The sequence below is a fragment of the Actinomadura bangladeshensis genome, assembly GCF_004348335.1.
Lineage (GTDB): Bacteria > Actinomycetota > Actinomycetes > Streptosporangiales > Streptosporangiaceae > Spirillospora > Spirillospora bangladeshensis.
On the sequence record NZ_SMJW01000021.1, the window covers coordinates 1 to 50,443 of the forward strand.

The following is a 50,443-nucleotide window of genomic DNA, read 5'->3' on the forward strand; positions in this document are numbered from 1 at the left end:
CGGTCGGCCAGATCCTGCAGCTTGCGGGGGCGGAGGCCGCCGGTGGGGCGCGGGCCGAGCAGTTCGGTGAGCAGCGCGTCGTGCTCCCGCGCCGACCAGGGCAGCCCGTCGTGCCCCATCTCGGCGGCGACCAGCGCGCCCGCCGACTCGGCCGCGGCGAGCAGCGCGAAGCCGTTCAGCCCGGCGACGGCCCGCTGCTGGGCGGCGTGCACCGCGACGACCTGCGCGATGTCGTCGGCGGGCTCGGCGCGTCCGGTGCCGTCGTCGAACAGCGGCGCCTGGGCGGGCTCGTCCTCGGGCGGCGGGCGGTCGGGCGGCACCGGTTCGCCGCGCAGCCGCGCCCAGGCCGCGCGCACCGAGCGGGGCTCCCCGTACCGTCCGGCGTGGCCGAGCAGCAGGCTCTCCACGAGTTCGAGGTCGTGGCAGCGGGCCACCCGGACGCCCGCGCCGAGCAGCCGCGGGTAGAGCCGCGCGGTGGACGGCCACACCCAGCGCGGCGCGGCGGCGCGCTCCTGCTCGGCGATCGCGGCGACCAGGTCGCGGACGGGGCGCGCGGGGGCGGCGGGCGCGCCGTCCTCGGCGAGCGTCCGCAGCACTCCCCCGCCGCCGGGCCCGGCGGCCACCGCGATCCTCACCCGTCCATTCTGGCGGTGCCCGCCGACAGAACCCCCGGCACGCCGGAACCCCTCCGCGGCGGGTGATCCGCGAAGGGGTTCCGGCGTGATCTCTCAGCGGGGGCCAGGGCCGTAGCCCCGATGCGATCGGTGGATCAGGCGACCAGCGAGACCTGCTGGCCGGCCGGGGTGTCGCCGTAGCGGTCGACGACCTTGTTCAGCTGGATCTGGTAGTACAGCACGCCGAAGCCGAAGATGCCGAGCAAGAAGCCGATGCCGCCGCTGCAGCTCGGCTGGAGGCCGGCGGCGCGCTGGGCCTGGGCGATGCGGCCGCCGAGCTTGACGTACATGACCAGGGGCCAGATGCCGAGCGTGATGGCGCCGAACAGCATGGACAGCAGCGCGTTCGTGGCGGCGTTGTCGATGCGGCGGTCGTACTGGTGCAGCTCGTCGTGGACCTTGAAGAACCAGACGAGCCCGTAGATGCCGAAGGTGATGAGGGGGAGGCCGAGCCAGGCTCCGACCGGGTTGCGTCGCTTCATGTTGTGGCCCGCGCCGACGGCGGCGGGGGCGCCCTGCTGTGCAGGGGCGGGGACGTTGCCGCCCTGGTAAGGCTGCTGGGCTTGGCCCTGACCCTGCTGGGGGTAACTCATCGAGTCTCGCTCTTCCTGTGGGACGCGGTCGTTTTCCGGCCGACCGTCCGTAACCGTTCACCCGTGGGTTTGAGGCATGACTGTAACGGCATGCGGCCACGTCGAGCGCACAAAACGCCGATTGTGGACACTTTTCCGACATGTTCGCCGGGCCGACGGGTTACCGCAGCGGGATCGTCACCTCGTCCTCGCACGGCGGCGCCGCCTCGTGGTCGCCGCAGCCGGTCGCGGCGTAGCAGCGGATCCGGAGCCGCTCCTCCGTCACGTCCAGGCGCAGGAAGCTCTTGAAGAACGGCGGCCTGTCCCAGTCGGCCAGCTCCGAGCGGAAGCGCTGCGGGAGCCGGCGCACCGGCAGCCGCAGGAACCGGGGGCGGCGGCGGCCGTCGCGCGGGACGCCGAGGACGGAGGCGACGAAGCGCGCGCGGCGGGACGGCCGGTCGTGCCCGGCCGCCCTGTAGCCGCGCCCCGGCCGGATGCCCAGCCGGTACCGGACGGCCGCGGTGGCCTCCTCCGGAGTCAGCTCGAACAGCCTCGGCAGCCGCAGCCAGCGCCCGTACAGCTTGCTGTAGCGGGACAGGGAGTCGCCGCGCAGCGGGTAGCAGCGGAACTCGTTCTCCTCCACCACGTGCGTCCGGGGGATCGTGTGCGTCGCGTGCATGAACGCGCCGCCGCCGCCCGAGACGACGTACTGGATCGTCCGGCCGTCGTCCGTCCGCACCGGGTAGCGCTGGTAGTTGTGGATGTCGCCGCCGATCGCGGCCACGTAGTGGTGGGCCGGGTCGCGGACGATCTCGTCGACCGTCCCGCCGCCCTCGATCGGCCCCGGCCGGTGGTCGTCGTCCACGTACAGGGGCTTTCCGGTCACCAGCAGCTTGGGTTTGGGGCCACCGGACACCGCGCGCAGCCACCGGCCCTGGTCGCGGTCGAGGCCCCCGGTGATCCCGGTGTCGATGCCGATGATCCGCAGCGACGGCGTGTCGATCGCCCAGTACGGCCCCGGCTGGACGGCCTGCTGCCCGGGCGCGCCGCGGAACGTGCGGCGGGCCTCGGCGAGGACCTCCGGGTCGATCGTGCCGGAGTGGCGCCACAGCAGCCGCGGCAGGAACGCGAGCGGGCCCCGCCAGGGCGGCGGCGAGCAGTCGGCGTCCAGGGCGCAGAACACGTGCAGGAAGCCGCGCAGCCCGTCGTACCAGTCGTGGTTGCCGGGGACGGCGTAGATGGGCGCCGGGTAGTCCTTGTAGGGGCGGAAGAACTTCTCCGGGTACTGGCTCCCGTCCCCCGTCGGGTAGATCACGTCGCTGGCGACGATCATGAAGTCGGTGCCGGCGGCGGCGTGCAGCAGCGGCGGCACCACCGCGTACTGCGACCGGTCGCCCTCGCCGGTATCGCCGAGCAGCGCGAACGAGAACTCCGGCGACGAGCGGTGCACGGTGAACGCGGCCGGGGTGCCGCGCTCGCGCAGCGCGGCGACGCAGCGCCGCCGGATCGCGTCGGACGGGTCGCCGAACAGCCGCGCGATCACGTCGTTGCGGGACCGCCACAGCACCGACGGGCGCCGCCACGAGAAGTCGGGGACGCGGGCCGGCAGCAGCTCGTTGAACGTGCCGGGGCTCCCGCAGCTCCAGCCCGCGCCCTCCTCGGACGTGCGCGAGTTGTCGGGCGCGGGTGAAACCTCGGACACGGAAAGCCTCCGGCTGGGGTGAGGGAATCCTCACAGACTGTCCGGAGGCGATCTCCGCGTCAAGCCGGGCACGGGACCCGGTCACGGGCCCGTGGAGAGGTGCGCGTGGTGGACGCCGGCGCCACCCCCAAGGACGCCGGCGCCACCACGTCCGGGGCGGCCGCGGGCATCATGAGTCCCCCCAGAACGGCGAGCGTGCAGTCGCCTCTCATGATGCCTCCGCAGACGGCCCCAAGGTCCCGAAAGCGGGACGTAATTGACGCTATATGGAGGGCCGTAATGGTGGCGTAAACCGCCCCAAACGGCGGGCCAAAACCTCAGGGGGCGAGCACCCGCAGCGCGCCCGGCATGATCTTCGCCGTGACCGGCAGGACGCCGGGCAGCTCGCCGTCGGCCCCGTACGGGAGCGTCCGGCCGGGCGGCCCGGCCAGCTCGATCCGCACCTCCCGGCCGCGCACGACCTCCACCTCGGGGCGCCGGACGTGCGACCCGTCCGCCAGCTCGCGCATCACGGCGAAGAACAGCGTCCGCGGCGCCTTGCGGATGACGATGACGTCGAGCAGGCCGTCGTCCACGCGCGCGTCCGGGGCGATGTGCTTGCCGAACCCGTAGTAGCCGGAGTTCGCCGCGACGACGGTGTAGCCCTCCCATCGATGCCGCTCGCCGTCCACGGTGATCACGTAGTCGGCGTGCCGCCAGGAGACGACCGCCCGCAACGCGCCCACATAGTAGGCGGCGGAGCCGCGCAGCAGCCGCGTCCTGTTGGCGTTGTCGTTGGCGATCGCGTCGATGCCGGCGTAGACGCTGCCGAGCACGGGCGTCCCGTTGGCCTCGATGGCGTCCACCGCGCGCGGCTCCCCTTCGAGCAGCAGCGGGGCGAGCTCCGCCGGGTCGGAGGGGACGCCGAGCTGCCGCGCGAAGTCGTTGCCGCGCCCGGCCGGGACGATGCCGAAGACGGCGCCGGTCCCCGCGAGGACGCCGCCCACGCAGCCGACCATGCCGTCGCCGCCGACGCCGAGCACGACGCGCCCCGCCTCCGCCGCGGCGCGGGCCACCCCGGCGGCGTGCTCCATGCTGCGGCTGTACTCGACGTCGAGCTCGGCGCCCGCCTCGCGCAGCAGCCGCCCGAGCGGCATCAGGCCGGCGGCGGACGCGGAACCGCCCGCCGCCGGGTTGACGATCGCGGTGAACGCGCGCATGGCGGCTACTCCTCCGGGGCCGGCGGGACGAGGACGCCCGGGTTGAGGATCCCGGCCGGATCCACCCGGTCCTTGATCGCGCGAAGCACGGCGGCGCCCAGCGGCCCGATCTCCCTTGCATACCAGTCGCGGTGGTCGGTGCCGACGCCGTGGTGGTGGCTGATGGTCCCGCCGGTCCCGGTGATCGCGTCGTTGGCCGCGCGCTTCGCGTGCGCCCAGTGCTCGACCGGGTCCTCGCCCTGCGCCGACACGACGGTGAAGTACAGGGACGCGCCGGTCTCGTAGACGTGCGAGATGTGGCACATGACCAGCGGCGGCGTCCCCGCCCCGGAGAGCGTCCCGATCAGCGCGTGCCGCACGGCCTCGTACAGCTTCGGGACGTCCGACCAGAACCCGGCGGTCTCCAGCGTCTCGACGAACGCGCCGGCGTCCAGCAGGGAGTCGCGCAGGTAGGGGGCGCTGAAGCGGCCGTGCTCCCACTTCTCGCCCGGCGCGGTGCCGAGCGGCTCGCCGCCGGCGGCGCCGAGCACGTCCGCCGCCCCGGCCCGGCGGGCGGCCACGTCGTCCGGCGCGCCCTCGAACCCGACCACGGCCAGGCATCCGGCCGACGTCCCCTGGCCGATGGCCGACGGGTCGGCCAGGCCGACCATGGTCTCGGTCTCGTCCGACAGCCGCAGCACCGTGGGGAGCGGGCCGTCCTGGGCGAGCCGGCGGAGCGCGGCGGCGCCCGCGTCGAACGAGGCGAACCGCCAGCCCTCGTACTCCCGCGCCTCCGGAACGGGCCGGATCCGCACGGTGACCGACGTGATCACGCCGAACGCGCCCTCCGAGCCGAGGACGAGCTGCCGCAGATCGGGCCCCGCGGCGGACTTCGGCGCGCGGCCGACCTCCAGCGCCCCCGTCGGGGTCGCCACGGTGAGGCCGACGACCATGTCGTCGAACCGCCCGTACCCGGCGGAGGCCTGCCCGCTGGACCGCGCGGCGGCGAACCCGCCGATCGACGCCCACTCGAACGACTGCGGGAAGTGCCCGAGGGTGAAGCCGCGCTCGGCGAGCAGCGCCTCCGCCGCCGGCGCGCGCAGGCCCGGCTGCAGGACGGCGGTCCGGGAGACCTCGTCGACCGAGACGAGGCGGTCCATGCGCCGCAGGTCGAGGGCGACGAAGGCGTCCACGCCCTCCGGGGCGAGGCCGCCGACCACCGACGTGCCGCCGCCGAACGGCACCACCGCGATCCGCTTGGCGGCGCACACCTCCAGCACCGCGAGGACCTCGTGGTGCGAGCCGGGGAGCACCACCGCGTCCGGCGCGTCGGAGGTCTCGCCCGCGCGGGCGCGCAGCAGGTCGGGCGTCGACTTGCCGCGCATGTGCCGGATCCGCGACTCCGCGTCGGCGCGGACGTTCCCGTCCCCGACGATCGCGGCGAGCGCGGTCAGATCCTCGCCCGGGAGCCGGGGCGCGGCGACCTTCACCGCCGCCAGTTCCACCGGCGGCGCCGCGGCGGGCCGCACCCCGAGCAGGTCGCGCAGCAGCCCGGCCGTCGGCCCGGGCAGCGGCTCGGCCCGGGCCGGGTCCCCCCAGCCGCTCCACAGCATGTCCCGCGTCTCCACGCCGCCTCCCTCTCCGCCCGTCCCATCGCTTGGGCTTACACTGTGACACATGACGTCGAATCGTCACAACAGGGCGGCGGCGCGGACCGCCGACGACACCGTGCTCGACGCGGCGCGCGACTGCGTGCTGGCCGTCGGGGTGCGCCGGACGACGCTGACCGACATCGCCCGCCGCGCGGGCGTCTCCCGGATGACGCTGTACCGCCGCTGGCCGGACGTCCGCACGATCGTCGCGGACCTGATGACCCGCGAGTGGACCGGCATCGGCGCCGCGCTGCAGCCGCCCGACGACGGCCGCCCCGTCCGGCCCCGGATGGTGGACGGCCTGGTCGCCGGCGTCCGCACGTTCCGCGACCACCCCCTGCTGCGCAAGATCATCGAAGTGGACCCGGAGCTGCTGCTCCCCTACGTCCTGGACCGCTGCGGCGCCAGCCAGCTGGCGTTCCTGGCGTGGTTCGAGGAGGGCGTCGCGGCCGGGCACGCCGACGGGACGATCCGCCCCGGCCATCCCGCCCGGCAGGCGCGGGCGCTGCTGCTGGTCGTCCAGTCCTACGCGCTGTCGGCGCCGACGATGATCGACGACGCCGACGCCGAGCTCGATTCCGACGCCTTCGACGCCGAGCTGCGCCACGTCCTCGACCGGATGCTCGCGCCCTGAGCCCGCCCGACCCATCGCCTCCGCCGGACGGCGGCGGCGCGTACGGAGGAACCCTGATGACCGGACCGGACCCGCGGACGTCGCTGAACGCGGCACGCCGCGAACGCGAGCTCGCCGCCCTGCCGGGCGAGGTGGTGGACGTGCTGGTCGTCGGCCTCGGCGCCACCGGGGCGGGCGCCGCGCTGGAGGCCGCGTCGCGGGGGCTGTCGGTCGCCGCGGTCGACGCGCACGACCTGGCGTTCGGCACCTCCCGGTGGAGCTCCAAACTGATCCACGGCGGGCTGCGCTACCTCGCGTCCGGGCAGGTGGACGTCGCGCACGAGAGCGCGGTCGAGCGGGGCGTGCTGATGCGCCGCACGGCGCCGCACCTGGTGCGCGCGCTCCCGTTCGTCCTGCCGCTGACCCCGCTGGTGTCGCGGGCGCAGGCGGCCGTCTCACGCGGCGGGATGCGCGCCGGTGACCTGCTCCGGCTCGCCGCGCGCACCCCGCGCTCGGTGCTGCCCGGCCCGCGCCGCCTGTCGGCGGTCGAGACGCTGCGGCTCGCGCCCGCGCTGCGCCCGCTCGGGCTGCGCGGCGGGCTGCTGTCCTGGGACGGGCAGCTCTGCGACGACGCGCGCCTGGTCACCGCGCTCGCCCGGACCGCCGCCGGGCACGGCGCCCGGATCCTCACCCGGTGCCGGGCGGTGGAGCTGACCGGCGACGGCGCCCTCGTCCGGGACGAGCTGACCGGCCGGGAGTTCACCGTCCGGGCGCGGGCGGTGCTGAACGCGGCCGGCGTCTGGGCGGGCGGCCTGGTGGACGGGGTGCGGCTGCGCCCGTCGCGGGGCACCCACCTGGTGCTGCGGGCGGAGACGCTGCGCGGGCTGTCCGCCGGCCTGCACGTGCCGATCCCGGGCGGCGGCGCCCGGTTCATGCTGGTCCTCCCCCAGGGCGACGGCCGCGTCTACGTGGGGCTGACCGACGAGCCGGCGGACGGGCCGATCCCGGACGTGCCCGAGCCGACCGAGGGCGAGATCGGGTTCCTGCTCGACGTGCTCGGCTCCGCCGTGGACGTCCCGGTGCGCCGCGCCGACGTGATCGGCGCCTACGCCGGCCTGCGCCCCCTCCTGGACGTGGGCAACGGCCGCGACACGGCCGACATCTCCCGCCGCCACGCGGTGCTGACCTCCCGGGACGGCGTCGTCACGATCGTCGGCGGCAAGCTCACCACCTACCGGCGGATGGCGCAGGACGCCGTGGACGCGGCCGTGCGCGCCCGCGGCCTCACCGCCGGGCCGAGCCGCACCGCCCGCCTCCCGCTCGTCGGAGCGGCTCCACGCGCCCGGCTGGACGCGCTGGACGCGCCGGCCCGCCTCGTCCACCGGTACGGGACCGAGGCACCGCTGCTGACCGCGCTGGGCGGCGACGACCCGGCCCTGCTGGAGCCGGTGCTGCCGAACCTGCCGGTGACCGGGGCGGAGCTGGCCTGGGCCGTGCGGCACGAGGGCGCCCTCGACGCGGGCGACCTCCTGGACCGCCGCACCCGGATCGGCCTGGTCGCCGCCGACCGGGAGGCCGCGCTGCCGGCCGCCGAGGCGCTGCTGCCCGACGCCGCCCTGCACTGAGCCGCGGCGGCGGGGGCACCGTCACTGAGACCTTTGTCACCCCTGCCGTCTCCCCCCACCTGGTTTGACGACGAGCCGTTAGGTTACCCTTACCTAATCGATTGAAGATCGACCGGGGGGACCATTTGACGCGCGGCAACGGCTGCGGGCACTGCCCTGGCAGCCACACGGGCGAGCGGCCGTGCCTGGCGAGCGCGACCACGAAGGCGCGCGCCTGGCTGCTCGTCGAGCACCCCGGCCCCTGGCCGGAGAACGTCACCGACCTGCCCGGCTCCGATCCGGTGGGCGGCACGGTGCGCGCCGCGAAGAGGGCCGGCGTCCGGCCGCAGCTGATCCGGCGGCCCGGGCGCCGCCGCGCCACCCCGCCGATCCAGGTCTACGCCGCGTTCTCGAGCGGCGGCGAGGTCTGGATGGAGGGGCGCGAGCTGGCCGACCCGGCGGAGCTGGCGTCGCTCGACCTGGCCGCGCTCGCCGCGGGCCGCTCGCCGGGGCTCGGCGGGCCGGTGGCCGAGCCGGTGCTGCTGGCCTGCACGCACGGCCGGCACAACGCCTGCTGCGCGCGCACGGGGGCCCCGCTGGCCCGCGCGCTCGCCGGACGTTTCGACCGCCTCATCTGGGAGACCACCCATGTAGGCGGCGACCGATTTGCGGCGAATTTGGTGTGTCTTCCCCACGGGCTCTACTACGGCGACCTCGGCGAGACCGAGGCCGTGCGGGCCGTGGACGCCTATCTGCGGGGCGAGGTCGCCCTCGACCGGTTCCGCGGCCGGGCCGGGACGCCCGAGCCGGCGCAGGCGGCCGAGCATTTCGTCCGGGCGCACACCGGGTTCCTCGGGGTGGACGAGGTGACCGTCGAATCGGTCACTGGGACATCGCGGTACGAAGCGGTCGTTGTCGCGCGGCAGAGCCGTTACCGGGTGACCCTGGAGGCCGTCCAGCAGGCCGATCCGTGCGGACCGGACTGCGGGGAGAACCTGCGAACCCATGTTGTTAGGGAACTCACCCTTCTCAACGAGGCGGCCCTCGTGTAATCTCCTTGAGGCCCCATTCGAGGGCCTCCGTGTCGCACGTCCCCAGGTTTCCGGAGTAACCGGACGGGGAACAGAGCGGCAACTCCAGACGTTGGAACATTCGGCGCTTCTGACTCATGTCACCCGAAGCACGTCGAGCGTCCATGTCCCGATTTTTGTTCGAAACCAATCAAGGTGGGTGTTCCATGGCTCAGGTACGTCGGCAGGCAAACCTCCCTCGTCCCAGCTGGGGCTGGCAGGACGCCGCGGCGTGCCGGGGGGAAGACCTCGTCCTCTTCTTCGGTCCCGACGGCGAGCGCCAGCCCGAGCGCGAGATCCGCGAGCGCAAGGCCAAGCAGATCTGCATGGGCTGCCCGGTCCGCACGGAGTGCCTGGACTACGCGGTGTCCAGGCCCGAGAAGTACGGCACGTGGGGCGGTCTGAACGAGGACGAGCGCGCGTCCGAGCGCCGTCGCCGGATGCGTCGCGCCAACGCCGCCTGACCGAGCGCGAAGGCCGCCGAAACGCTCCCATCGCAATCCCCGGCACGCCACCTGAAAAACGACACGGCCCCGCACCGCGGGGCCGTTTGCGTTGCCCCGGACCGGCCTCTCCCGGCCGGTCCGGGGCAACCCAGTCACATCTGCATCACGGGACGGTCACATCGGACCGCGACAATCGCGCGGAGCCTTTTACCGCAAAGGGCTCCGCGATGTGGCGCCTTTCACGAAATCCGGCGCCCTTTTCACGCGCCGGGGGCGCGTCCGGCCCGCTCCAGCCAGGCCGTCACGTCCTCGTCGGTGAGCTGGTCGAAGTCGCGGTACCACTGGCCGACGGCGCGGAACTCCCACGGCGCCGCCGGGACGACCGCGTCGTCCACCTCGGCCTCCAGCGCGCGGACGGTCTCCGCGGCGCCCACCGGCACCGCCAGCACCAGCCGGGACGGCCCGCGCTCGCGCATCGCCCGCACCGCCGCGCGGGCGGTGCCGCCGGTCGCGAGCCCGTCGTCCACCACGATCACCGGGCGCCCGGCGACCTCGGGCAGCCCGCGGCCGCCCCGGTAGGCCGCCACGCGGCGGTCCAGCTCGGCGCGCTCGGCCGCCACCGTGGCGGCCAGGTCGTCCTCGCGGAGCCCGAGCCGGGCCAGCAGCTCGCCGTCGAACACCGGGGAGCCGCCCTCGGCGATGGCCCCGACGCCGAGCTCGGGCTGCGGCGGGTACCCGATCTTGCGGGTCACCAGGACGTCGAGCGGGGAGCCGAGCCGCCGCGCGACCTCGTAGCCGACGGGGACGCCGCCGCGCGGCAGCGCGAGGACGGCCGCCCCTTCCAGCCCGAGAGGGACGAGGTGTTCGGCGAGCACGCGGCCCGCCTCGGCGCGGTCGGTGTAGGGGAGCCGGACGGTCTCCGCCCGCTGGAGGTCCTCCCGTGCGGATCTGTTCCGGGACATGGGGTGCACCCCCTTCCAAGGGCACCCCTACCCAGTCACGAACCGGTGAGCCACCTCAGCGGGTTGTCGTGCAGGATCGCGTCCAGAGTGGCGTCGTCGGCGCCCGCGGCCCGCAGCGCGGGCAGGAACGCCTCGAAGAGGTAGCCGAAGCCGGCGCCGCCGTAGCGGCCGATCTGCGCCATCCGGGAGACGCCGGTGCTCAGCAGCACCCGGTCGGCGTGCCCGGCCTCCAGCAGGTCCATCACGCAGCGGACGCGGCGGCCGACGGCGGCGTGGTCCTCGCCGGCGAGGCCGAGCGTGCCGAACGACACGTAGCCGCCCGTCTCGGCGATCTTGCGGTGCTGGCCGGGGTCGTCCACCCGGTCCTGCTGGCCGACCGCGACCCGGTCCGGGGACAGCCCGGCGGCGGTGAGGATCTCCAGCTGCGCGAGGCCCGCGCGGCCGTAGGTCGCCACGGACAGCCCGGAGTAGCGGGCGGCCCGCGCGGCCGCGCGCAGGCACAGCTCCTCGGCCTCGGACGGGGCCTCGCCCCAGGTGCCGATCTCGCCGATGACGCCGGGCAGGCAGTTGGTGCCGTCCATGCCGAAGCCGACCTCGGCGAGCAGCCGCTCCGCGAGCCGCTCGACGCCGGTCGTGCCGTCCGGGCCGGTCCCCGCCGGGCCTGCGGCGTCCAGGGCCTCGCGGACGAACGCCGGGTGGAACGGCTCGGTGAACACGCCCGTGCCTGCGACCACGGCCACCCGGGCGCCGGCGCTGATCCGGGCGAGCGCGGCGGCGTTGCGGCCCATGCCCGCGCACGTCAGGTCGACGACCAGGCCGAGGCCGTGCTCCTTGCGCAGCGCGGACAGCTCCCGCTGGACGCCCTTCTCCTCGTCCAGCCAGCGTCCGGGGTCGGACTCGACCAGCCGGGGGCGCGCCGGCCAGCGCAGGTCCATCTGCAGGTGCTCGTGGGAGAGCACCGGCCCGGTGATGTCCGACGTGGCGATCGTGCCGGTCACGGTCCGCAGCCGGCGAGTCTCCTCACTGGGGGTCATGACACGCGAGGTTACGACATGTTTAGCCTATTCAGAGCCGGATTCGGGTTTGTTTTTACCCGTGGTCCCCTGGTCGCGGGGCACCTGGGTGGCCTGCGCCTCCCGCACGGCGCGCGCACGGGCGGTGTCGCCGCTCGGCCACAGCCGGTCGATCTCGGCGTTCAGCGCGGCTCCGATCAGCACCGCGAGCGCCGCCACGTACAGCCAGGCGAGCACCGCGATCGCGGCCGCGAGCGACCCGTACACCGACACGCCGCTCAGCGACCCGGCCAGGTAGAGCCGCAGGCCGGCGCTGCCGAGGATCCAGATCAGCAGCGCCAGGACGGCGCCGGGCACCTCGCGCCACCAGGACGTCCGCACCGGGACGCTCATGTGGTAGAGCAGCGCGAGGAAGAGGATCGACAGGATCACCACGACCGGCCAGTACAAGAGTTCCACCGCCGGCGCGCTCTCCGGCAGCGCCTGCCGCACCAGCGCCGGCCCCGCCACCAGCATCGGGATGACGATCAGCATGACCAGCAGCCCGATGAGGTACAGCACGAACGCGCGCGTCCGGGTGCGGATCACACCGCGCACGCCGGACAGGCCGTAGGAGATCGTGATCGTGTCGACGTAGACGTTCGTGGCCCGCGACCCGGCCCACAGCGAGATCAGGAAGCTGACGGACACGATGTCGGGGCTGCCGCCGCGGATCACGTCGTCGATCAGCGGGACGACGACCGTGTCGACCGCGGGCCCGGTCAGCACGGTCCGCGCCTGCTCGATCACCCAGGAGCGGATCTCGGCCACGGTGCCGGCGCCGAACAGGCCGCGCAGGTGGCCCATCGTGCCGATCAGCCCGATCACGAGCGGCGGCAGCGACAGCAGCGCGAAGAACGCGGCCTCGGCCGCGAGGCCGGTCACCCGGTACCGGAACGCGCCGACCGCGGTGCCCTTGACCAGCATCCAGCAGAACCGGCCCGCGGTGCGCGCCGCCGACCGGGTGCGCGCGGACAGCCGGCCGCGCAGGTTCGGGCGGGGGGCGCGCGGCCCCCGTTCGGAGTCGGAGTCCCCGGCCGAGGGGACGCCCTCGGCGTCGGAGACGGTCGTCACACCGCCCCACCGTAGAGCGTTACGCGCCCGGAACATGCCGCATCGACCATTTCAGTGGTCCGCTCCGCGCGTCGCGTGCATATCGCCTCCCCCGCCCGGCCGTCCCGCCGCGGGCCCGCTGCCCCGTCCATCTCCCTGCCCATACCCGGTCAGACGGCACGGAACGTCATCCGGACCATGATCAACGAGTGCATCCGCCGCGATGGGGGACAATGGGGGCATGATCTGCCCGCCCTGCCGGGAGCGCCGCCACGAGGAGTGCCGCGGCGGGTCGTGGTGCGACTGCCAGCACCGGCCGCCGCCCGCGACCCCGCAGGAGCGGCGCCGCGCCGGGCGCCCGGCGGGCGCGGACGGCGAGCCCGGGGTGAACTGGCGGCGGCAGGGATGACGCATCTCACGTGTCCGTATCCCGGACGCAACTGGACATGCCGCGAGACCTCGTGTCAGAGTTCGAGTATGACTGCCGCGGACCCGTTGCTGGCCAAGCGCCGCCACGTGGATTTCCAGCGCGTCCGCAGCGCGATCTGTCGGTGACGCCCCGACCACGCCCCCTGCTCAGCGGGCGCGTGGTGCATCGGCGACACCTTTGACCTGATCCTGCTCAGCGTTGAGCCGGCCGTCCGAGACTGCCGGTGCGCTACGCGTCCCCTCACGCCCAACAGATGAGGACGCGCGCCGTGCCACCAGCGATCAAGCAAAAGAAGGGCGAGGGCCAGTGGGCCCTCGGCTACCGGGAACCCCTCAACGCCACCGAGGAGAACAAGAAGAACGACGACGGGCTGAACGTCCGCCGCCGCATCATCGACATCTATTCCAAGCAGGGCTTCGACTCGATCGACCCGTCCGACATGCGCGGCCGGTTCCGCTGGATGGGCCTGTACACCCAGCGGCGCCCGGGCATCGACGGCGGCAAGACCGGCGCGCTCACGGACGAGGAGCTCGAGGACCGCTACTTCATGATGCGGATCCGCATCGACGGCGGCCAGCTCAGCGGTCCGCAGCTGCGGACCATCGCCGACATCTCCACCAAGTACGCGCGCGGCACCGCCGACATCACCAACCGGCACAACATCCAGCTGCACTGGGTCGGCATCGAGGACGTCCCCGCGATCTGGGAGGCGCTCGCCGCCGTCGGGCTGCACACCACCGAGGCGTGCGGCGACGTGCCGCGCACGATCATCGGCTGTCCGCTGGCCGGGATCGCCGCCGACGAGGTGATCGACGCGACGCCGCAGCTCCGCGAGATCCACGACCGCTACATCGGCTCCCCCGAGTTCTCCAACCTGCCGCGCAAGTACAAGACGGCGCTGTCGGGCTGCACGTCGCACTGCACCGTCCACGAGATCAACGACATCGCGTTCGTCGGCGTGGTGAACGAGCAGGGCGAGACCGGCTACCAGCTGTTCGTCGGCGGTGGACTGTCCACCAACCCGATGTTCTCCCAGAGCCTCGGCGTGTTCGTGAAGCCCGAGCAGGCCCACGAGGTGTGGCACGGCGTCACCTCGATCTTCCGCGACTACGGGTACCGGCGGCTGCGCGGCCGCGCCCGGATGAAGTTCCTGGTCAAGGACTGGGGCACCGACAAGTTCCGCGAGGTGCTGGAGAAGGAGTACCTCGGGTACGCGCTGCCGGACGGCCCCGAGCCGGCCGCCCCGGACGTCCACCGCGACCACCTGGGCGTCCACCCGCAGAAGGGCGGGAACTTCTACGTCGGGTTCGCGCCCCGGGTGGGCCGGCTGAACGGCGAGCTGCTCGGCGTCATCGGCGAGCTGGCCGACCGCTACGGCTCGGGCCGCGTCCGCACCACGCTCGAGCAGAAGATGATCATCCTGGACGTGCCGGAGGAGAACACCGAGGCGCTCGTCGAGGCGCTCGCCGAGCACGACCTGCACGCCCGCCCGTCCACGTTCCGGCGGCACATGATGGCGTGCACCGGCATCGAGTACTGCAAGCTCGCGATCGTCGACACCAAGCAGCGCGCCATGGACCTGATGGACGAGCTGGAGAAGCGGCTCCCGGACTTCGAGCAGCCGCTGACCATCAACATCAACGGCTGCCCGAACTCCTGCGCCCGCGTCCAGGTCGCCGACATCGGACTCAAGGGCCAGCTGGTCGTGGACGAGAACGGCGACCAGGTGGAGGGCTTCCAGGTCCACCTGGGCGGGCGGCTCGGCCGGTCGTTCGGCAAGAAGGTCCGCGGGCTGAAGACCACCTCGTCCGGGCTGACCGACTACGTCGAGCGGGTCGTGCGCAGGTTCGACGAGCAGCGCGCCGAGGGCGAGACCTTCGCCGACTGGGCGAACCGCGCCGACGACGCCGACCTCAAGTGAGCAGGGCGGTCCTCGCATGAGCGAGCGCATGGCGCCGTTCTACTGCCCGTACTGCGGTGAGGAGAACCTGGAGCCACGTGAAGAGCACGGCTCCTGGTTCTGCCCCGACTGCCTCAGATCCTTCACGTTGAAGTTCCTCGGTGTCGGGACCCCCCGCACCGCGAGCAAGGAGATCCCTCGGTGACTCTTCTGGAGACCGACCGGCCGACCCTTGATCTGGAAGACATCGTCGATTCGGCCGCCGCCGCGCTGGAGGGCGCGCCCACGCTGGAGGTCATCCGGTGGGCCGTCGCCACGTTCGGCGACCGCATCTGCCTCACCTCGTCCATGTCGGACGCGGCGCTGATCCACCTGGTGTCGAAGGTGAAGCCCGGCATCGACGTCCTGTTCGTCGACACCGGCTACCACTTCGCCGAGACGATCGGCACCCGGGACGCGGTCGAGGCCGTGTACCCGGTGAACGTCGTCAACGTCACCCCGTCCCGGACGGTCGAGGAGCAGGAGGCCGCGCTCGGCCCCCGGCTGTTCGGCCGCAACCCCGACCTGTGCTGCCACCTCCGCAAGGTGGAGCCGCTCGGCCGCGCGCTGGAGGGCTACATGGCCTGGTTCAGTGGCATCCGCCGGGACGAGACCGCGAGCCGCCGCGACCGGAAGGTCGTCGAGTGGGACCGCAAGCGCGGCATGGTCAAGGTCAACCCGATCCTGGACTGGTCCCAGGAGGACATGGACAACTACATCGAGGACAACGGGGTGCTGGTCAACCCGCTGCACTACGACGGCTACCCGTCGATCGGCTGCGCGCCGTGCACCCGTCCGGTCGCGCCCGGCGAGGACCCGCGCAGCGGCCGGTGGGCCGGGATGGGCAAGACCGAGTGCGGTATCCACCTGTGAGCGCTCCCCCGATGGCCGCGGTCGCGCACGGGAGCAGGGACCCCCGCGCCGCCGCGACCGTCACCGCGCTGCTCGACGCCGTCCGGGCGCTCCGCCCGGACGTGCCCGTGCACGCCGCCTTCCTCGACCACGCCGCCCCGACCCCGGACCGGCTCCTGGACGGCCTGGCCCGGGACGGCCACGGCGCGGCGGTCGTGCTGCCGCTGCTGCTCACCGCCGCCTACCACAGCAAGACCGACCTCCCGGGCGCCCTGAACCGGGTGCGCGCCCGGCATCCCCGGCTGCGCCTGCGGACGGCGGACACGCTGGGGCCGCACCCGCTGCTCGTCCGGGCGCTGGAGCGCCGCCTGTCGGACGCGGGCGTCGAACCCGGCGACCCGGACACGGCGGTCGTCGTGGTGTCGGCGGGCTCCAGCGACGCGTCCGCCAACGCCACGATCGCCCGGCTCGCCCGCGAGTGGCGCCCGCGCGGCTGGCGGGACGTCGTCCCGGCGTACGCGTCGGCGACCGGCCCGAAGCCGGGCGAGGCCGTGGCGGCACTGCTGGAGGCGGGCGCCCCGCGGGTCGCGGTGGCGTCCTACTTCCTCGCGCCCGGCTACTTCACCGACAAGGTCCGCGACGAGGCCCTGGCCGCCGGCGCCGCCGCGGTGTCCCCGGCCCTCGGCGCGGCCCCGGAGGTGGCGCACCTGATCGTCCACCGCTACGAGCAGGCGTGCGCAACGCCCCGCACCGCCACCGCCGTCTAGCTCCGTTCACCTGCGGCGTGTTGTTGTTATGCGGTTGCGAATAAGAACAACACGCCGCAGCTCAACGAGAGCCGCCGATTCGCGTCCCGGCGGCCGGGTATGCGGGGTGCCATGAAGCGCGAGGATCTCGGGCATGAACCCGAGGAGACGCACGACCGCGAGTTCACACCGGTGAACAGGCGCTCCGACGCCCGCGGCCGCACGGTGTCGGACGGGGAGGAGACCAGTGGGACGGGCACGCCCGGTGTGCGGTACGAGCATCCCGACACGCTGCCGCCGGACGAGGCGGGCGTCGAGGAGGCCGAGCGGGGCGACGACAGCCGCTGAGGCTACTTGCCGTTCCTCCACCACTCGGCGATGGCGCGGCGGACGGGCGCGTGGTGCTCGTCGTCAACGATCTTGATGTCGCCCATCACGGCGGTCGCGGTGACCCGGACCACGGGCACGCGGGCGCCGGGGTGGGGGTCGCGGACGTTGACCTTCCGGTCGCCGAGGAAGTTGTGACCGGTCAGCTCGACGCTCACGCCGTCCGGGACGATGATCTTGACGTCGCCCATCACGGCGGTCGCGGAGATGCGGACCTCGCCGGTCGTGACCTGCGCGCCGCGCAGGTCGAGCACGACGTCGCCCATCACCGACACCGCCTCCAGCGGCCCGTCGATGCGGCCGACGATGCGCTCCTTGCAGTCGCCCATGACGGCACTGAACCGGCGCTTCACCTGGGCGGGCGCGGGGTTCGCACCGGGGGCGCCCAGGCCGGGCAGGTCGGCGGTGATGTGCTCGAGGTCGCCGCGGCTCACGGCCGCGTAGGCGGCCTCGGTGCGCTCGGTCAGCTCCTCGAAGGTGAGCCGTCCCTCGACCGAGGCGATCCGCAGCCGCTCGACCGCCGCCTCGCGCTCGGCGTCGGAGGCCCGGACGGCGCCGGGCGCGGTCCCGGCGTCGCGGGGTCCGGGGACCGGCCGCGCGTCCTGCCGCCGGGCCGGCGGGCTGCCGGGGCAGGGCCGCTCGGGCTGCGGGCTGGACTGACTCATACCTCGAAGGTATGCCCCCGCCGCCGCGCGACAATCCGCCGGGGGAACGAGATCGCCCCACCACTTCAGGAGGATGGGCCTCCGGCCCCGGTCCAGGCATGATCATCTGCCGTCCGAACGTTGTTCTGTATCCTGCACGGCAACGGCGTGAACGTTCGCGGACGCAATTGTGGAGGGCGGCACGGTGACGCACGAGGTGGTCAATCAGGTTCCCCCGCTCACCGGGCACGACGTGGCCGACGAGGCCGTCCTGCTGGACGGGCTGGCGCGCGAGGGCGCGGGCTGGGCCGAGCCGGAGGTGCGCGAGCTGGGCCGCCTGGCGGGCACCGAGCAGGCCCAGGAGTGGGGGCGCCTCGCGAACGAGAACCCGCCCGTCCTGCGCACCCACGACCGCTACGGGCACCGGATCGACGAGGTCGAGTTCCACCCGTCCTGGCACGAGCTGATGACCGTCGCCGTGACGCACGGGCTGCACGGCTCCGCGTGGGCCGACTCCCGCGAGGGCGCCCACGTCGCCCGCGCCGCGAAGTTCTACACCTGGCGCGTCGACGCCGGCCACGGCTGCCCCGTCTCGATGACGTACGCGGCCGTCCCCGCGCTGCGGCAGTCCCCCGAACTCGCCGCCCGGTACGAGCCGCTCCTCGCCGGCCGCGAGTACGACTTCGGGCTGCGCGCGCCGCTCACCAAGAACGCGCTGCTCGCCGGCATGTCGATGACGGAGAAGCAGGGCGGCTCGGACGTCCGCGCCAACACCACGCAGGCCGCGCCGCAGCCGGACGGCAGCTACCTCCTCGTCGGCCACAAGTGGTTCACCAGCGCCCCGATGTGCGACGTGTTCCTCACTCTGGCCCAGGCGCCCGAGGGCCTGACCTGCTTCCTCGTCCCCCGCGTCCTGCCGGACGGCACCCTCAACGCCCTCCGCCTGATGCGCCTGAAGGACAAGCTCGGCAACAAGTCGAACGCCTCCTCGGAGGTGGAGTACGAGAACGCGGTCGCCTGGCGGGTCGGGGACGAGGGCCGCGGGGTCCGCACCATCATCGAAATGGTCAACATGACCCGGCTCGACTGCGTGATCGGCGCCGCGGCCGGGATGCGGCTCGGCGTCACGACCGCCGCCCACCACGCCGCGCACCGCCGGGCGTTCGGGAAGTACCTGATCGACCAGCCGCTGATGCGCAACGTCCTCGCCGACCTGGCGGTCGAGTCCGAGGCCGCCAGGATCACGATGCTGCGCCTCGCCCGCGCCACCGACCGCTCGGTCCGCGGCGACGCGTCCGAGACGGCCTTCAAGCGCCTCGCCCTCGCCGTCAGCAAGTACTGGGTCTGCAAGCGCTGGCCGGCGCACGCCGCCGAGTCCCTCGAATGCCTGGGCGGCAACGGCTACGTCGAAGACTCCGGCATGCCCCGCCTGTTCCGCGAGTCCCCCCTCAACTCCATCTGGGAGGGCTCCGGCAACGTCGCGGCACTCGATCTCCTACGCGCAACGCTACGCGAACCGCAAACCCTAGAGGCGTTCTTCGACGAAGTTGCCCTCTCCCAAGGAGCCGACAAGCGCCTCGACGCGGCCATCAAGGAGACCAAGGAAAGCTTCGCCGACACCACGACCATCGAGTACCGAGCCCGCCGAGTAGCCGAGCACTTGGCCCTCGTCTTGCAGGCATCGCTGCTGGTCAGACACGGCCACCCGGCCGTCGCCGACGCCTTCTGCGCCACCCGCCTGGCCGGCGACTGGGGCGGTGCCTTCGGCACCCTCCCACCGGGCCTGGACGTCGCCCCGATCATCGACCGCGCCACCCCGAAGGTCGGCTGAGCCCACACTCAAGCTCAGGCCCCGGACCCCGCCTGGCTGCCATGCCGACCCGGCCATAGCCCGCTCCGAGCAAGATCATCCGCTAACGTACCCGTTAGTAGATCATCGCGAAGCCGGGCTTGACTGCCTGGCGCTGAGATGAGGTGCCGGTTCCCGGGACGCCGAGTTTCCTCGTCGGCATCCCGGGATGCGTGGCCCCTCAAGCGGTTTCCTATCGGCCTACGTCACGCCGAGCAGCTTGCGGAGTTCCGCGGTCGGCACCCGGTAGGTGGTTCCGACTCGGATGATGCGGCAAGGAAAGTCGCCTCGTTTGGCCAGTTCGTGGGCGTATGTGCGGGACAGTCCCAGGGCGCGTGCAGCGGTCATGATGCTGACGACCGTGGGAAGTGTGTCGAGGTCTTGGTATCGCATGATCTGCATTCAGATGCCTCCGTGTCCGGGTGCCGGGCGTTGGGTGAGGTCTTCGTCGTGGCGGACTGTTACCGGCGCTGTCGGCTTGGCCGGGGTGGCACCGAGGGGCTTGGGGACGCGGGTCTGCTGTGGGCCGCGGGTAGTGGAGCCCACGGGTTGGGGAAGGCGGCCATGGCCAGGCGTGCTTGCGAGGGCATGGCCGCCTCTGCGGTCGGTTGTGGCGTGTTGACGGGATCGGTGAGTTTCGCTTCGCGGACCTGCGCGGCGGCCTTTCGGGCGGCGTCGGCTTGGGCTTGGCGACTCTGGAGCCGGCGCAGTTCGGCGATGGTTTCGAGCAGGGCGATGAGGCTGGCGACGAGTATCAAGGCCGACACCGTCGCCCGGTTCTGCGCTGAGCCGGTGAGCGCAAGGAGCCGGGCTGTGGTGCGCAGGGCGTGGCCGGCAGGGGTGGGCCGTGGAATACGACCGTAAGGTGCGCGGGCCGCGCGGTCGTAGGTGTCGGCGGCGCGGCGGAGATGCTGGTTGCCGGTTGCTTGGGCGGCGGCGTGGAGGGCATCGGAGGCGGCCCAGCAGGCGTCTTGGACCGCGTACGGGTTGATGGCCAGGTGAGGACGGATCTGTGCGGTGGCGTAAGCGGCGGCGCGGGCCGCGTCGTCGTAGAGCGCCTGTCGTTCCTCAGTGGTCAGGTCGTTGTGGCCGGTGGCTGGCACGCGGCCCGTGGTGGGCGATGCCCAGCGTTGCTGGAGGCGTGTAAGCGAGAGGTCGCCGGAAAGCTGGCTTCCTGAATACCAAGCCGGTTCTTCGTCGGCGGGCTCGGTGGGAAGTGCGGCGGCATAGCCGGTGATCTGACCGGAGAACTGCTGGCTGTAGCGGACCTTGAGCAGGAAGCCGCAGTCCTGGAGTTGGTCGAGGAACTCGGTTGTCGTCCGGGCTTCGTCCGCGACCCGGCGGACGGTCGTCCGCAGCACGGCCCGCTTCGTCCGCGCGGACAGGTGCCGTCCATCCAGCGGACGGACGGCGGACGAGCCACGGATCGACCCGTCCGCACCTGCCCAGCGATGCCGAAGTTTGGGCAGCGTGAGATCGGCGGCGAGCTTGCCTCCCCCGTACCAGACCGGCTGCCCGTCCGCGTTCACGTCGCCGGGCGCAGCCACGGCGTACCCGGTCAGTTCGCCGACCGTCCACTGGCTGAACCGCTGCCGCACCAGGACACCGTCGGCCTGGAGGCGTTCGAAGAACTCGCTCTCGCTGCAGGCGCCGGCGGCTGCCACCTGGACTTTGCGGCGCAGGAGGGTTCGGGATGGCACCGGCTGGCCACGGCGGACGGCCTTCTCGGTCTCGGCGCGTTTGGGGCGGCGGGCGACTGTCCGGTCCGCCGGCGCCGTGGAACGTAGACCGAACCGTTCCTCCACCGCCCGGCAGGCGTCGCGGACCCGGTACCCGTCGTTCCATACCTCCGGGCGGCCGCCGTCCGGACGCGCCAGCGTGGCCACGATGTGGACGTGGTCGTCGGCGTGGCGGACGGCGATCCAGCGAACGGCGTCCACGTCCCCCGCTGGAGCCAGTTTGGTCCGCTTCATGATCTCGCTCGCTATCTGTGCCCACTGCCCATCGGTAAGGACCGGGTCTTCAGGAGCGGCCCGGACCGCGCAGTGCCACACGGGCTTGCGGTAGTTCCGTTCACCGAGCAACGCCAGCGGCTGTGTCAGCAGACCCTCCAAATGACGAAAGTCGCGGCGACCATCAGGCCCCACCCCCGGCTCCAGACCGGCCGTGTCCTCGAAGCCCGCCACGATGTGCGGGTTGTGATGCTCGCCGTTGGCGCCTGGGCCGTAGAGGTAGCGCAGCAACCCCTGGACCCGGACGCCCCGCAAGACCTTCCCGATCACGACGCAATGCTCGGAGGCATCGGCTTCACGATCACGGCAGCCGCCTTCTCAACCCCTCGGCCAGGTCGTCCAGCTTGCGGACCGTCTGCTCGGCGGCGCGGGCGTACCACTGGATCGTCGACGGCACCTCCCCCGAATTCAGTGCGGCGACCGCCTGGTTGAGATTGACGCCGATTCGCTGCGCTTGACCACGCGCCTGCATGACGGCCTGCAGTACCTCGCGCGTCTCGTTGTGCTCTGCTCGCGGCGTCCCGCTCGCAGCGGCCAGCAACGTCAGCGCCGCCCAAGCCGCAGTCGCCAAGTGCTCCCGCTCGGCCGCCCTCACCAGCGCCCCGTGTTCGTCGTCCGAGAGCAAGATGTACAACACCCGCCTCCGCTTCGACCCGCTTTGGGGCCGGCGGTTGCGCCGCTTCGCCATACTCGACGCGGACTCGGAACTGCCGTCTTCGACCATCAGCCTCCTGACCCGGGATCGCGCCCGATCCCGTCCGCCTGCTGGGGACCGCGCCCGGTCCCAGCCGATAACGCTTGCGTTTTCCATTTCTTGCCCCGCGTCAGCGGAACCGGCGAGACCTTCAGGTTCGACTCGCTACCGGGCTGTATTAAGAGAGGCTGTCGCCCCGGCTTACCCGAGACCAAGCACCCGCTGGGCCACGCAGGTTTCCTCTCCGTCCAGGCTTGCCGAGTGCGTCACCAACCGGTTCAACCGTCTGCGTCCAGCCTCTCCCATCCCATGCCCGCCCGCCACTTTAAGCATCGGTGTGGCGTGCTGTACCTCAAAAGCATCAGCGATGGTGGCCATAGGCCCGACGTAGGTTGCAGAAGCACTTCGGAGCCTTCCGGTTCACGCAGTCCGGTCGGCGCGACCCCACCGAGAGTGCCCACACCCCCGCGGGATCTCGGCTCGCAGATGGTCACAGAACCGCTGCGTCTTCCCGTCGAGGCTTACCGATGTGACTCGACTCAGATGCGTCACAGCCCTCGGCGGGGCAAGGTCAGGTAGGCGGAGGCAGAGCGGGGACGCCCCCTCCGTGATCTTTCATGTGCGGTCGATGACCGCGAAGACGACCTTCCCGGCGCTGTCGGCCAGGGCCCGGATGCCCCAGCAGCGCGCGAACTGGTCGACGACGAACAAGCCACGGCCCGTCTCCCTGGACGTATCCGTCGCCAGCAGGTGCGGGAGGGAGCAACCGGCGTCCTGGACCTCCATCCATAGGGCATCGTCCTCGGTGCGACTCAGCCGCAAGATCACCTCCTCGTCCGTCGTCGACGCCGCATGTTGCAGGGCATTGGTGACCAACTCACTCGCCACCAGGCACGGGACGAAGTCGTCCATGCCCCACTGACCGGCGACCAGCCGCACGAACCGCCGCACCTCCGCGACCGCCTTGAGGTCCTGCTTCACCACCATCTCGTTCTCCGCTGCGCAGCCCATCGATCTCCCTCACAGTGTGTGGCGTACAGCACACATTGAGCCACTATCTGGGCTACCGTTCGTCTTGCCGTCCTCAAGTGGCGTTGAACGGTAAGAAGCCGCATCAGGCAGTAAGTTGCCGAGAGGGGAAAGCGATCATGGCGGCGGTACGACGGCAACGTCCCAGGGAGTCAGCTGCGCTTATTGCCTTCGGCCGGCAGATGCGTCGACTGCGAGAGGCCAAGGAGTATTTCCCCAGAGGCACCACCATCACCAACGACCCGGACTACCTGCAGGCGGTCGCCGACGAACTCAACAACCGGCCCCGCGCTATCTTCGGATTCAAGAAGCCCAAAGAAGTGTTCGCCGAGCTACTGACCAGCGGAATTGCTTCCACCGGTTGAGGGCAGGCGTCCCTGGGTCCGATCGGCAGATACGGCAGCCGGTCAACGGTCTGGACCAATGGAGCCTAGGAAGGCTGTCTGCTTTCGGTGGTTTCGGTCCCTGCCCGGTACGAGGGCGCCGGCCTCGGGATGTCGATTATCAACGCCGTGACTTCGATATCGCCGGACTGCGAGGCGGCCTGCGCCGCACTCGTCAGGGATCGCATGGTCTGGTCCCGGTCACGAGCTGCCGCCGTCCTGCGCCGCGGGTCGGCTAGGTCGTTCCAGTGTTCGGTGGCGAACCACGCGCAAACGTAGATGCCGCGGGTCGCGCCCGTGGCGGGCAGGTAGTCACTGACGAGCTGTTCCTGCAGGTCGGTGAACAGATGAGTGTTCCAGCAGCCCTTCACTTCGATCGGGCAGCTGGGCAGTCGACGGCCGGCGGCGGCTTCGGTAGCGGTGGGCAGCACATCCACCGACAGGCCGTGGCCCTTGCTGGTGGTCTGTTTGACAAGCACCTCGCGGTTCACGACCAGGTGTTCGCCGAACTCCTGCGCGAGGTGGTCTCCCAATGCGGCGGACACGTCGGGTTCATATTTGGGGTTCCACACTTTGGTGGCGTCTGCCGCGGTCGGCGGGGGGCGGGTCTCGTTCCAAAGTGTCTGTCCGATGTCGTGCATGCGCGTGGCGAATCGGTTGAGGGAGGTAAGCACGGCTCGGTACAGCGCATCGTCGTCGTTGACCAAGGTGCCTTGCGCATTGGCCAGCAGCGCAGTCAGTTCCGCAACGTTGACGCCGCGCCAGCTTTCCTCGTGGTCGCGTGCTTCGGCGTGCGCCAATGCCGCTTGGAGGCGGTAGTCGCCGGGGCGGCTGGCGACAAGCCCGGCCAACGCCGCTAGCGCATCGGGTGTGGCTCTTGTCTGCAACTCTGCAACTATGCCGTTGCGCCAGTCCCGGACGTGCTGATCGTCAGAGGCGAAGCCGCCGGTGAGAGTGTCGGTTTGGCTGCTCCAACGCGCGTCGACCCACCGCCACAGTTCGGTCAGTTGCAGGTCTGTCAGTTGCGGTAGGACGACCTCGTCGCCGCGCTGACGGGCGAGGGCGACAACGAGGGCAACTCCAAAGTCCTCGTCGCTCTGCATGCTGGCGATAGCGTCGTCCCAATCGAGCAGGCCTGTGGCGAGCAGTGCTTCAGTGGCCAGCACCCGCACCTCAATGGAGGTGGAGCCATCGGCCAAGTCACGCACCCACACCCGTGTCTGCTCGCGGCGCGGCAGGAGGAAGCGCGCGAGGTGGGCAGCGATGTCGCAGGCGGTGGACAGCCTGCTCCGCAGATCGTTCTCCGGCGGGCGCGGCTGGTGTGGGTCATGGACGAGGTCGGTGGGTCTGTTCAGATCGGCGATGGTACGAGTCACGGTGTCGACAACGTTGTGCAGCAGCGTGTCGAGCCGGTCACCCATGGTGTCGTCGTAGCCAGGCGCGATGTCGTCCAGGGAGCCCAAAAGCCGCCCGGCCTGCGCCATCGCCTCAACGTAGCGCAGTGCATACTGTCGGTAGGCGACGGGTGCGTACTGCTGTGCTTTGCCTTTCAGGATGGCGTGAATCGTAGGGTCGCCGAAGCCGTCGAGCCACAGAATGGTCGGTGTCCATCGCTGCCACACCTGCTGCGGCAGTGCCTCCAAGCGGGCGTTGCCGTCTTCTCGACGGGCGAGGTAGGCCAGGGCAACGTATCCGACGAAGGCCCTGAACGGCAGGGTTTCGGGCTCGTCCAGCCAGGCATCGCCGACGGCGTCCTCGCTGTACAGGTATCGCTCGGCGGAGGCCAGCAGCACGGCTTCGTCGACGGGAATCAGCGGATAGCTGGGCCAGGAGAGCAGGTCGTCGTCGACGGTGAGGCCACCGGTTTTGGAATCGACTCGGAGCTGAGCGCAGAGCGTGAGGAATCCCTCGGGCTCGCCCTGCGCGCAGCCAGCCCAAGCCACATCAAGCGCCGACTTGTGCGCGGCTGCGCCCTTCCAGGTGCCGTCCCGTTGCAAAGACCACTCATGCTCCTGGCGCATCCTGTCGGCCGCTGGGCTGTCGATCTCAACCGCATCGAACCAGGGCCCGACGGAGTCGTCGAAGATCGACTTTCCTCGGTAAGCCCAGACGAGTTCCTGCTGAACAACGTCGGTGCGGTCGAAGACGAACTGGATAAGCCGCACTGCATGCATGGCCCACTCTGTGCCGCCGAGGGACAGTAGCCACACGAGGTCCACATCTGTCACCAGTCCACGCGTCCGGCTGCCGCGCAGTCCGATCACGACGAGTCCGGCCTGTTCCGGAGGGAGGTGCCGTAGCACCGCGAGTACCAGTGAACGCCGCAAGGAGTTCTCCACATCGGAAGCGTCCTCGAAGCGCTCGGGTGCGGCGACGTCCTGATGGTGCTGGATGGCGGTGGCGAGCAGCCATCCGACTTCGTTCACCATGATGTTCAACTGCGTGCTGTCGAGGGCGCGGGACAGCAGCGTGGTCATGACATGGGCGCCGCGTCGCGTTCCAGTGAACAGCGGGTCCAGTGCGGCTGGCGTTGCGCCGCTGGGCGGGTTCTCCTCGTCGACCCACTCGTCTGCCGGGCCGCTGCTGCAGGTGTCGACGGTCGGTGTGATCGCCCTGACGAGGTCGGTAAGGATCTGGCCGTCGACATCATCGAGAAACCGGCTTAGAAAGAGCGCGTATGAACCGATGAAGTCATCCGTCTGCGGCTGGGTGAGGGCAGCGACGAGCTCGGCGGCGGTGAGATTAGCTGGCCAATTCGCCTCCAGCGCGAGGCCGCGCAACTGGTCCTGCGGGTCATGGTCGGGATACGCGGCGACCTCATCGAGGACCGCGCGTAGGGTCCTCGATGCCGTAGTGGCGTCCAGGTCGATAAGCGCGTGCGCCACCGACGATCGCAGGTAGGAGTTGGTGGTGTTGCTGAGCAGCAACTCGACCAGGTCGGGAACCGATCCGTGCCCACCGGCTCGTCTGGCGATCTCCACGGCGACCCAGGCGCGCCGGGACACTGGATGACCCAGGTGCGGACCGGCGTCCTGGTCCAACGGCGCGCGGAGCGCCGGGCGCAGCTGTTCAGCCAGTCCAGGGTGTGCCAACCGCCAACGCCGTCGGTCGGTCCGCAGTTCCGGGTCGGGCGCGTCCAGCAGGTAGTCCACCAGAGCACGCCGGACGGCGGCGATGTTCACCAACCCGGCGTGCGTCACGATGGTGTGCGGGTCGACATCGACGAGCCAGCCGTTGCGGTCAGGAGCGAGCGCGACCAACCAGGCGGCGGTCTCGCGCAGCCGGGATGGCACCCGTGTGCTGCCGAGGCTGTTGGTGCGGGTGAGCAGGGCGCGGAGCTGGTGTTCAGGAACGACATGCGTCGTGAGGTACCGCGCGGTCAGGTAAGCCGCGATGCTGGCGTGCACGACCGCCAATCGGCCGGGCCCGCGGCTGGTAAACAGAGCGGTGGTGAGTGTGGCGTCGACGAGTTCGGGGGTGACCGTGAGTTCGCCCCCGCCGATGCGCTCGGTGCCGGCGGCGAGCTCGCCAGCCAACAGTTCGTCGGCGGCGATGGGCACCGTCCGTGCGATCGTGCTTCGGCCGCACAGCATCCCGTAAGCGGCGAGCCTCGCGGCGACCGCGAGCCGTTGCGGCCCGCTGCCCGCCGGCTTCTTGGTAGCTTCCCGGTCAGGGTCGGGGTCCTCGACGAGCCGCAACAGACCCTGCTCGTACAGCTCGACCGCGGAGTCAGGCAGGTGTCCAGCCTGCTGATAGGTGATCAGCAGCAGGTCCAGAGTTAGGGGGAGCACAGCCAGTGGTACCGCCCCGGAGTCCACCACCGCATCGAGGAAGGCGTCACCATCAACGCCGCGGGTGGCGGCCAGGGCCGCAACGTCGGTACGTCTAAGCGGGAGCAACTCGACGACTTCGAAACTGGGCAGCAACACCCGCAGCCGGGCGCCAAGGGTCTCCGGCCAATCTGCGGTCCGACACCCGAGCAAGACCCGCAGCGAGCGGTGACGCTGCAGCTCGGACTCCAGGTGGTGGATTAGGCTCTTGGTCGGGATCGGGCACTCGTCCATGCCGTCGAGGACGAGCGTGAGGCGATCCACAGTGCCGCCCTCGGCTACTGCGGAGAGCCGACACTGTAGATCCCGGACGTCAGCGACGGTATCCAGGCCAATGTGGATAACCTCGTCGTCGCCGACAGTCAGCTCCTGCAATGCCCGAGACTTGCCGATACCTGGCTCGCCGAGAACGGCCAACGAGCTGGTAGGAGCGATGGCGGCAAGCTCCTGCTGCCCCTCGGCAACAGCGTTGGACCGAAAGCCATCATCATCGATGCTGTATTCGCCGCCGAGCGGCACAACGTCGCGGCCTATCACGCTCGGGAACAGCACCGACGAGTCCTATCCCTTCTTGGTCGGGACGCCATAGCGGGCCGTGCGGGAGGAACTGCGTATCGGGCGTGGGCGAGCTATTCCCGAGTCTTGCGGAACCTGGGTGACGATCCGGAGCGAACACTACACGGAGGCTCCGACAGCTGAGTGGTGGCGACGGCGAGCTGGAAAGTTGGGTGGGCCAGCCGGCTACCTTGTCGAGCATGCGACTTGAGCCCGTCCGGATATGCTGGCGAGAGCTTGTAAGTGATCGCCAGAAGCCCAGCGATCGCCCCGGTATCCGCTGGCAGGCGCAACAAGTCCTCGACGATCAGGCCGAAGCCCTGGCCCGGGAGCCAGTGGAAGGTCTCCAGCATCGTCTCCGGAGACCGGTCTAGCCAGCATTCTTCCATGTCTATGGCCGTCAAACTGGCCAGATACGGAACGTTTCCGGCGTGCTGCGGTCGGCGTGGTCCGACATCCCCACGTGAGTCGAGTAGACATGCCAGCCGTCCCGGGCCGCGATGCACCGCCCGATCGTCGACTTCCTGTTCCTACAGACAGTGCCCCCAAGGGCGGCCCCCATGCGAACAGGACGACACCCCCGCGATCTCCTGTGGCACGCACCCTGGGCTCGGCCCCGCCGACCGGGACGGTCCTTTGAGCGACGGGGTGATTCTCGACAGAACCGGAGGGGAATACACGCAGTCTGCATCTCTCGCCCCCGTAAGCACTAGGACGACATCGAGATCATGATGCAAGCGAAGCAAGTGCGGGCCGGGCCAGCAGCGGAGGCACAAATCGGTCACCGCTCTCGCTATTGATACACTCAGTTCATCTTGTGACGTCACGCTAACGAGGGATGCGGTGCCAGGCGGATCCGAGGCGGCAGCGGAACGCTACCTACCAGTCGACCTCTCACGCCAAGATCCACCACTTTATCGCCCGGCAGTGACCGACCCTAAGATCTCACTCCTCCCGTTCAACCACCTACATTGGGAGGATTTCGAGCGCCTACTGCTCGATATCGCGCAGGTCGTCGACGAGCTCGTCGAGGCGCGCAGGTATGGTATGCCCGGCCAAGAGCAGGCAGGCATCGACGTCGTTGGCCGATCCCGCGACGGCGACTGGTATGCCTACCAGGCAAAGAAGGTCGCCCGGCTGGAGCGGGCGCAGGCACACAAAGCGCTCGACGCGTTCGCTAGGGGGCGCCAGCCGTTTGGTGCGCGCAGGCTAGTCATTGCCACCGCGTGTCAGGGCACCCGCGCAGAAGTCAGTGACCTTATTCATGAATACCAGGCCAACCACCCGAACTTGAAGTTCGATCAGGTTTGGGATGCCGAGTATCTCAGCACCATCCTTCGAAGCCATCCATACATCGTCAGTCGATATTTTGGAGACGCTGTCGCCGGGCGCTTCTGCGACGCCGCGGCGCCGTCCAGAACAAAGCCTACGTCAGTGCTGACGCACGAGGAAATGCTCCGAGGGCTGCGCAGCAGACACACGTTTTTGCTGGGCAGCGAACTGCCTTTCGTCGGCCCAGGGTCGGATCACGAGGCCGACCCTGCTCGACTACTTTCCCGCCTTCCGGCATTGGATCCCCCAGGTGTACTCCTCGTCGGGCCCGCCGGGGCAGGAAAGACCCGTACCTGCTTTGAGGTGGCGGCACGAGCTCATGCTGCCGGGTGGCGGGTGTTGCACGTACCAGCGGGCTCCGAGGTGACCGTTGAGCAGCTCAGCGCGGACGTGCTTCGACCCGACCGTGGCCGCATCTTGCTGGTATTCGATCACATTGATGGATGTTCGCAGCTTGATCTGCGAGCCATGGCGGACAGGTTCCTGGCGGACGCCAAGCGGTCGGGGATGGACGTAACATTTCTGGCCTCGACACGTCCCGGCTCAAGGGACGATCTCATGGAACAACGAGGAGCCGGGTTCCTTTTCAAATTGGTGCGTCTCCGCGATGATCGGACGTACCGCTCGCAGGTCGCTGGGCACATCATTCATTCGGTCGCACCCGGCGCCGTTCGGGAACTGGGTGAGGCGGCGATGGCGAGGATATGCGGTCAGCGTCCAATCATCACGCTGCTCACCGCGCGGGCGATCGAGAGATACCTTGCGGACGGGCGTAGGGTGCCGGATGTTGTGAGTTCGCATGTTGGCCAACTGCGCCCGTGGCTACGGGATGCGCTCCGGCATGATCAGCTCACCCGTACCAACGCATCACGCCAGGGCCCTCTTGACGTGGCGGAGCCTTCCGCGCAGGAACTGGCATGCGTGGTGGCAGCGGCCGCCTGCCCCCAACCTCGTGTAGCCGTCGAAGCTGCTGTCAACGAATTGCCGGGGGCCGACTTCGGCGCATTGGCGGTTACACAACTACTGAGGCTGGGATGGCTGGAGGAGGCCAGCGGTCAACTCGTCACCGTTCACGACATCGTCACCGACGAACTCGTCGTGCAGTCGATGCTCCCACCGCCAAGCCACAGTATCCACGAACCTTCAGCGACGGCGGTCTGTGCGGCCTTGAGCCGGAACGGACGATCGTTCGCACTGCTGGCCGAGCATCTTCGCAGAGTCATGGTGGATCTGTCAGCGCAGACAGAGCGCCACCAGGCTGCCGACCTGGAACACTTCTGTTGGCAGTGGCTCATACAGCATCGGGTGCGGCTGGGTGAACTACTGGCATGTGCGGGCGGGGACGGCGAGCATGCACTGTTGACCATGGTTCTCGAACGGCCCTGGTGCGGGGCCGGCGCCGAGCACTGGGAAGAACTCGTATCTCCGTGGCTGGCCAGGGCGGAGGCAAGGCACGAGGCCACCTCGTTCCTGGCCACCGTCCTTCGGTCCGAGAACGCCCCTGCTGCGGGAGTCACCGCAGCCCTGTCATGGTTGTCGCGGCACCGCACCCAGACCGATGCCGACCAAGTAATGCGAGCCCTTCTCGGACGAACCGATCTGACGCCTACGCAGCACCGGTTCGTCCTGGAACATGCGATGGCCTGGGTCGAAGATCGACCTCGCTGGTCCGCCACACCCGAGGTCCTCTGCCGACTGCTGACCGGAGCGGTCACTCTCACCGAGCGGATAAAGGCAGCACGCTGCGCGCTTGGGTGGCTTCGACGAGACCGGAACCCTCAGCCCCATACCTTCCGGGTGGTACGCCTTCTCCTGACACTAGAGGATCTGCCGACAGAGATCCGTGACTCGACAGTGAGCACAGCGCTGGCCTGGGTTGAGGCTCACGACCAGGATGGCGCCCCCGTCCTTCGCACTTTGCTCCGGATCAAAACGCTTACAGAACCACAACGGCATCAAGTCGGTGTAACTAGTCTGCGCTGGCTACAAGAGCATCCGGCCAGACCAAGCCGGCGCCCCCTCATACATGCGCTACTCGACGGTGACCACGCCCGAGAATGCCTGGAGATTCTGTGGTCGCAGATACACGACAACGAGACCGATCCCATAGTAATCCACAGGATGCTCGAGGACGAGCGAATCAGTACCGAGCAGGCCCGGTTCATCATAGGTCAGGCCTTCGGCTGGCTTCAAAGCACCGAACCAGCCGCCCATAGACGCCTTGTGCTCACCGCACTCATGCACCGGCATGACCTTACCGCGGAGGAATCCGCATGTTTGACTGGTCACGCCATGGCCCTTGTCGACACAGATCCCGACCCCAAGTTCCTCACGGTTGTGCTGCACCGGGCCTCGTCTCTAAACGCTGAGCAAATCCGCCGCATTGTCGCCGTCACAGTCGAACAATACCGAGCACAGCGAAGCTTGAAGCTGAAACGGCCACTCGTCAACGCGCTGCTTCAGCGGTCCGACCTTGATTCCGATGAGGTGCGGATGGTCGTCGAATTGGCCCTGGGCCATCTGGATGCCGATGCATCCCTAAAGAGGGGGGACATTTTAATATCCCTTCTGGAACGCACTGACCTGCTCTCGAACGAACGCGAACGAGCATTTTCCCAAGCTCTTTTCTGGCTGGATGGAGGTAAAACTATATCGAATGTTCGTTACCCCTTCCTGTTGATTCGGCTTCTGAGACGTGCGGACCTACCGTCGCCGACGGCAGCGGCCTGCGAATACCATGCCCGGGAGTGGCTGGCCACGGCATCTTCTAACGACAAACGCGCTCAAGAGATAATCAATCACCTCCCCTACCGCAACTGAAATTGATCGTCGCCATTTACGGCCCTCTGATCGATAGGTCCCATCAGAGGGGGAGCATGTAATCGCCGGTCCAGCCGTTAAGTTGACACACCCACTTGGGCGCCCGTCTAACGTTAGCGTGCAGTCGGCGAGTGAGACGCCGACTGCACGACAGACCGCAGCCAGAGCTGCGGGGGAGGCGCTGGTGCGCTTCGGGCAGGTGCCCTCGCGCCCTTCCGGTACTCGTGTGTTGGAAGCGTTAGTTGCCTGTTGGGGTTTGCAGAGCGGTGAGGGCGTCGGTGACCAGGTGCAGGTCCGGGCGGGAGGTGGAGCTTTCGGCTGCGATCTGGCGGGCAAGGGGTGGGTCGATCATGGCTTGCATGCGGTGCATCATCGCCTCCATGCGCGCCAGCATCGCCTCTTGGGGGTCTGGTTGTTTGGTCTCGTATCCCAGCAGCACGTTCATCGTGGTTGCTGCGGCTTCGCTTTCTTCGGCCAGGGCCCAGACGTAGTGCGTGGTGGATGTCAGGTCGTTGTGGCCCAAGCGGGCCTGGACATCCGGGAGCGGGACGCCGTGTGCCAGAAGAAGGGAAGCGTGGGAGTGGCGTAGTTGGTATGGGGTCACATCGACACCGACGGCTTTGCGGGCCGGGATCCAGATGGTGCTCCATTCACTGGGCGCCAGGTAGTCGTTGCCGTCGCGGCGGACCCGCTGGCGGGTGACCTTGCCCTTGCGGGCCATCGCCTGCACCCGATACGCCGACCGATAGTCCCGGTAGGCCTGTACGCACGGCGCACACCTGCAGCCGTGCTTGCGGTATGTACTGATCTTGGTGTGAGTGACGCGTTCGCCGGTGACGGGTGAAATGAAGGTCGTCTTCGCGGCGGCTTCCATCTCTTCTGCGCTGCAGCGCGGGAGGTTGACCCAGGCAGTGTCCGGCATGAACAACCGGACCGGGAAGATCAGGTCGCCGGGTTTCATGCCGTGTTGTTCGACGTGGGCGCGGATCTTCTCCACCAGCGGATTGCCGACCTTGAATCGGCGGTGTTCTCCGTTCTTGGTGTAGGGGCGGGTCACGAACCGGCCACCGGTCGGGTGGAACTGCTTCGCTACCTCAACAGTCGAGCGGCACACGTTCAGCATGCCGGTGTCGTAGTCCAGGTCCCCCTCCTGGAAGGAGATCGCCTCGCAGAAGCGAACCCCAGTGGAGATGATGTACTCGGCGAACAGACGCTGCGTCGGCAGCGGCAGCTTGCTGCACAACTCCCAGAACACCGTCTCGTTGATCACTTTGATGTTCTTGTGCGCGGCCTGCTTGCCGACGTTCAGCCCCCGGACAGGGTTGTCGGTGCGGCAGCCCAGCAGGATCGAGAGGCCGAGCATCGCCGAGAGCACCTTCCGGCAGGCCCGCCGCGTGGTCACGTCCGCTCCGTCTCCGCCAGCCAGGTGAAGAACTGGACGGCGCGGGCAGAGTCGAAGGTCGCCACCCGATCGGCCTTCAGGAACGGGCGGACGTGGTTGATCCAGACCCCGAAGTAGGTCTGCATCGTGTTCGGCTCGACCCGGTGATGCCGCTGGAAGATCGGCCAGAACTCCTCGAACGTCATCGCGCGCCTCTGCGCCGGCGTCATCTCCCCCAGGACGCCGCCCTCGCGTCTGTTCTGCTCCCGGCGGGCCGCGGCCAGTGCCTCTAGTTCGTCGTCGTAGGTGCCTGCCGACCGGGGTGTCCCGGTCGTGTCGTAGTACATCCCCGTGTACCGGGTCGCCCCGGTGCGCTTGCTGACCTTCCTGGCTACGTACGGTTGCCGCACTGACTCCTCCTCTCGACCGGAGAACGAGTTAGCGAACCGGCTAGCGGACTGCCTGTCACAGCCCCGCACCAGCCACCACCTTGTATGATCAACATGCATGCTGACCTGCGATTTTACCTCATTTTCGAAGCCCCATCGAGTCTGGGAGGGCTCCGGCAACGTCGCGGCACTCGACGTGCTACGCGCCATGGCGAAGGAGCCGCAGACCGTCGAGGCGTACTTCACCGAGGTCGACCGGGCCGCCGGCGCCGACTCCCGCCTCGATGCCGCCGTCCGCGAGGTCAAGACCTCCCTCGCCGACCTGGAGACCATCGAGATCCGGGCCCGCCGCATCGTTGAGCGCATGGCGCTCACCCTGCAGGCATCACTGCTGGTCAGGCACGGCCACCCGGCCACCGCCGACGCCTTCTGCGCCACCCGCCTGGCCGGCGACTGGGGCGCCGCCTACGGCACCCTCCCCCCGGGCCTCGACCTGGCCCCGATCATCGACCGCGCCACCCCCAAACTCGGCTGACCCCGCTCCGAGGTCAGCGACCGGAGGCGCCACGTGGCGCGGGGCCGGCGGCAGCGAGGTCGGCCCCGCGGCCGAGGAGAGCGCGCCGTTAGGGCGGCCGGGCGGTTTGCCGCCAGGTGACCCAACGGCGGGTTCAGGCCGCTCTCGACACGCTGACCGGCTAGAGGGGACGGGACTCACCGGAAGGGGTCGGCGGAGCGGTCCGGCCAGGACGGCGGTGGGAGTTCGGTCGCCGGTGGGCGGGACGTGCGGTACCGGCCGCCGGCCGGCGTACTCACCGGCGGAGCGTGTCGGTGGTCATCGTCTTCTCCGGAGGGCGGGGCGTCCTCGCCCGCCTCGTCGGCGGCCGAGCCCCGGGAGCGCAGCAGCGCGGCGAGGGCGGTGGTGATCGGGACCGCGGCGATCAGTCCGAGGGTGCCGGCGGCACTGCGGACGATCTCGGTGGCCAGCGCCGGTCCCGTCAGCACGTCTCCCAGCGGCTGGCGGCCGATGCTCAGCAGGAGCAGCAGCGGCAGGGACGCCCCGGCGTAGGCGAGGATCACCGTGTTGATCACCGAGGCGATGTGCGCGCGGCCGATCCGGGCCGCCGCGCGGTACAGCTGGGCGAACCGGTAGGCGGGGTTGGCGCGCGCCAGCTCGGTGACGGTGGCGGCCTGGGTGACGGTGACGTCGTCCAGGACGCCGAGCGCGCCGATGATGATGCTGGCCAGGAGCAGTCCCTGGCTGTTGACGCTGTGGCTGAGGTCCAGGTTCAGCGAGGCCTCGTCGGTGATCCCCGACAGGTGCGTCAGGTTGATCGACACCGTGGCCAAGACCCCGGTCAGGGTGAGGCTGGCGATGGTGCCGATCACCGCGATCGAGGTCGCCATGGTGAACCCGTGCGTCAGGTACAGCACCGTCAGCATGATCGCCGCCGCGCACACGACGGCCGCCAGCAGCGGCGGCCGGCCGGCCAGGATCGCCGGGATCAGGAACTGCAGCAGCAGCACGAACGTGACCGCGAGGCCCAGCAGCGCGGTCAGCCCCCGCAACCGCCCGAACGCGACCACCGCCAGCGCGAAGGCCGCCCCGACCAGCCACAAGGGGGTGGACCGGTCGTGATCGGACAACTGGTAGGGGCTCACCTCGGGCGCCCCGGACTCCTCGGTGGCCTCAGCGGCGTCGGGCGTGTGCAGCAGCACCACTTTCTGGCCGGGGGTGAACACCGAGGTGCCCGGCCCGCTGGGCAGTTCGGTGCGCACGATCTGCCCGCTGTCGGCACCCGATGTCAGCTCCACCCGGGCGGTGCCGCACCGGCGCGGATCGGTGCGCGGAGCGTCCGAGGCCGGCTCGCCCGGCGGCGCCGCCTGCACCTGCTCGGGGCACGGCTCGAGATCGATGCCGACGATCGTGCCGGTCACCTTCGTCAACGCCGATCCCCCGCCGGCGGGGGCCTCGGGCTTGTCCGGCCACATCCACAGCACCGCGGCCAACGTCGCCACCGCGACCGGGACGATGACCGCCAGGACTGCGATCCGCACCGACCGCGAAGCCCTGGCCGCCCCGCCGTGCGCGTGGGTCCCGTGCGCGTGGTTGCCGCCCATCTCCGGCCGCTCCTTAACGTTGTTCGCCTTCCTGCACACTGGCCCGATCCACTGAAGCGGGCACCACTGCGTCCCTCACCGGCGGCTGCTGGGGCATGGGGCCTAGGGCGGATGCCAGTTCGGGGACCTTACTCGACATGAGCGGCTCCTCGGTGAACTGACCGGGTGCCCTATCCGGGCGGGAGGTGCGTTTCCAGCGTCTCCGCCTGGGTGAGACTGGACCGCCCGCCTCCCTTTGGCGCGCGGTCAGCCGGCCGCGCGCAGGCGGCGGGCGGCCTCCTCGGGGAGGACGTCGTTGATGAACGCGCCCGCTCCCGTCTCGCTCGCCGCGAGGTACTTGAGCTTGCCCTCCGCCCGGCGCGGCGTGAAGACCCGGATGGACAGGTGCGCCAGGTCGGCGTCCTCGCCCACCGGGGCCTGCTGCAGGTGGGCGACGTAGGGGGCGGGCGCGTCGAAGAGCCGGTCGAAGCGGCGCAGGACGTCCCGGTAGAGCACCATCAGCTCCAGGCGCTCGCCGGCGTCCAGCCCGGGCAGCCCGGTGACATGCCGGTACGGGTAGACGTGCACCTCGTACGGCCAGCGCGCCGCCTCGGGGACGAACGCCACGAAGCGGTCCGACCGGGCGACGACCCGTTCCGCGGCCCGCTCGGCGGCCACGATGCCGCAGAACAGGCAGGAGCCCCGCTCGGCCCGGTGGCGGCGCGCCGTCTCCAGCGCGCGCGCCGCGCTCGCCGGGACGAAGGGGTAGGCGTAGATCTGGCCGTGCGGGTGGTGCAGCGTCGTGCCGATCTCCACGCCGCGGTTCTCGAAGACGAAGACGTACTCGGTGTCGGGGCGCCGGCTCAGTTCGGCGGTCCGGTCCGTCCAGGCGCGGGCGACCGTCTCCAGCCGCCGGTCCGGCAGGACCGAGAAGGACGCGTCGTGGTCGCTGGTGAAGCAGACGACCTCGCAGCGTCCGCCGGCGGGCGCGCCGCCGAGGGAGGGGAACCGGTTCTCGAAGGTGACGACGTGGTAGTCGGCGGCCGGGATCTCGCTGTGCCGCCCGCCCGCCGACGGGCAGAGCGGGCATTCGCTCTGCGCGGGCAGGTGCGTGCGGTCCTGCCGGTGCGCCGCCATGACCACCCACTCCCCCGTCACCGGGTCGAGCCGCAGCTCCGACCTCGGCTTGTGCGCGGGGAGCGGACGCAGGTCGGGCGCGGACCGGTCGTGGCCGGGCTCGTCGTCGAAGTAGATGAGTTCCCGCGAGTCGGCCAGCAGGACCGGCGTGCGGAGGGGGCTGAGGCTGTCCAGGACGTCGTCTCCGGTGTCGAATTCGGTCATGCCGGCGCCGGGTCGCGGAGGTCCTCCGGCTGCGGGACGAAGACGTCGGCAAGCCCGCGCAGCCCCGCCAGCAGCGCCGGCGTCGCCACGACCGGCCGCACCCCGACGAAGGCGACCAGCGATCCGCCCGCCGGCCCGCCGGCGGCGCCGGCCGGCAGCGCGACGCCGGCGGCCGTGATGAGCGGTGCGTCCGGCGCGGCGGCCTGGGGTTGCGACACGGGCTGCTCCCGGTGGGCGGCGGGCGGCCCCGGGGTGAGTGGGTCTGCGCACCCGCCGCCCGGTCTGGAGGCGGAACGGATCAGTCGGGGGTCAGGATCGGCCAGTGGTCGGTTGCCGAACCAAGCTGGTGCCGCCATTCAGCCACCTTCGATCAGTTTCTGTCAACATCGCTCACATAACGCCATGGCCGCGGGTGCGGACGACCGTCCATGGACAGCGGCGCCCGCGCACGTGGGGACAGTACGACCCGCACCGGCGATGACGGTCGGTGACGGTTCTTGATCGGTTCTGCGAGGGAGATACCGGAGCGCGCCCGGCCTAGGCGTCGTCGCGGACGGAGGCGACCCAGACGTCGACGCCCGCGTTCTCGAACTCCGCCAGCTCCGGCTTCGGCGCCTGCGCGTCGGTCACGAGGAACGCGATCTCGTCGGCGGGCACCGTCTGGAACATCGTGTCCACGCCGACCTTCGTGTGGTCCACGAGGGCGACCACCTCCTGGGCGGAGTGCGCCAGGGCGCGGTCGACACCCGCGACCAGCATGTTCGGCGTGGACAGGCCGCGTTCGGCGGTGAGCCCGTTGCCCGAGATGAACGCCCGGCGCACCCGCAGGCTGGCCAGCGTCTGCTCGGCGGCCCCGCCGACCAGGGCGTGGATGGCGCCGCGCAGCGAGCCGCCCGTCATCACGACCTCGACGCCGCGCGCCTCGGCGAGCACCTGGGCGACGAGCAGCGAGTTGGTGACGACCGTGAGCGAGTCGAAGCCGATGAGCTCGCGGGCCAGCTCCCGGGTGGTCGTGCCCGCGCCGACCACGATCGCGTCGCCCTCCTCGACCAGCTCGACGGCCAGCCGCGCGATCGCCGTCTTCTCCGCGGGGGCGACCTGGGCCTTCTGCCGGTAGGTCGGCTCCCGGGACAGCCCGCCGGGCGCGACCGCGCCGCCGTGCCGGCGGTCGAGCAGCCCCTCGGCCTCCAGCGCCCGGATGTCGCGGCGCACGGTCGCCTCGGACGCCTCCAGCGAGGCCGCGAGGTCGCGCATGGAGACCGCGCCGTTCGCGCGGACCATCTCCAGCAGCCGCTGGCGCCGCTCGGCCGCGAACCCCGGACGACGTGGCATGCGGGCCCTTCCCGGAACGTTCCGACACTGACGCTGGCACCCCGATGATGCCAGATCACGGCGTCAGGGCCGGTCCGCCGGGGAACGGGTGTGGACGCGGCGGGCATTCCGCCGCCTAAAATGGTCCATTCTTCAGCCCTTTCGGTGCTGACCGACAAACGGAGATCCGGTGTCCTTTCGGTGGCTCACCGCGATGGCGGTGGCGCTGCTCGCGCTCGCCGTCCTCGCCGGCTGCGGAGGCGGCGGCGCGCCCCCTCCGCAGCGGGCCCGGGTGGACGTCACCGTGCTCGAAAACGGGGGCGCGGAGGTCGATCTGCACGCGGCCGGGCGGCTCCCGTCGGACGCCGAAGTGCGGGCCTTGGCGGGCCGCATCGCCCGCGAATTGTTCCCCGGCGCGCGAACAGTTCGCGTCAGTACCCGAAAAGGACGCGGCATCCCCTTTGCCCGAGCCGAGGTGGACCGCGCCTACCGGACGGGCCGGAAAGCGTCATTGCGGATCGACACGTCCGGCGCGCTGCGCCGACTCACCGCGAAGGGCTTCGAGGACACGGCGCTGAGGCTGCACATCCCGCCGGTGCCGGCCGCGGTCCGGACACTCGCCGGCGCCCCGGCCGCCGAGCACGTCTGGCGCCTGCGCCAGGGCGGCCCCGCGCCCGTCGTCGCGGTCGGCATGAGACCGAGCCCGGCCCGCTGGTGCGGGGCGATGGCGCTGCCCGTGCTCGGCGCCCTCGGCGTCGCGCTCGGGTTCTTCGCGCGGCGCCGCGCGCTGGCGCTGCCCGCGGCCGCGGCCGCGGTGGCCGCCGGGGTCCTGGCGGTCGTCCTCGCGGCGGGCCGGCAGGGCGCCAACCTCGGCGTCGCGGGCCTGCTCGACGGCACGGTCCTGGAGGTCGCGTCGGTCCTGCCGCTGACGGCCGTGCCGCTCGGCCTGCCGGCGGTGATGCTGCTGGGGACCGCGGCCGCCCGGCGGCTGACCGGGCCGGGCACCGCCGGGACGTACGAGGCGCGGCCGCGGGACACGGGCGTGTTCTGGTGACGTCCGCTGGGGAGGGCACCGGCGCGGACCGAGGGTCGATAGATCGTAAACTGAGGGTCATGTCCGGCGACCGCCCCTCGTGCACCTGCGTGATCTGCCGCGACTACGGCGACCGCGACCGCCTGGACAACTTCCAGCTCCGCACGATCGTGCACATCGCCCAGTACGGGTGGAGCGTCGTCCTCGTGCAGCCGGACGCCGACGGGCCCGGCTGGGCCTACACGATCGGCCTGTGGCACAGCCACCGGGCGCCCGAGCTGGCGATGTTCGGCGGCGACGTGTACGAGACCGAGGAGATCCTCAACGTGCTCGGCCGGCAGACCGCCGAGGGCGCCGGCCCGGCCGGCGGCGAGCGCCGCGACGGCGTCGTCCGGGGGCAGCAGGCCGCGTTCCGCGACGTCGACCCGCACTGGCTCGACGGGCTGTTCGCGGGCGCGGTGGCGTTCTACCGGCGCCCCCCGCTGCCGGTCCTCCAGGTCGTCTGGCCGAACCGGCACGGCCTGTTCCCCTGGCAGCCGGGCACCGACCTGCAGTTCCGGCACGCCCAGCCGTGGCTGTGGCTCGACCCGAAGCAGCATCCGGCCGGCCTCTGGACACGGCGGCTCGAAAACGGGCGGCGCTGAGGGGGCCGGGCATACGATCGGCGGGTGTACGGGCCGATCGCGGAGACCATCCGCACCCAGCGCCTCGTCCTGGAGCCGCTGGCGGTCCACCACGCGGACGAGATGGCCCCCGTCCTGGACGATCCGCGCCTGCACCGCTACATCGGCGGCGAGCCCCTCACCCGCGACGAGCTGCGCGCCCGCTACGAGCACCTCGTCGCGGGCCCGGCCCCCTTCCACCAGGAATGCTGGCTGAACTGGATCGTCCGCCGCGCCCGGGACGGCCAGGCCGTCGGCTACGTCCAGGCCACGGTCACGCCCACGGCGCCCGGCTTCACCGTGACTCCCCCGTCCGCCGGGTCGACGGTCACGCCGGGGCCGCCGCGCGCCGTCGCCTCCGTCGCCTGGGTCATCGGCATGCCCTACCAGGGGTTCGGCTTCGCGACCGAGGCCGCCCGCGCCCTGCTGGCCTGGCTCCGCGCGCACGGCGTCGCGGCCATCGTCGCGACCATCCACCCCGGCAACCGCGCGTCCGCCGCCGTCGCGGCCAAGCTCGGCCTGCACCCCACGGACGAGACGAGCAACGACGAGATCGTCTGGCGCCCGCCCCCGGAGCCACCGCGGTAACACTCTGGCGGCGGGTGGGGGCTGGAGGACGGTGGGTAGGCGACAATCGACAGGCCAGGATGAATCGGCCGGGAGGGGAGAGCATGCGGGAGGTGTGGCCCGGGGATCCCTATCCGCTGGGCGCCACCTGGGACGGCACGGGCACGAACTTCGCCCTGTTCTCCGAGGTGGCGCGGCGGGTCGAGCTGTGCCTGTTCGACGCCGACGGGACCGAGACGCGGCGCGACCTGCCGGAGGTCGACGGGTTCGTGTGGCACGGCTACCTGCCCGGCATCGGGCCCGGCCAGCGGTACGGGTACCGGGTGCACGGGCCGTTCAGCCCGCGGGACGGGCACCGCTGCAACCCGTCCAAGCTGCTGCTCGACCCGTACGGCAAGGCCGTGGCGGGCGATGTCCGCTGGCACGAGTCGCTGTTCTCCTACCGGTTCGACGACCCGGACGCGCTGAACGAGGACGACAGCGCCGCCCACATGCCGAAGAACGTCGTCATCAACCCGTTCTTCGACTGGGCGGACGACCGGCCGCCGCGCGTCCCTTACCACGAGAGCGTCATCTACGAGGCGCACGTGAAGGGCCTGACGAAGATGCATCCGGGCATCCCGGAGGAGCAGCGCGGCACGTACGCGGGGCTCGCGCACCCGGTGATGATCGACCATCTGCTCGACCTCGGCGTGACGGCGGTGGAGCTGATGCCGGTGCACCAGTCGATCCCCGAGCACGCGCTGGTGGCGCGGGGCCTCGACAACTACTGGGGCTACAACACCATCGGGTTCTTCGCGCCGCACAACTCCTACAGCTCGTCCGGGCAGTACGGGGAGCAGGTGCTGGAGTTCAAGGCGATGGTCCGCGCCCTGCACGAGGCGGGCATCGAGGTCATCCTGGACGTCGTCTACAACCACACCGCCGAGGGCGACCACCTGGGCCCGACGCTGTCGTTCCGCGGCATCGACAACGCGTCCTACTACCGGCTGCGCGACGACGACAAGCGCTACCACCTCGACTACACCGGCTGCGGCAACTCGCTGAACGTCCGCAACCCGCACGCGCTGCAGCTCATCATGGACTCGCTGCGCTACTGGATCCTGGAGATGCACGTCGACGGGTTCCGCTTCGACCTCGCCTCGGCGCTGGCCCGGGAGCTGCACGACGTCGACCGGCTGGCCGCGTTCTTCGACCTCGTCCAGCAGGACCCGGTCGTCTCGCAGGTGAAGCTGATCGCCGAGCCGTGGGACGTCGGGGAGGGCGGCTACCAGGTCGGCAACTTCCCGCCGCTGTGGACGGAGTGGAACGGCAAGTACCGCGACACGGTCCGCGACTTCTGGCGCGGGTCGTACGCGACCATGCCGGAGTTCGCGTCCCGCCTCACCGGGTCGTCCGACCTGTACGAGCACAGCGCGCGGCGGCCGTTCGCGTCCATCAACTTCGTGACCTGCCACGACGGGTTCACGCTCACCGACCTCGTCTCCTACGACCACAAGCACAACGAGGCCAACGGCGAGAACAACCGGGACGGCACCGACGACAACCGCTCCTGGAACTGCGGCGTGGAGGGTCCGACCCGCGACCCCGCCGTCCTGGAACTGCGCGCCCGCCAGCGGCGCAACTTCCTCGCGACGCTGTTCCTGTCGCAGGGCGTGCCGATGCTCTCCCACGGCGACGAGCTCGGCCGCACGCAGAAGGGCAACAACAACGCCTACTGCCAGGACAACGAGATCGCCTGGGTCCGCTGGGAGGACTCCGACGACATGGAGTTCGTCCGGATCCTGTCCCGCCTGCGGCACGACCATCCGGTGTTCCGGCGCCGCCGCTTCTTCACCGGCAGGGGCACCGGTGCCGCCGCCGACATCGCCTGGCTCACCCCGGCCGGCGACAGCATGACCGACCAGGACTGGAACGTCGGGTTCGCGAAGTCCCTCGGCGTGTTCCTCAACGGCGACGCCATCACCGAACCGGACCCGCGCGGCCGCCGCGTCCGCGACGACTCGTTCCTCCTGCTGATCAACGCGGGCTCCGAGCCGGTCGAGTTCACCCTTCCGGGCCCCGAGTACGGCGAACGCTGGGAGTACACCCTCGACACCGCCGAGCACGACTCCTTCGGCGACCGTCCCCGCCTCAAGGCCCGCGACACCGTCCCCCTGACCGACCGCGCCCTGCTGGTCCTGCGGAGGCTCCCCTAGGACGCGTTCAGGCGCCGGTGACCTGGATGGCGGTCAGGAACACCAGCACGACCGTCGTGACCGCCACCGCGCCGTGCACGGCCACCGCCGCGGCCGGGAACACCTGCTCCGCGCCGCGGGCGTGGCGGCCGCCGCACCCCACCAGCCAGCGGGTGAACAGCATGAAGCCCTGCAGGGCGACGACCAGCAGGGCGATGAACGCCGCCCACGCGCAGGCGGTGTTCCCGGTGACCAGGTAGGCGATCCAGACGGCGAGTCCCGCCACGGCGGCGAGCGGATGGCCCACCACGACCAGGACCGGGAACCGCGTCACCTTGGTCGAGCGTCCCCCGTTCAGAATCCAGATGACCAGCAGGTAGCCGCCCGCCACGGCGGCGAGGATCCACGCGCACAGCGCCGCGTACTCCACCCCCCGCTCCCTTCTGCGAAAGTTCTCGTCCCCGTCCCCCAGGGGCAAGTGTCGCCTCCCGCCGCGCCCGCCATGACGAATTCGTACATATTGGTGCACAGCCTGTTAGCCGGCCGGTTGAACGCGGCGTGCAGTAGCGTGAGGGGTCTATGCGTGCTCTCTCTCAGGAGCCCGGCGAGGTCGATCTCGCCGAGCGCTACGCGTATCCGGCCGGGACCACCTGGCTGCGGGCGAACATGGTCGCCAGCCTGGACGGGGCGGCGCAGCGCGACGAGCGCAGCGGCGGCCTCGGCAACGCCGCCGACCGGCACCTGTTCCTGCTGCTGCGCGGGCTCGCCGACGTCGTCATCGTCGGCGCGGGCACGGTGCGCTCGGAGGGGTACGGGCCGGTCAAGCGCAGCGAGGGCTGGGACGGCGTCCGGGACGGGCGCACGCCGGTGCCGCCGATCGCGGTCGTGTCCCGCACCCTCGACCTGGACTTCGACGCGCCGATCTTCACCGAGGCGCAGGTCCCGACGATCGTGCTGGCGACCGCGACCGCCGACCCCGTCCGGCTGAAGGCGGCGCGGGAGCGCGCCGACGTCATCATCGCCGGTAAGGACTCCCTGGACTTCTCCGTCGCCGTGCAGGAGCTCGCGGCGCGCGGCCACAGGCGCCTCCTGTGCGAGGGCGGTCCGGGCGTCCTCGCACAGGTGGTGGCGGCCGGTCTGCTGGACGAGCTGTGCCTCACGCTGAGCCCGGTCCTGCTCGGCGGGCGTCCGGTGCGGATCCTGAACGGGCCGCCGGTGCCGGTCCCGCCGGAGATGGCGCTCGCCGACGCCCTGCAGGACGAGGAGTTCCTCTTCCTGCGCTACACCCGCAACCGGTAGCGGATGAACAGCACGCCCTCGTCGAGGTAGAGGGCGGCGGGGGCGAGCGGCACCTCGGCGTCCAGGCCGTCCAGGAGGCGCGTGTGGCGGGGGCCTCCGAGAAGGGTCGGGGCGATGCTGAGGCACAGTTCGTCTACGAGGGACGCACGGATCAGCGCCGTCGCCAAGGCGGGGCCGCCTTCGCAGAGGAGATGCTCGTAGCCGAGGTCTTCGCGGAGGGTGTTGATGGCGGCAGGGAGGTCGACGTCGTCTTCGCCTTCTGCGACGACCTCTATGTGGCTTGGGGCCTTCTGCCGGTTGCTCTGGGACGTCACCACGATGGTGGGCGTCTCGGCCTCGGTGAACAGCGGGAGCGTCCAGTCGAGGTCGAGCGAGCGGCTCACCACGACGATGGGGGCGGGCGGTCTTCCGCGGCGCGCGCGCAGATCGCGGCGTAGGCGGGCAGGGCCGAGGCGTCCTGTGCGTACCGTGCCGGCGCCCACGAGGATCGCGTCGGTCAGGGCGCGCAGGGTCCGGAAGACGCGGAAGTCGGCCTCGCCGCCGAGGCGGTCCGTCCAGCCTTCGGCGTCGGTGACGGAGCCGTCCACGCTCATGACCATGCCGAGCCGCAGCCCGGGCTGGTCGCCGTACGCCTCGTAAGGGTCGACGCAGACGTCGGCGGAGGGGTCGGCGCCGGCGGCGGGCTCGGGCAGCAGACGGCGCATGACCTGCACGTTATCGGACCCCGGGATGGTGTTCTGTCGGTGCCGGGGAGCAAGATGGCGGGATGGACCTGCCGATCAGCCCGCCGCTGCCGCCGATGCTGGCCAAGGCGGTCAAGACCATGCCCAGGGGCGACCTGCTGTACGAGCCGAAGTGGGACGGCTTCCGCTGCATCGTGTTCCGCGACGGCGACGAGGTCGAGCTGTCCAGCCGCGGCAAGAAGCCGCTCACCCGCTACTTCCCCGAAGTGGTCGAGGCGGTGCGGCGCGAGCTGCCGGAGCGGTGCGTGATCGACGGCGAGATCGTGCTGCCGAAGGGCACGCGGCTCGACTTCGACGGCCTCCAGCAGCGCATCCACCCGGCCGCGTCGCGGATCAAGCTGCTCGCGGCGGAGACCCCCGCGTCCTTCATCGCGTTCGACCTGCTGGCGCTCGGCGGCGAGTCACTGCTGGAGGTCCCGCTCGGCGAGCGGCGGCGGCGGCTCGTCGACACCCTCGCGGGGGTGAAGGCGCCGATCCACGTGACGCCGGCGTCCGACTCCTACGAGCTGGCGCTGCGCTGGTTCGACGAGTTCGAGGGCGCCGGGCTGGACGGCGTCATCGCCAAGCCGCGCGACACCGCGTACGAGCCCGACAAGCGCGTCCTGTTCAAGGTCAAGCACGAGCGCACGGCCGACTGCGTGGTGGCGGGGTTCCGCTGGCACAAGTCGGGCCCCATCGTCGGGTCGCTGCTGCTCGGGCTCTACAACTCCGAGGGCAAGCTCCAGCACGTCGGGGTCGCGGCCTCGTTCACGCTGGAGCGCCGCGCCGAACTCGTGGAGGAGCTGAAGCCGTACCGGCTGGAGGACCTCTCCGAGCATCCGTGGGCCGAGTGGGCGAGCCAGAGCGAGGCGACCGTCGACCGGATGCCGGGCGCGGTGTCCCGCTGGACGGGCAAGAAGGACCTCAGCTGGGTGCCGCTGCGTCCCGACCTGGTCGTGGAGGTGGCGTACGAGGCGATGGAGGGCGCCCGCTTCCGGCACACCGCCCGCTTCCGCAACTGGCGCCCCGACCGGACGCCGGAGTCCTGCACCTACGAGCAGCTGGAGGTGCCGGTCGCCTATGACCTGAGCGACATCTTCAGCGGCGGGGCGACGAAGGCGCGGGTCGACCGCTGAGGCGGCCGGGCCGGGCGCGGCGGCGTGCCGCGCCCGGCTTCCGGCCGCAGCGGGTCAGGGCTCAGGTCAGGGCTGGGTCTCGTTGTCGATGGTCTGCTGGATCAGGTCGCGCTCCGGCTGGGCCGACGTCTTCGCCTGCGCGTACGGGCGCAGGTAGGTCTGGTTGACGCCGGGGACGCGGTCCTCGATGACGAAGGTGGCCTTGGTGGAGATCTCCGCGCCCGGCGTACGGACGGTCGGCAGCGTCTTGAAGTCGGCCTTCATCTCGTCCTTGCCGATCCTCGTCAGCACGTAGCCCCGCTGGTTGTTTTGGCATCCTCCCCACCCAAGGTGAAGGTGAGGATTCCAACCGAGCCCCTTCGGAACCCGATTGAGGTTCACGGTTCGTCGCCCCGCCCAACGGCTGGAGGGCTCCCCGTACTGCCACCGCAATACCCTGCGGCGGTCCTGCAGATGTTGCGAGCCGCGTTCACATCGGCGTTGCCGACGTGGCCGCAGGATCGGCACCGAAAGCGCGCTTGGCTCTCACGCGCATCTCGGTCTACGATCCCGCACGCCGAACACCGCTGGCTGGTGTAGGCGGGATTGACTTTAACGACGCGCTCTGGCGCCTTCTGCTCCAAACGCCGGGCTAGTACACCCCATACGTTGCTGCGGATGGCTCTATTCAACCCAGCTTTCTGGCGAACGTTACTCCCAGGTGCATCGATGGTGCCTCGCGCAGACCGTGTCATGGTCAGCACGTTGAGGTCTTCGATGGCGACTTGGTCGAACCGACGCGCCAGGTCCGTCGTAGTCTTCTCAACCCAATCTCGGCGTCGGTCGGTCGCCCGAGCTTGCAGCGTCGCGATCCTGGTCTTCAGTCGCGTACGGCGTTTCGAGCCCGGCTGGGCACGGGCCAGACGGCGTTGTAACCTCAGCAGGCGCTCGGCTTGCTTGATCGACAGCACAGGGGCATACAGTAGTTCTCCCGTACACAGGGCCGCTGATACTGCAACACCACGGTCCACGCCGACATTCGCTCCGTTTCCGGGCGCACCGATCGGGCTCGGAATGTACGCAAACGCTATGTGCCAGCGCCCCGATCGATCGCACGTCACCCTGAATGACTTGAAACCGTCCGGCACAGAGCGCGACCAGCGGAATCGCACCCACCCCACCTTGGGCACCTTCACCTCGCCCATGCGGCGCGATAGTCGACGCACATCACCGGGTTTGACGCCGACGATGCGAAATCCCTCATCCCGCCCGGCCTTACGCCAGGTAGGGCGGCCGTGAGTGCGATTGAAGAAGCCGGCCATCGCCCGTGCGAAGTCTTTGAGCGCCTGCTGTTGAACAACCGCCGAGCCAGCACGGAGCCAAGAGAATTCCGCCCGCGCCTCGGAAAGTTGTCGGCATTGCTCGACGAATGCCGGCGCGCTTCGACGGCCCGGCCTCCAATATGAGTACTGCTCCACCGCCAGGTTCCAGACAAATCGGGCGTGCCGACAGTGCTCCCGCAAGATCTTCTCTTGAGTGCAGGTCGGCACAAGGCGGTAACGGGTCACGCATGAGACGCTACAGAGCGCCACTGACAAAACGAAGGGACTGCCGGAACGATGCTTGTTCCCGGCATGCGGCGTGGGCGGTGCCGGACAGGACGGTGGCGGTGGCGAGACCGCTCGTGACGAGGAACGTGCGCCGGTTCAGCGGGCGGGCGGAGTCGGCCATGAGGAAGCGACCTTTCGGAGGGATCCGGCAGTGATCGCCGGACAGCCTCACGAAGATCGGTGACCGATGGGCACCGCGCGGATGACGCCCGCCGCAACAGAGACGATCTTTTGGGCGGCGCTAGAAGATCATGCAGGGCGGCGCGAAGGATGCTAGGCTGACCAACTCAGAAGTTGCGCACAAAAAACCTAATCCTATGAATAGGAGTGTAGTCGAAGCATGGGACTCCGTCAAGCGGACGCTGTCAACCCCGGCCGCGATGATTCCGCGCCGATGCGCACCGAGCAGGCGTACGTGTCCCGCGTGTACGCCCGGCTCGACGTCGAGCGGGCGAAGGCCGAGGCGGCGCTGCGCGAAGGCCCGGCGGCGGGCGGCGGCGCGGCGTTCCAGGCGCGGGTGGAGCGCGCCGTCGCGACCGACGAGGCGGCCCGCCGGCTCGCCCGGCTCGGCGGCGTCGAGCACGCCCTGTGCTTCGGCCGGATCGACCACCGCGCCGACGCCGCCGGGCCCGGCGACACGTTCTACATCGGCCGCATCGGCCTGCGCGACGAGGACCACGAGCCCATCCTGATCGACTGGCGCGCCGCCGCGGCCCGGCCGTTCTACACCGCCACCCCCGGCGCGCCCGGCACCCTCGCGCGCCGCCGCCACCTGCACCTGCGGCACCGCGAGGTCGTCCGGCTGGACGACGAGGTCTTCGACCTGGAGGGCCTGGAGGAGTCGGAGCGGCGCGGCATCGTCGGCGAGGCCGCCCTGCTCGCCACCCTGCGCCGCGGCCGGACGGGCCGGATGAGCGACGTCGTCGCGACCATCCAGGAGGAGCAGGACCAGGTCATCCGCTCCGGCCTGCACGGCGTGCTCGTCGTCCAGGGCGGGCCCGGCACCGGCAAGACGGTCGCCGCCCTGCACCGCGCCGCGTACCTGCTCTACACGCACCGGGACGTCCTCGAACGGCGCGGAGTGCTCGTCGTCGGCCCGAACGCCACGTTCCTCCGCTACATCGAGCAGGTCCTTCCCGGCCTGGGCGAGACCGATGTCGCCCTGGCGACGGTCGGCGAGCTCTACCCGGGCCTCAAGGCGACCGCGCGGGAGGTGCCCGAGGTCGCCGTCATCAAGGGCGACATCCGCATGGCCGACCTCGTGCAGGCGGCCGTTCACGACCGGCAGCGGGTGCCCTCGGACGGCCTCCATGTCGACGTGGACGGCCTCACCCTCACCGTGGACGTCGAGAAGTGCACGCAGATCCGTGACCGCGCCCGCGCTCTGCGTCTCCCACACAACGTCCAGCGGCGCCGCTTCGTCCACGACATGCTCGAAGCCCTCGCCGTCAACCGCGCCGAGCAGTACGACCGCATCATGGACGAGCCCCTGGAGGAGATGGCGAAATCCGGCGGGCTCCCCGACTGGCTCCAGGAGCTCATCGACGAGGCCGCGGACGAACCCCTCCTGGACGAAACCGACCTCCGCCTGGCCAAGGAGGCCCTCTGGCAGGACGCGTCCGTCCACAAGGCGCTGAACGAACTCTGGCCCGAGCTGACACCGCAGCAGCTCCTGACCGACCTCTACGCCTCCCCCGGCACCCTCGCCCGCCTCGGCGGCCGGGCCGGCCTCGACTGCGCGCCCCTGCACCGTCCGGCCGGCTCACCCTGGACCGTCTCCGACGTCCCCCTCCTCGACGAGGCCGCCGAGCACCTGGGCAAGGACGACTCCGCCGACCGGGCCCGCCGGCGCGCCGCCGACGCGGCCCGCGCCGAGGAGGAGCGCTACGCCCGCGAGGTCATCGAGTCCGCCGGCACCACGAACCTGCTGTCGGCCCGCGACGTGATCTCCGCGGACGAGCTGGCCGAACGCCACCACGACGACGGCCCGCCCCGCACCACCGCGCAGCGCGCCCTCGCCGACCGCGAATGGGTGTACGGCCACGTGATCGTGGACGAGGCGCAGGAACTCTCCGAGATGGCCTGGCGGACGGTGATGCGCCGCGTCCCCACCCGCTCCATGACCGTCGTCGGCGACATCGCGCAGACCGGCAACGCCGCCGGCGCCGCCACGTGGGGCCAGATGCTCGACCGCTACGTCCCCGGCCGCTGGCGGGAGCAGCGCCTCCTGGTCAACTACCGCACCCCGGCCGCCATCATGCGGGTCGCCGCCGGCGTCCTCGCCGCCGTGGACCCCGGCCAGACACCGCCCGAGCCCGTCCGCGACGACGGCCCGCCGCCCACCGCGGTGGCCCTGCCGGTCACCGGCCTCCCGGCGCTCGTGCGGTCCGAACTCGCCCTCGTCACCGACGACGCCTCCGCCGCGGGCCGCCTCGCCGTCATCGCCTCCGGAGCCCGCCACGCCGCCGTCCTGGACGCCCTCCCGGACGCCGCCGCCGGCGCGACCCCCGAGGCGCTCGACTCCCCGGTCGTCGTCCTCACCACCGAGGAGGCGAAGGGCCTGGAGTTCGACGCCGTCATCGTCGTCGACCCCTCCGGCATCCTCGCCGAATCCCCCAAGGGCGGCCAGGACCTCTACGTCGCCATGACCCGCCCCACC

At 70.8% G+C, this 50,443-nt stretch carries 44 protein-coding genes and 2 pseudogenes; 21 read left to right on the forward strand and 25 right to left on the reverse strand.

Annotated features, from left to right (window positions below; translation table 11 throughout):
- The 5 genes and pseudogenes from E1284_RS06630 to E1284_RS06650 form a co-directional block, all read right to left on the reverse strand.
- Nucleotides 1–635, reverse strand: a pseudogene (locus E1284_RS06630) (bifunctional 3'-5' exonuclease/DNA polymerase); the annotation flags it as partial.
- 134 nt (nucleotides 636–769) lie between these two features.
- Complete coding sequence (locus tag E1284_RS06635; RefSeq protein ID WP_131938100.1) at nucleotides 770–1,267, reverse strand: DUF4234 domain-containing protein; 498 nt, start codon at nucleotides 1,265–1,267, stop codon at nucleotides 770–772.
- Between the two features lie 160 nt (nucleotides 1,268–1,427).
- A complete protein-coding gene (locus tag E1284_RS06640; RefSeq protein ID WP_131938101.1) occupies nucleotides 1,428–2,948 on the reverse strand; it encodes a metallophosphoesterase family protein in 1,521 nt (506 codons plus the stop codon).
- Between the two features lie 317 nt (nucleotides 2,949–3,265).
- Nucleotides 3,266–4,147, reverse strand: coding sequence for a diacylglycerol/lipid kinase family protein (locus E1284_RS06645; RefSeq protein WP_131938102.1), 882 nt, complete (start codon nucleotides 4,145–4,147; stop codon nucleotides 3,266–3,268).
- A gap of 5 nt (nucleotides 4,148–4,152) precedes the next feature.
- On the reverse strand, nucleotides 4,153–5,739 hold the full coding sequence (locus E1284_RS06650) for an FAD-binding oxidoreductase (protein ID WP_131938137.1): 1,587 nt from the start codon (nucleotides 5,737–5,739) through the stop codon (nucleotides 4,153–4,155).
- A gap of 64 nt (nucleotides 5,740–5,803) precedes the next feature.
- On the opposite strand from E1284_RS06650, the gene E1284_RS06655 reads away from it, so the two are divergent.
- From E1284_RS06655 to E1284_RS06670, 4 genes are all read left to right on the forward strand, one after another.
- On the forward strand, nucleotides 5,804–6,412 hold the full coding sequence (locus E1284_RS06655; RefSeq protein WP_131938103.1) for a TetR/AcrR family transcriptional regulator: 609 nt from the start codon (nucleotides 5,804–5,806) through the stop codon (nucleotides 6,410–6,412).
- A 56-nt stretch (nucleotides 6,413–6,468) separates the two neighbouring features.
- A complete protein-coding gene (locus E1284_RS06660) occupies nucleotides 6,469–8,016 on the forward strand; it encodes a glycerol-3-phosphate dehydrogenase/oxidase (protein ID WP_131938104.1) in 1,548 nt (515 codons plus the stop codon).
- A 101-nt stretch (nucleotides 8,017–8,117) separates the two neighbouring features.
- The gene (locus E1284_RS06665; RefSeq protein ID WP_341770376.1) at nucleotides 8,118–9,047 is read left to right on the forward strand and encodes a sucrase ferredoxin; all 930 of its coding nucleotides are present in this window, start codon (nucleotides 8,118–8,120) and stop codon (nucleotides 9,045–9,047) included.
- Between the two features lie 185 nt (nucleotides 9,048–9,232).
- Nucleotides 9,233–9,529, forward strand: coding sequence for a WhiB family transcriptional regulator (locus tag E1284_RS06670; RefSeq protein ID WP_021600082.1), 297 nt, complete (start codon nucleotides 9,233–9,235; stop codon nucleotides 9,527–9,529).
- A 242-nt stretch (nucleotides 9,530–9,771) separates the two neighbouring features.
- Here the strand turns inward: E1284_RS06670 and E1284_RS06675 are convergent, their stop codons facing one another.
- The 3 genes from E1284_RS06675 to E1284_RS06685 are packed head-to-tail and all read right to left on the reverse strand — an operon-like array spanning nucleotide 9,772 to nucleotide 12,599.
- Nucleotides 9,772–10,473 carry a phosphoribosyltransferase gene (locus tag E1284_RS06675; RefSeq protein WP_131938105.1) on the reverse strand — a complete coding sequence of 234 codons (702 nt, stop codon included), beginning with the start codon at nucleotides 10,471–10,473 and terminating at the stop codon, nucleotides 9,772–9,774.
- A 35-nt stretch (nucleotides 10,474–10,508) separates the two neighbouring features.
- Nucleotides 10,509–11,507 (reverse strand): phosphotriesterase family protein, encoded by a 999-nt coding sequence (locus E1284_RS06680; RefSeq protein WP_131938106.1) that lies wholly within the window; start codon nucleotides 11,505–11,507, stop codon nucleotides 10,509–10,511.
- A 27-nt stretch (nucleotides 11,508–11,534) separates the two neighbouring features.
- The gene (locus E1284_RS06685) at nucleotides 11,535–12,599 is read right to left on the reverse strand and encodes a YihY/virulence factor BrkB family protein (RefSeq protein ID WP_243714301.1); all 1,065 of its coding nucleotides are present in this window, start codon (nucleotides 12,597–12,599) and stop codon (nucleotides 11,535–11,537) included.
- 220 nt (nucleotides 12,600–12,819) lie between these two features.
- On the opposite strand from E1284_RS06685, the gene E1284_RS41255 reads away from it, so the two are divergent.
- From E1284_RS41255 to E1284_RS06710, 6 genes are all read left to right on the forward strand, one after another.
- The gene (locus E1284_RS41255) at nucleotides 12,820–12,987 is read left to right on the forward strand and encodes a hypothetical protein (RefSeq protein WP_165965152.1); all 168 of its coding nucleotides are present in this window, start codon (nucleotides 12,820–12,822) and stop codon (nucleotides 12,985–12,987) included.
- 274 nt (nucleotides 12,988–13,261) lie between these two features.
- Entirely contained in the window at nucleotides 13,262–14,929 is a 1,668-nt protein-coding gene (locus E1284_RS06690) for a nitrite/sulfite reductase (protein WP_207923602.1), read from the forward strand.
- A gap of 16 nt (nucleotides 14,930–14,945) precedes the next feature.
- Nucleotides 14,946–15,113 (forward strand): Insertion element protein, encoded by a 168-nt coding sequence (locus tag E1284_RS06695; protein ID WP_131938109.1) that lies wholly within the window; start codon nucleotides 14,946–14,948, stop codon nucleotides 15,111–15,113.
- Complete coding sequence (locus E1284_RS06700) at nucleotides 15,110–15,820, forward strand: phosphoadenylyl-sulfate reductase (RefSeq protein ID WP_131938110.1); 711 nt, start codon at nucleotides 15,110–15,112, stop codon at nucleotides 15,818–15,820. The genes E1284_RS06695 and E1284_RS06700 overlap by 4 nt, the downstream gene beginning before the upstream one ends.
- A gap of 11 nt (nucleotides 15,821–15,831) precedes the next feature.
- Nucleotides 15,832–16,566, forward strand: coding sequence for a sirohydrochlorin chelatase (locus tag E1284_RS06705; protein ID WP_131938139.1), 735 nt, complete (start codon nucleotides 15,832–15,834; stop codon nucleotides 16,564–16,566).
- 111 nt (nucleotides 16,567–16,677) lie between these two features.
- Entirely contained in the window at nucleotides 16,678–16,893 is a 216-nt protein-coding gene (locus E1284_RS06710; RefSeq protein ID WP_131938111.1) for a hypothetical protein, read from the forward strand.
- Between the two features lie 2 nt (nucleotides 16,894–16,895).
- On the opposite strand, the gene E1284_RS06715 is transcribed toward E1284_RS06710, so the two are convergent.
- Nucleotides 16,896–17,597: a DUF1707 domain-containing protein gene (locus E1284_RS06715; RefSeq protein WP_131938112.1), complete on the reverse strand. Its 702-nt coding sequence runs from the start codon at nucleotides 17,595–17,597 to the stop codon at nucleotides 16,896–16,898.
- A 184-nt stretch (nucleotides 17,598–17,781) separates the two neighbouring features.
- Here E1284_RS06715 and E1284_RS06720 point away from each other — a divergent pair, with 184 nt between their 5' ends.
- Nucleotides 17,782–19,407: an acyl-CoA dehydrogenase family protein gene (locus E1284_RS06720; RefSeq protein ID WP_131938113.1), complete on the forward strand. Its 1,626-nt coding sequence runs from the start codon at nucleotides 17,782–17,784 to the stop codon at nucleotides 19,405–19,407.
- A 219-nt stretch (nucleotides 19,408–19,626) separates the two neighbouring features.
- Here the strand turns inward: E1284_RS06720 and E1284_RS06725 are convergent, their stop codons facing one another.
- The 4 genes from E1284_RS06725 to E1284_RS06740 form a co-directional block, all read right to left on the reverse strand.
- A complete protein-coding gene (locus E1284_RS06725) occupies nucleotides 19,627–19,827 on the reverse strand; it encodes a helix-turn-helix domain-containing protein (RefSeq protein ID WP_243714302.1) in 201 nt (66 codons plus the stop codon).
- 59 nt (nucleotides 19,828–19,886) lie between these two features.
- The gene (locus E1284_RS06730) at nucleotides 19,887–21,707 is read right to left on the reverse strand and encodes a relaxase/mobilization nuclease domain-containing protein (protein WP_131938114.1); all 1,821 of its coding nucleotides are present in this window, start codon (nucleotides 21,705–21,707) and stop codon (nucleotides 19,887–19,889) included.
- Nucleotides 21,708–21,738: 31 nt separating this feature from the next.
- Nucleotides 21,739–22,161, reverse strand: coding sequence for a hypothetical protein (locus tag E1284_RS06735; RefSeq protein ID WP_131938115.1), 423 nt, complete (start codon nucleotides 22,159–22,161; stop codon nucleotides 21,739–21,741).
- Nucleotides 22,162–22,746: 585 nt separating this feature from the next.
- Nucleotides 22,747–23,142 carry an ATP-binding protein gene (locus tag E1284_RS06740; protein WP_131938116.1) on the reverse strand — a complete coding sequence of 132 codons (396 nt, stop codon included), beginning with the start codon at nucleotides 23,140–23,142 and terminating at the stop codon, nucleotides 22,747–22,749.
- Between the two features lie 212 nt (nucleotides 23,143–23,354).
- Here E1284_RS06740 and E1284_RS43945 point away from each other — a divergent pair.
- A pseudogene (locus E1284_RS43945) lies at nucleotides 23,355–23,525 on the forward strand (IS30 family transposase); the annotation flags it as partial.
- 65 nt (nucleotides 23,526–23,590) lie between these two features.
- Here E1284_RS43945 and E1284_RS06750 read toward each other — a convergent pair.
- On the reverse strand, nucleotides 23,591–27,925 hold the full coding sequence (locus E1284_RS06750) for a hypothetical protein (protein ID WP_131938118.1): 4,335 nt from the start codon (nucleotides 27,923–27,925) through the stop codon (nucleotides 23,591–23,593).
- A 930-nt stretch (nucleotides 27,926–28,855) separates the two neighbouring features.
- On the opposite strand from E1284_RS06750, the gene E1284_RS06755 reads away from it, so the two are divergent.
- Nucleotides 28,856–32,080 carry a P-loop NTPase gene (locus E1284_RS06755; RefSeq protein ID WP_131938119.1) on the forward strand — a complete coding sequence of 1,075 codons (3,225 nt, stop codon included), beginning with the start codon at nucleotides 28,856–28,858 and terminating at the stop codon, nucleotides 32,078–32,080.
- Between the two features lie 238 nt (nucleotides 32,081–32,318).
- Here E1284_RS06755 and E1284_RS06760 read toward each other — a convergent pair whose 3' ends face one another.
- Both E1284_RS06760 and E1284_RS06765 read right to left on the reverse strand, forming a co-directional pair.
- A complete protein-coding gene (locus E1284_RS06760; protein ID WP_131938120.1) occupies nucleotides 32,319–33,482 on the reverse strand; it encodes a tyrosine-type recombinase/integrase in 1,164 nt (387 codons plus the stop codon).
- Nucleotides 33,479–33,871, reverse strand: coding sequence for a hypothetical protein (locus tag E1284_RS06765; RefSeq protein WP_131938121.1), 393 nt, complete (start codon nucleotides 33,869–33,871; stop codon nucleotides 33,479–33,481). Before E1284_RS06765 ends, E1284_RS06760 begins: the two co-directional genes overlap by 4 nt.
- A 187-nt stretch (nucleotides 33,872–34,058) precedes the next feature.
- Between E1284_RS06765 and E1284_RS06770 the strand changes: the two genes are divergently transcribed.
- Nucleotides 34,059–34,385, forward strand: a complete 327-nt coding sequence (locus E1284_RS06770) for a hypothetical protein (RefSeq protein ID WP_243714303.1) — start codon at nucleotides 34,059–34,061, stop codon at nucleotides 34,383–34,385.
- A gap of 176 nt (nucleotides 34,386–34,561) precedes the next feature.
- Here E1284_RS06770 and E1284_RS06775 read toward each other — a convergent pair whose 3' ends face one another.
- The 4 genes from E1284_RS06775 to E1284_RS06790 form a co-directional block, all read right to left on the reverse strand.
- The gene (locus E1284_RS06775; RefSeq protein ID WP_131938122.1) at nucleotides 34,562–35,968 is read right to left on the reverse strand and encodes a YibE/F family protein; all 1,407 of its coding nucleotides are present in this window, start codon (nucleotides 35,966–35,968) and stop codon (nucleotides 34,562–34,564) included.
- Between the two features lie 246 nt (nucleotides 35,969–36,214).
- Nucleotides 36,215–37,288 carry a galactose-1-phosphate uridylyltransferase gene (galT, locus tag E1284_RS06780; RefSeq protein WP_131938123.1) on the reverse strand — a complete coding sequence of 358 codons (1,074 nt, stop codon included), beginning with the start codon at nucleotides 37,286–37,288 and terminating at the stop codon, nucleotides 36,215–36,217.
- Nucleotides 37,285–37,506, reverse strand: a complete 222-nt coding sequence (locus E1284_RS06785) for a hypothetical protein (RefSeq protein ID WP_131938124.1) — start codon at nucleotides 37,504–37,506, stop codon at nucleotides 37,285–37,287. Before E1284_RS06785 ends, galT begins: the two co-directional genes overlap by 4 nt.
- Nucleotides 37,507–37,825: 319 nt before the next feature.
- Nucleotides 37,826–38,620: a DeoR/GlpR family DNA-binding transcription regulator gene (locus E1284_RS06790; RefSeq protein WP_131938125.1), complete on the reverse strand. Its 795-nt coding sequence runs from the start codon at nucleotides 38,618–38,620 to the stop codon at nucleotides 37,826–37,828.
- 169 nt (nucleotides 38,621–38,789) lie between these two features.
- Between E1284_RS06790 and E1284_RS06795 the strand changes: the two genes are divergently transcribed.
- The 4 genes from E1284_RS06795 to glgX all read left to right on the forward strand — a co-directional run bounded on the left by E1284_RS06795 (nucleotide 38,790) and on the right by glgX (nucleotide 43,059).
- The gene (locus E1284_RS06795) at nucleotides 38,790–39,653 is read left to right on the forward strand and encodes a hypothetical protein (RefSeq protein ID WP_131938126.1); all 864 of its coding nucleotides are present in this window, start codon (nucleotides 38,790–38,792) and stop codon (nucleotides 39,651–39,653) included.
- A 59-nt stretch (nucleotides 39,654–39,712) separates the two neighbouring features.
- Nucleotides 39,713–40,276, forward strand: a complete 564-nt coding sequence (locus E1284_RS06800) for a DUF4262 domain-containing protein (RefSeq protein ID WP_131938127.1) — start codon at nucleotides 39,713–39,715, stop codon at nucleotides 40,274–40,276.
- Nucleotides 40,277–40,300: 24 nt separating this feature from the next.
- Nucleotides 40,301–40,882, forward strand: a complete 582-nt coding sequence (locus E1284_RS06805; protein WP_131938128.1) for a GNAT family N-acetyltransferase — start codon at nucleotides 40,301–40,303, stop codon at nucleotides 40,880–40,882.
- A gap of 83 nt (nucleotides 40,883–40,965) precedes the next feature.
- Entirely contained in the window at nucleotides 40,966–43,059 is a 2,094-nt protein-coding gene (glgX, locus tag E1284_RS06810) for a glycogen debranching protein GlgX (RefSeq protein WP_131938129.1), read from the forward strand.
- 7 nt (nucleotides 43,060–43,066) lie between these two features.
- Here the strand turns inward: glgX and E1284_RS06815 are convergent, their stop codons facing one another.
- On the reverse strand, nucleotides 43,067–43,468 hold the full coding sequence (locus E1284_RS06815) for a hypothetical protein (protein WP_131938130.1): 402 nt from the start codon (nucleotides 43,466–43,468) through the stop codon (nucleotides 43,067–43,069).
- Between the two features lie 149 nt (nucleotides 43,469–43,617).
- On the opposite strand from E1284_RS06815, the gene E1284_RS06820 reads away from it, so the two are divergent.
- Nucleotides 43,618–44,337 (forward strand): pyrimidine reductase family protein, encoded by a 720-nt coding sequence (locus tag E1284_RS06820; RefSeq protein ID WP_131938131.1) that lies wholly within the window; start codon nucleotides 43,618–43,620, stop codon nucleotides 44,335–44,337.
- On the opposite strand, the gene E1284_RS06825 is transcribed toward E1284_RS06820, so the two are convergent.
- Entirely contained in the window at nucleotides 44,319–45,041 is a 723-nt protein-coding gene (locus E1284_RS06825; RefSeq protein ID WP_131938132.1) for a dihydrofolate reductase family protein, read from the reverse strand. The two genes, E1284_RS06820 and E1284_RS06825, sit on opposite strands and share 19 nt — an antisense overlap.
- Before the next feature lie 62 nt (nucleotides 45,042–45,103).
- Here E1284_RS06825 and E1284_RS06830 point away from each other — a divergent pair, with 62 nt between their 5' ends.
- Nucleotides 45,104–46,195: an ATP-dependent DNA ligase gene (locus E1284_RS06830; protein ID WP_131938133.1), complete on the forward strand. Its 1,092-nt coding sequence runs from the start codon at nucleotides 45,104–45,106 to the stop codon at nucleotides 46,193–46,195.
- Between the two features lie 66 nt (nucleotides 46,196–46,261).
- Here E1284_RS06830 and E1284_RS06835 read toward each other — a convergent pair whose 3' ends face one another.
- The 3 genes from E1284_RS06835 to E1284_RS06845 all read right to left on the reverse strand — a co-directional run bounded on the left by E1284_RS06835 (nucleotide 46,262) and on the right by E1284_RS06845 (nucleotide 47,905).
- On the reverse strand, nucleotides 46,262–46,486 hold the full coding sequence (locus tag E1284_RS06835; protein WP_165965151.1) for a hypothetical protein: 225 nt from the start codon (nucleotides 46,484–46,486) through the stop codon (nucleotides 46,262–46,264).
- A gap of 86 nt (nucleotides 46,487–46,572) precedes the next feature.
- Nucleotides 46,573–47,766 (reverse strand): RNA-guided endonuclease InsQ/TnpB family protein, encoded by a 1,194-nt coding sequence (locus E1284_RS43950; protein ID WP_424923471.1) that lies wholly within the window; start codon nucleotides 47,764–47,766, stop codon nucleotides 46,573–46,575.
- Nucleotides 47,753–47,905 carry a twin-arginine translocation signal domain-containing protein gene (locus E1284_RS06845; RefSeq protein WP_131938135.1) on the reverse strand — a complete coding sequence of 51 codons (153 nt, stop codon included), beginning with the start codon at nucleotides 47,903–47,905 and terminating at the stop codon, nucleotides 47,753–47,755. Before E1284_RS06845 ends, E1284_RS43950 begins: the two co-directional genes overlap by 14 nt.
- 219 nt (nucleotides 47,906–48,124) lie before the next feature.
- Between E1284_RS06845 and E1284_RS06850 the strand changes: the two genes are divergently transcribed.
- A partial coding sequence (locus tag E1284_RS06850) for a HelD family protein (protein ID WP_131938136.1) occupies nucleotides 48,125–50,443 on the forward strand: 2,319 nt, incomplete at its 3' end.

Coding starts and splice junctions, on each gene's coding strand:
- E1284_RS06635 (WP_131938100.1), bottom strand. CDS start 1,267: ATGAGTTACCCCCAGCAGGGTCAGGGCCAAGCCCAGCAGCCTTACCAG.
- E1284_RS06645 (WP_131938102.1), bottom strand. CDS start 4,147: ATGCGCGCGTTCACCGCGATCGTCAACCCGGCGGCGGGCGGTTCCGCG.
- E1284_RS06650 (WP_131938137.1), bottom strand. CDS start 5,739: ATGCTGTGGAGCGGCTGGGGGGACCCGGCCCGGGCCGAGCCGCTGCCC.
- E1284_RS06655 (WP_131938103.1), top strand. CDS start 5,804: ATGACGTCGAATCGTCACAACAGGGCGGCGGCGCGGACCGCCGACGAC.
- E1284_RS06660 (WP_131938104.1), top strand. CDS start 6,469: ATGACCGGACCGGACCCGCGGACGTCGCTGAACGCGGCACGCCGCGAA.
- E1284_RS06670 (WP_021600082.1), top strand. CDS start 9,233: ATGGCTCAGGTACGTCGGCAGGCAAACCTCCCTCGTCCCAGCTGGGGC.
- E1284_RS06675 (WP_131938105.1), bottom strand. CDS start 10,473: ATGTCCCGGAACAGATCCGCACGGGAGGACCTCCAGCGGGCGGAGACC.
- E1284_RS06680 (WP_131938106.1), bottom strand. CDS start 11,507: ATGACCCCCAGTGAGGAGACTCGCCGGCTGCGGACCGTGACCGGCACG.
- E1284_RS41255 (WP_165965152.1), top strand. CDS start 12,820: ATGATCTGCCCGCCCTGCCGGGAGCGCCGCCACGAGGAGTGCCGCGGC.
- E1284_RS06690 (WP_207923602.1), top strand. CDS start 13,262: ATGAGGACGCGCGCCGTGCCACCAGCGATCAAGCAAAAGAAGGGCGAG.
- E1284_RS06695 (WP_131938109.1), top strand. CDS start 14,946: ATGAGCGAGCGCATGGCGCCGTTCTACTGCCCGTACTGCGGTGAGGAG.
- E1284_RS06705 (WP_131938139.1), top strand. CDS start 15,832: ATGGCCGCGGTCGCGCACGGGAGCAGGGACCCCCGCGCCGCCGCGACC.
- E1284_RS06710 (WP_131938111.1), top strand. CDS start 16,678: ATGAAGCGCGAGGATCTCGGGCATGAACCCGAGGAGACGCACGACCGC.
- E1284_RS06715 (WP_131938112.1), bottom strand. CDS start 17,597: ATGAGTCAGTCCAGCCCGCAGCCCGAGCGGCCCTGCCCCGGCAGCCCG.
- E1284_RS06725 (WP_243714302.1), bottom strand. CDS start 19,827: ATGCAGATCATGCGATACCAAGACCTCGACACACTTCCCACGGTCGTC.
- E1284_RS06735 (WP_131938115.1), bottom strand. CDS start 22,161: ATGGTCGAAGACGGCAGTTCCGAGTCCGCGTCGAGTATGGCGAAGCGG.
- E1284_RS06740 (WP_131938116.1), bottom strand. CDS start 23,142: ATGGGCTGCGCAGCGGAGAACGAGATGGTGGTGAAGCAGGACCTCAAG.
- E1284_RS06770 (WP_243714303.1), top strand. CDS start 34,059: ATGGCGAAGGAGCCGCAGACCGTCGAGGCGTACTTCACCGAGGTCGAC.
- E1284_RS06775 (WP_131938122.1), bottom strand. CDS start 35,968: ATGGGCGGCAACCACGCGCACGGGACCCACGCGCACGGCGGGGCGGCC.
- galT (WP_131938123.1), bottom strand. CDS start 37,288: ATGACCGAATTCGACACCGGAGACGACGTCCTGGACAGCCTCAGCCCC.
- E1284_RS06790 (WP_131938125.1), bottom strand. CDS start 38,620: ATGCCACGTCGTCCGGGGTTCGCGGCCGAGCGGCGCCAGCGGCTGCTG.
- E1284_RS06800 (WP_131938127.1), top strand. CDS start 39,713: ATGTCCGGCGACCGCCCCTCGTGCACCTGCGTGATCTGCCGCGACTAC.
- glgX (WP_131938129.1), top strand. CDS start 40,966: ATGCGGGAGGTGTGGCCCGGGGATCCCTATCCGCTGGGCGCCACCTGG.
- E1284_RS06820 (WP_131938131.1), top strand. CDS start 43,618: ATGCGTGCTCTCTCTCAGGAGCCCGGCGAGGTCGATCTCGCCGAGCGC.
- E1284_RS06825 (WP_131938132.1), bottom strand. CDS start 45,041: ATGCGCCGTCTGCTGCCCGAGCCCGCCGCCGGCGCCGACCCCTCCGCC.
- E1284_RS06830 (WP_131938133.1), top strand. CDS start 45,104: ATGGACCTGCCGATCAGCCCGCCGCTGCCGCCGATGCTGGCCAAGGCG.
- E1284_RS06845 (WP_131938135.1), bottom strand. CDS start 47,905: ATGGCCGACTCCGCCCGCCCGCTGAACCGGCGCACGTTCCTCGTCACG.